The sequence below is a fragment of the Xenorhabdus bharatensis genome (assembly GCF_037996705.1).
GTDB lineage: Bacteria > Pseudomonadota > Gammaproteobacteria > Enterobacterales > Enterobacteriaceae > Xenorhabdus > Xenorhabdus bharatensis.
Genome location: NZ_JBBMXG010000006.1, coordinates 1 through 57,671, shown reverse-complemented (window position 1 = coordinate 57,671; position 57,671 = coordinate 1). Strand labels below are relative to the sequence as shown.

The following is a 57,671-nucleotide window of genomic DNA, read 5'->3' as shown; positions in this document are numbered from 1 at the left end:
CAGGCAGAATTGGGCAAGATTGCAGCTTTTCGTAAATGGGTACTTGCACAAGCGGCGAGTGAACAGGAACGATTAGGCTTTATTACGAGCGAATGACATTAACGAATGAGAGCAGGAGCAGCGCAATGAATAGCCGTGCAATGCTTGTTTTTTCCGGAGTAAGTGGCTTCTTTTATGTGGCCTTTGGAGCGATGGGGGCTCATCTTCTGGCATCGGTGCTGACACCGAAGCAAATGGAGTGGATTCATACCGGTCTGCAATATCAGGGATTACATACATTGGCGCTGATGGCGCTGGCGGCTGTACTGATAAGGCAACCTGTGACGTTATTTAATCGAGCAGGAATATTTTTTGTCGCCGGGATCATCCTGTTTAGTGGCAGTCTTTATTGTCTGGCCTTTTTACCGCTAAAATTTTTGGTTTATCTGACACCAATTGGTGGGTTCAGTTTTCTCATCGGTTGGTTATGTGTATTAATTGGCGCTCTGCGTCTAAGGAAATCGGCGCTTAGCCATGAATAAAGTTGCTTTATATTGCCGCCCCGGGTTTGAAAAAGAGTGTGCGGCAGAAATTACGCATAAAGCCGGGCAGAAAGAAATCTACGGTTTTGCCCGAGTGAAAGAAAACAGCGGTTATGTGTTGTTCGAGTGTTATCAGCATGATGATGCCGATCGCCTGATCCGTGAAATTCCATTCCGTGAGTTCATTTTTGCCCGCCAGATGCTGGTTGTGGGTGAGTTGCTGAAAGATTTGCCTCAGGAAGATCGTATTACGCCTATCATTGGCATGCTGAGTGGTGTTATTGAACGTGCAGGCGAATTGCGCGTAGAAGTACCGGATACCAATGAAAGTAAGGAATTGATGAAATTCTGCCGTAAGTTTACGGTTCCTCTGCGTAATGCGATGCGACAGGAAAAGCTGCTGCTGGTAAAGGAAAACCCCGGTCGTCCGGTTATTCATGTCTTTTTCATTGCCCCCGGATGTTGTTATGTCGGGTATTCTTACAGTAATAATAACTCGCGTTTTTACATGGGTATCCCGCGCCTGAAATTCCCGTCGGATGCACCAAGCCGCTCGACACTGAAACTGGAAGAAGCTTTCCATATGTTTATCCCTTATGACGAATGGGAAGAGCGTCTTGATAGTGGTTTGTATGCGGTGGATCTGGGAGCCTGTCCGGGGGGCTGGACTTACCAGCTAGTGAAACGCAGCATGATAGTTCATGCGGTGGATAACGGGCCAATGGCTGAGAGCCTGATGGATACCGGTCAGGTGAAACACCATCGTGTGGATGGTTTCAAGTTTGAACCATCGGTAAAAAATATTTATTGGTTAGTCTGCGATATGGTAGAGAAACCGGCTAAAGTTGCCCAGCTTATGACTGATTGGCTGGCTAAAAGCTGGTGCCGTGAAGCAATTTTCAACCTTAAATTGCCGATGAAAAAACGTTATGAAGAAGTGGCTCATATTCTGGAAAAAATTGAGAGTCAATTGAAAGAAAGTGGGGTTAATGCCCAGATTCAGGCAAAACACTTATATCATGATCGTGAAGAAATCACAGTACACGTTCGCCGCATTTGGTCTGCTTATGCAATGCATCGTGATTTTTGATTGAGCCTTTCTTATTTTCCGGCAGTTATCTCTTAAACAATCTGAAAATGCCCCGGTTATTTAATTTTTTACATAACCGGGGCATTTTTTATTTTTCTTTGTTCTAAATTTAAAATCAAAAGAAATTTTCACCTAAGTTAACTCTTTATTTAAATTAATTTCTTATATAAAAAGTTATATTTTTTAATAATTAAAGAAAGATTCTTTTTTGTTAACGCAATCGTTTATTTTCAAATTAATAATTAGACACGGAAATTAAATATGTTTAATGTATAATTTAAAATGATGCATCAATCATTTTTACACAGCCAGAAACTGGCGTTATTTTATCCAAGAGTTTTACTTCTAATCACTGGCTTAGGAAGAATAATAAACTCATATACCCGCTATTATTGAGATAGCGGGGCATAAACTATGAGTCTTTTTTTACAGGAGATTTATATGACCTCAAAGAAAAAATATACCTATACGGGGTTATCCGACTCTAACTCTCACTCTGTACAGGATGTGACATCACTACTATCAGCTTACGTTCCAAACTCTGATCTAAATATCCGTGTTATTCATAAGCCTTTGGGGGATAAGGCCCCGGATGAGCTTTTGCGGACTAACTTCCACTGGGGGAATAATAAAGTCGGGTCTTCCGGCACATTAGAATTAACCTATCATTTTTTAAAAACAGCACCGTCTATCATGCCGAGGTTTGATATTTCAGACTTCCGGGCTTTTAATTCGGAACAAAAAGAAGCCGCCAGACTTTCATTACAATCCTGGTCTGATGTTGCCAATATAAAATTTACGGAAGTCAGCAAACTTTCCGATGCTAATATCACTTTTGGGTTCTTTGATTATAGTGCCAGTGGTGATTATGCCTTTGCCACTTTACCAAGAGGACAAAATACAACGTATTCTTGGTACAACGCGCAAAACCATACGTTTAAAACGAATGATATTGGTGTAAATGGCTACGGACGACAGACGTTTGTTCATGAAATCGGGCATACCTTAGGTCTGGAGCATCCTGCTGATTATGATGCCTCTGACGCAGTAAGGCCGACTTATCCCAATGTCGGAAAATATTTCGAAGATAGCCGCGCTTATACCGTGATGAGTTATTTCAGTGAGAAATTCACAGGTCAGGATTTTCAGGGGAATTACTCATCCGCTCCATTATTGAATGATATTACTGCTATTCAGGCTCTGTACGGCGCCAATATGGAAACCCGTAAAGGTGATACCGTATATGGGTTCAATTCCAATACCGACCGTGACTTTATGACCGCAACAAATGCTGACAGCGAACTGCTATTCAGCGTCTGGGATGCGGGCGGGGAAGATACATTTGATTTCTCCGGTTTTACCCAGAATCAGCGTATTAATCTGAATGAAGGCGCGTTCTCGGATGTGGGCGGCCTGAAAGGTAATGTTTCCATTGCGCGTGGCGTGGTTATTGAGAATGCGATTGGTGGCAGTGGTGACGACATCATCGTCGGCAACAGCGCAGATAATATCCTGAAAGGTGGTGCAGGCAATGATGTCATTTATGGCGGTCTGGGCGGTGATCATCTTTGGGGCGGCTCAGGTAAGGATACTTTTGTCTATCTGGATGGCAAAGAGTCACTGAAAAGTAACCCCGACTGGATCCACGATTTTGTCTCAGGTGAAGACAAAATCGACCTGTCACAATTTAACTTCGGAAGCAAAGGCGATCTCAAGTTTGTTAACTCATTCTCAGGAAAAGCAGGTGAAGTATTACTGAATTATAACGAGTTAACGGATGTAACAGATATGTCTATCAGCCTCGGAGGTGAGTTAGCTGGAAATGATTTTCTGGTGAAAATTATTGGTCAGCCATCGCCTGAAATGGATTTCATCGTTTAATCGGATAGGCTGCTGTCTCTTTTGAGACAGCAGCTATTTATAGGGTGAGCTGTGATACAACGACATCTGGTTTCTTTAACTATCAATAAGTTGTCTAATTTATTGAAGTTTTTCACTCTATCGATAACGGTATCTTTATTTTTCATTGGAGGATGTATGGCAAGTAGTTTGAATCTCCCTGAACCAACTGAACTGGCTGGCATCTGGCAGGTTACGGATAAACATCAGGTATGCAGTATCGAACTGACCGATGTGCGTTTGCCGGAAGGTTCTATCTGGGCGCTGAAAAGCGATGACTGTCTGACAAAAATGATAGGAAACCCGGTGACAGGCTGGCGTACGGCACCTGATGGTATCACTCTGACGGATGCAACGGGTTATGGTCTGGCTTTTTTTAGTCAGGGAGCCGAAGAGTGGGTCGCTTATCTTGTCGATGGCCGGGAACTGGTGATGACATTAAAAAGTAAAGAATAAACTCAATTAAGAAAACAATATCCCCAGTGCTTTTTAAGAAACTGAAACCCACTGGGGATAATGAAAGCAAGATAAAAACATAAATAAGCGACTTTCTTCTGATAATAAAGTCTTTTGATAATGAAGGGATTTCTGTGAAATTACGCCATTCAAAAGGTGAAATGACGGATATTATCCGTGCACGCAGCAAAGTATTCTGGACAATCGGTTTATTTACAGCATTTATTAACTTACTGATGCTGGTTCCTTCTATTTATATGCTTCAGATATATGATCGAGTCCTGCCGTCCAGTAACACAATGACTTTGCTGATGTTAACGCTGATTACGCTGGGCATGTATGCCATTATCGGTGGACTGGAATATATCCGGAGTCAGGTTGTTATCCGTATCGGCAGTCAGTTTGATATGTGCCTGAACCAGCGAGTATATACCGCATCGTATGAATCTAATCTGAAAAATGGTTCGACAGATGCGGGGCAAATGCTGAATGACTTATCGACTATTCGCCAGTTCCTGACGGGAAGCGCTCTGTTTGCTTTTTTTGATGCGCCGTGGTTCCCGGTTTATCTGGGCGTTATTTTTCTGTTCAGCCCCTATTTAGGGTTACTGGCACTGGTTGGAGCGCTTATTCTGATTGCGCTGGCTGTTCTGAATCAGTGGTTATCCCATTCTCCTCTGGCAGAGGCCAGTCATCTTTCCCTGCGTTCTGCCAACCTTGCCAGTACCAATTTACGTAACGCAGAAGTTATTGAAGCATTAGGCATGTTACCGGCGCTACGCCGGCGCTGGTTTAGCCTGCATGAGCGTTTCCTTAACTTTCAGCGTATCGCCAGTGAAAGGTCTGCATCGATTACAGCCATCACTAAAACAGTGCGCATGGCATTACAGTCCTTGATTCTGGGTTTAGGAGGCTGGCTGGCCATCGAAGGTAATATCACGCCCGGTATGATGATTGCCGGCTCAATCCTGATGGGGCGGGCGTTATCCCCGATTGAGCAGTTAATACAGGCGTGGAAAAGCTGGAATGCTGCCCGTCTGTCATGGCAGAGGCTGGATAATTTGCTGAAAGCACAGCCAGAGCGAAAAAGCGGAATGACGTTACCTGCTCCTAACGGAACACTGTTGTTAGAAAAAGTGTTTGCTTCTCCGCCCGGAAAAATTAAAGCCGCTAAATCCACTGAAAAGAATAAGCCTGTTTTGCAGGACATCAGTTTTTCCCTTGAAGCCGGAGATATTCTGGGTGTTATTGGGCCCAGCGCATCTGGAAAATCCACTCTGGCACGTTTGCTGGTTGGGGTCTGGCAAGCTCAGAAAGGCGTGGTGCGGCTTGATGGTGCGGATATTTACCAGTGGAACAAGGATGAGCTGGGTTCTCACATCGGCTATTTACCACAGGATATTGAATTATTTGCCGGAACGATTGCGGAAAATATTGCCCGTTTTAATGATATTGATGCGGAAAAAGTCATTGAAGCGGCAGAAAAGGCTGGCGTACATGATTTGGTGCTTAATCTTGAACAGGGCTATGACACGCTGATTGGTGCAGGAGGTATGGGATTATCCGGCGGGCAGAAACAGCGGATCGGGTTGGCTCGGGCGCTTTACGGTAATCCATCATTGATTGTGTTGGATGAACCTAATTCCAATCTGGATGATCTCGGGGAGAAAGCCCTGAGCCGAGCGATTAACCAATTACGTGAACAGGGAAAAACGGTAGTGGTTATTACCCATCGTCCGGCGTTGCTCTCTCAAACAAATAAAGTTTTGTTGTTAGTACAGGGAAAAACGAAACTATTTGGCCCAACTCAGCAGGTTATGGCGGCATTGGCACCGTCAGCATCAGTACAGACATCTGTACAGGCGAAACCTGCCAGTAATATGAATTTGTCTGGGAGCTAAAATGTCCGATCAGACCAACATAAAACAGACACAACATAATGAATCAGCATTACTGCCACTGGATGCAAGTCGTTATCTACGATTGGGCTGGCTGGTTATAGGTATTGGCATTCTGGGGTTTTTAATATGGGCAGCATTTGCTCCGCTCGATAAGGGTGTCGCTTCTTCCGGCATGGTCGTGGTGGATGGTAATCGTAAAACTGTGCAATCCCCGACTAATGGCATCATCAGGCAGATTTTAGTGGCAGAAGGGGAACATGTCAGGGCAGGACAGATATTGATTCAGCTCAGTCAGGTGCAGGTTAATGCCCAGATTGATTCTCTGAAACAGCAGTGGCATACCATGCTGGCAACGGAAGCCCGTTTACTGGCTGAACAGCAGGGCGCAGATGAGCTAGTTTTTCCAGAGTCTTTACAGGCCCAGTCCTCAGAGCCACGGATTGACAATATTCTGGCGTTACAAAAACAGCTTTTTCTTTCCCGACGGGAAATGCTGAAAAGTGATCTGGCGGGAATGAAACAGTCAGAAGAAGGCGCGATTGTTCAGAGCAAAGGATTGCGGGAGGCAATGGTAAATAAACAGCAGCAGAAGGCTTCACTTAAAGAACAAATCACAAACCTGCGCCCACTGACAGAAGAAGGCTATTTTCCCCGCAACCGCTATCTGGAACTACAGCGCAACCAAATTGAGTTAAACGGTAGCATGGCGGAAATGGCCGGACGGATCGGGCTGCTTGAAAAACAGCAGCAGGAAACGCAACAGCGCATTATTCAGCGACAGGCAGATTATCAGCGCGAAGTGCGTAGCCAGCTTGCTGATGTACAGGTTCAGGCCAATGAACTGCACAATAAACTGGAAACTGCGCAGTTTGATTTATCTCATACCTCGATTACAGCTCCTGTTGAGGGAACGGTAGTCGGACTGAAGGTTTTTACTCAGGGAGGCGTTGTTGCATCAGGGGAAAAACTGATGGAGATCCTGCCTGAACAGAGCGCACTGGAAGTTGAAGCCCGCCTGATGGTACACCTGATTGATAAAGTTGAGATTGGTCAGAACGTTGACCTGATGTTCACGGCGTTAAACCAGAACCGAACACCGAAAGTGACCGGGAAATTGCTGGTTATTTCCGCCGACCGTTTAGTGGATGATGTGACCCGAGAATCCTATTACCAGATCCGAATACGAGTGACACCAGAAGGCATGGAGAAACTGGCGGATTTACACATCAAACCCGGGATGCCGGTTGAGGTTTTTGTCAAAACAGGGTCACGCTCACTGCTGAGTTATTTATTCAAGCCGCTGGTGGACAGAGCATCAACATCGCTGATCGAGGAGTAGTGGAAATGTTCAGGCATCATCAAACTACAGGGAAAAATAGAAGGAAACGTTCCGTGCTCCTGTCGTTATTCTTAATCACTGTTCCCGCAATATTGCATTCAACTCCGGTCAGGGCACTTTCCCTGACGGAAGCTTATGCTCTGGCGTTACATCATGATCCAACGTTTCAGGCTGCAAGAAAAGAGCTGGAAGCCGGGCAGGAAGAAAAGGCGCTCGGGCGGGCAGAGTTATTGCCTAAGTTGTCCCTTAGCTATCAGAATGCGCCAAAGAACTGGCAGCAGATGGAATCCAATTCTACAAATGCAAGAGGTCATCAGGTTAAAGAGCGTTTTGATCGGCAGTATGACAGCTACAGCGGCGTACTGCTCCTGACTCAGCCCTTGTTCGATATCGAAGCCTGGTCACGTTATCAGACCCGTAAGGCTTATGCGCTAATGAGTGATGCCCGTTTCCGGGCTGATAGCCAGCAACTGGCTGTCAGAGTCGTGAATAGTTATGTTGCTGTCGCGTATGAACAGGACAAGCTGGCGCAGATAGTGCAGCGGCGTATGGCCTATGAAAAGCAGTTGGAACTCAATCAGAAATTATTCACTTCCGGTGAAGGCACACGCACGGATATAGCAGAAACTCAGGCCCGTTACAGTCAGGTTCAGGCTGACGAGTTGACTGTGCGGGATGAGTTGGATGCCGCAATTCGTGATTTACAGCTATTAGTAGGAACGCCATTACCGGCCGATATTCCTGTGACTCGTTTATCGAATGTTGAGCATTTCAATACAATAAATCTGCTGTTTGAACGCTATGCTGATTGGGAACAGGCTGCATTGCGCCAAAACCCTCAATTAGCGGTTGCTCGCCAGAAAATTGATGTCGCATATCAGGATGTTAAGCGTAGTCGGGCAGGATATGTGCCTAAACTGGAGTTATACGCTTCTCACAGTGAAAATAAATCCGGTACTGACAACACCATCAATCAGAAATATCGTACAGATTCTATTGGAGTACGTGTTTCCATGAACCTCTATAACGGCAATGGAACATTGGCATCTGAGCGTCAGTCGGCGGCTAATTATGATAAGACCAAATATGAAATGGATGCGCAGGCAGGGGAAATCCTCAATGCATTGCGTCGCCATTATAATGGGTGTGTTAACGGGCAGAAGCGGATACGTGCGTATGAAGAGGCGGTAAAAGCGGCAGAATTGCAGGTACAGGCAACGGAAAAAAGTGTTCTGTTGGGGCAGCGGGTCAATGTGGATGTATTGAACGCAGAGCAGCAACTTTATACTGCCCGTCGTGAACTTTCCCAAGCAAAATATGATTATATGAAATCCTGGATTGGCTTATTGAATGAATCAGGGCAGCTAAATAGCGAACATATTCAGCTGCTTGCTCATTATTTTGGTTGAAGACGTTACCTGAGCTTGATTCAGAGGCGGTTCAGCCTGAGTTGTTGCAAGTTACCGTGCAGAGATAAATCAGTTCTTAACGAAGCAACTTTACGGCAGATATAGGCCATTTCTTTGTCAGACGCCAATTTATGACGCCATTTCTCCGGCTGAGTTTCCAGATCCCGGAAGAGATTATCTAATGAACCCGCCTGTTGCAGCAAAGTAACGGCTGTCTTGGGCCCAATGCCCTGAACTCCGGGAATTTTGCTGCTGCTGATCCCCGCCAGCCCCCAGTAATCGGGTAACTGAGCAGGAGAAACGCCAAACTCTTGCTGTACAAAAGGCAAATCCAGCCAGCGTTTCTGGAAATAATCGCGGATTTGGATATTCGGCGAAAGTAGCTGGCAATAGCCTTTATCTGTCGAAATAATGGTAACCCGATGCCCTGTAGCGGCAACTTTGGTTGCCAGCGTTGCCGCTAAATCATCAGCTTCATGCCCTTCAGCATGCCAGCTGGCTACACCCAGAGCATTGAATGCCTGTTTAATCTGCGGCATTTCCTGTTGTAAATCCTCCGGCATAGCCGAACGCCCGGCTTTGTAATTGGGAAGTAACTGATGGCGCCAGCTATGGTACCGATCATCTTCATCAAATACCGCCACGGCATGGGTTGGAGAAGAGTGAGAGATTAGTTGCTTCAACGCATGTTCACAGGCGGCAACACAGGGCGTTCCCTGCACAGCATGGATACGTCGGATCAAATTCAGGGCATCTACAATCAAAAGGTGTATCATGGTTTCTTATTCCATCCGTGGACTTATTCCTTGGCGACTGCCTCACTGGGTTTTGATGAGGCAGGTAATCTGCCGTTATTTATCTGATGATTTTATAACATGGCTCATAAGCTGTGCCACCCGGAAGTTTCATGCGATTTTGTTTCACAAAATCTTCCAGCAGGCTATCCATCCGGCGCATAATTTCTGCGTCACCGTGAATTTCGAACACTCCGTGTTTTTCGATGGACTGAATTCCGAACTCTTTCACATTACCTGCTACGATACCGGAAAATGCCCGTCGCAGTGCCGCTGCCAGCTTTTCAATTGACTGATCCGGATGTAAATCCAGATTTGCCATATTTTCATGACTAGGGTTAAAGGGAGACTGTAAATCGTGAGGGATTTTCATTGCCCAGTTAAAACTGTAAGCATCACCGGTTGAGCGGCGATTCTCTTTGACTTGTGGCATCGCCGCTTTCATCACTCTGGCAACTTCTAATGGATTATCCACAATAATCTGGTAGTGACGGCGAGCTTGTTCACCTAATGTGTTAACAATAAACTCATCCAGAACATGAAAATAATCAGCACTTTCTTTTGGCCCGGTTAAGACTAGCGGGAGTACTTGATTCTCATTTTCAGGGTGCATCAGGATCCCCAGCAGATAAAGCAACTCTTCCGCTGTTCCCACACCTCCCGGGAAGATGATAATACCGTGAGCGATACGAACGAAGGCTTCCAGCCGTTTTTCGATATCGGGCATGATGATCAGTTCATTAACCAGTGGGTTGGGTGGCTCGGCTGCGATAATGGAATGCTCTGTAATGCCGATAAAACGGCTATTTTTATAGCGTTGTTGAGCATGACCGACCGCCGCACCTTTCATCGGTGCTTCCATTGCACCTGCTCCGCAGCCGGTACAAATATTCAGCTCCCGTAAACCAAGCTCATTACCGACTTTGCGGGCATACAGATATTCTTGTTTATTGATAGAATGCCCGCCCCAACAGACGATCATATTCGGGGTTTCGGAAAAATTCAGCGCTTTGGCATTGCGCAGGATGGAGAAAACGGTATTGGTAATATGCATACCATTTTCCAGATTCAGAGAGTCGGCTTTTTGGGCATCGGTAATCTGCGCGTGAACAAACAGAATATCCCGCAATACGGCAAATAAATTTGCCCGCAGAGAACGGATAATTTTGCCATCAACAAAGGCTTCTTCCGGTGGATTGACCAGCTCCAGCTTAACTCCCCGCTCTCTGCGCAGGACGTTAATATCAAAATCTTTATGTTTTGACAGTAGTTCTTTGCTGTTATCAGTCTGGCTGCCGGAATTTAGTACGGCGAGTGAGCAATTGCGGAAAAGGCGGTACAGATCACTGCTTGCGGTGCGTTTAAGAGTATCAACCTCAAGCTGAGAGAGTAAATCCATTGACCCTAACGGGCTGACATGTGTAATCAAGAATGACTCCTTTATACCCCGATAGGGGCTTCTCAATAATGGTTCTACCTGAAATCTGTTGGGACTAATTGAAAATACGTGTTTTAAGCCAGCCCATGAGATCACCGATGGCACAGGGATAAATGCCATCGGTGTATACTCAACGATTACTGACGGGCTAACCTGCCGGTTGGCGGCACAAATGTGTCGTTACTGCGCCACGGGTTGATATCCAGCCCACCCCGGCGGGTATAACGCGCATAAACAGTGAGTTTTTCCGGTGCACATAACTGCATTAAATCGTTGAAAATACGCTCAACACACTGTTCGTGAAACTCATTGTGGTGACGAAAGGAAACCAGATAACGCAATAATTTTTCCTGATCGATTTTCGGGCCTTTATAGCGAATTTGTACTGAACCCCAATCAGGCTGGTTTGTGATCAGACAATTTGATTTCAATAGGTGGCTGACCAACACTTCATCAACAACAGGGCCTGTCGCTGCCCCATTAAGATAATCGCGATTGAATTGATAATCATCAATTTCAATATCCTGATTATCAATACATTTACCTTCAAAATCGGCAATTGGCTGTTGATTGAAATCATGCAGAGGGTATAAAACAACGTCAATCTCACCGTTGGCACAGGCCGATAAATCCCGTTGCAGCGTTTGCTGGACAGTCTCCCAATCAGCAAAGCGGGTTTGATTAAAGCTATTCAGATAGAGTTTGAAACTTTTTGACTCAATAAGATTTTCACTGGCGGCATTCAGACTGACATGCCCAATGGCAACCTGAGGAACACCCCGCGAATTGAGCCATGACAGTTCGTACATTGTCCAGATGTCTGCGCCGTAAAACGGCAGATTATCAGGATACAGTCCAAGTGGCTCCCGGTTCATACTGCGGGGAACGGCCTGTAGTAATGCAGGTTCATAGGTATCACAGTAGGAAGTTGGTTTGCCGAGAGTGAGTTGAGAGAGTGCCTGATTATCTTGATACAAAGACATAAGATTCCTCAAAGGTAATATACCCTGCATTTAAGCGCGATAGGGCGGAGGTTATTGTTTTGAATACAGAGGGTAGTGTATCAAGGAATATTGATAATTCGTATTTTTATTGCGCATTTTAAAGAAACCCAGTCCGATAATTTGGAGGGATATTAATAACCTGTTAAAGGAATCCAGCATAATTAGCTGTCGATGATAGTATCATAGGTTATTCAGCTGAACATTTACGACTATCAATATGTTGTAATCATGACCGAAAAGAGGTTATAACCATTTCTGAAATAATACGTTTTCCATTTCTAAACCATACTGAGACATATTCCGTTAGATCAGCGTCAACATGACTTATCGGTTTCCTAGGATTTTTTGGTCTTAAAAAAGGTATTGGAGTAATAGGCTCTATAGTCTCTTCCTTTGAATATCTTTCTTTTTCCGCGTTAAAAGCAGATAAAGCCCTCTGATTCTGAGCATATTCTCCGAAATGAAGCATGAAAATATTATTTAGGCTAAATATCTCTTTATTGCGTTGAACTCCTTTTTTATGCTGGTAGCTTAATGTGTCTGGATTAAAATAATTATGGCGTGCCTTAACAGGCCCTACATAACTGATAACAATACAGTTTGGATATAATGTGGAAAACTGAGAAGCAAAAGATTTTTCTGAATCCAAGTCAGAGCCTGATATATCCTTTTCACTGGTTGCTGAATCACATAAAATTAATCGGATATACTTAAAATTATTCATTTTCATTCCTTTTTTTATCAGTTGTTCAGATAACTCCATATATGTCATAGTGGTTATTTTTTTATTATCTGTTGGGATTAATACATATCCCATACGAGAATCTTTATCATAGATCCCATGAGCACACACTGATAAACGTAATTCACCACGATATTTATCTTCGAAAGTATAAAATCCTTTAAATATATTAATGTCTTTCATGATAAGACCCCAAAATATTAGTTGGACAAGGTAAGTGTTTTGTAAAGTACAGTGAGAAATACGAAAATAAGAATTAATATTACTATCAAATTACTTCAGAAAAATATCATTCAATACAGTTGCTACTTTAGTTAGTGATTATTTGCGAAATTTGCCTTAAACCATTATCCAATGTGAGTGGGAGGATAAGTATGAATTGGCTACAGTTATCCATTTTCATTAAGCCAACGTAGTGCTGCTTGTGCAAGGCTAAGTCTTTTTTCCTCAATGGAAGCACTATAGGTTCGTTGTTTATTCTCAATCATACGAGTAACAGTATGGCGTTCATACCTTTCTCTCAACGTTTCTCCTTTGTTCCATTTATTCACTTTTATGTTAGCTTCATCAGGGTGATGAGCTAGATAAGCATTAATTGGATTTATTGAATTTGCATGCTTAAAGAAATCAATAGGTAGCAAATTTATGGCTTGATTGAAATAAACCATGCGCCAAAAAAGGCATGATTGGTCTGACTCTGATTTTATTTTTGGTGTATATAGTTCATTGTTTTTACTGCTAAATGCTATTTCATCCTGAAAAATTTTCTGGTGAAGATTTATAAAATGTTGAGAGTGCTTCTGCATTTTTTTTAAGAAATGAAGGGAAAAAAGTAAGCAGTCTGCGGGGCTATTTTGTATTTGACTGAAAATATAGAGTGTTCTTATTTTTTTTTCTGGGCTGTTAATGTTATTTAACCTGGAAGTAATGTGTGGGTTATGACCCAGACTTGAATCTATACATATAACAGAAGTATTACCTTCATCATCTTTAAATATATTTGCTGCGGCAAAGTGTGCACCACTAACTTTGGCATCGATAATACATCGTTTATGTTGATTTTTAGGTAAGTTATCTATTAATCCGTGTAATTTGTCTGTTAAAAAATTTGAGTCAATAACACTTTCTAATGCATTCATATCTGGATGCGTATGATTAAAATGCCTTAATATTATGTTAACAACATTCATGTCAGCTGTTATAGAATTAAATTGAGTATCTTGTGATTTGTATTTATTTGTGTTATTTATGTATTTATCAAGTTTTCTTCTATCATCTATTTTGTTCATATCTAGATTCCTAATGGATTAAAGCTATATCAAGGAATTTTTTAAGGAGTTCTTGGTTTTTTACCATAAGGATATGTGTTTGTTTGGATAAAATAACAACTATTTCTCTCATTGTCCAAGTTAAAATAAAAAAACAACTTGAACAATGAAAATGTTATTTGTGATTTTTTGATATTCTGAAATCAACTTATTAATTTTTCGAGTAAGGGAGATTTGAAAAGGTTATGTGGATCAAATTTCTTTAAGGTATTAATTGCCGAATACCAATTATTATCAGTTGGTAGCCCATCAGTAAATGAAGCCGGAATTTTTTGGGTCAGTATATCCTCATTAGCCCATGCACCCTCTTTGCTGTACCCCCAACCTTTACTCCATTCAATACGGATAGAAGCATAAGTATCATCAAATTCTTTAAACATCCATGTTTCAAGTTGGTTATAAAATTCAGCGGCATATTGGGTATCCGGATGGGTTAAAACATCAAGCCAAATGGCGACATCCCACTCTGGATGATCCTGACGTGGGCGGATAGCCGATAAGCTCGGAATGACAGCATTTTCCTGCACTACTTCAGAGGGTTCATCCAGTGCTGTAACTCGGATCTCAATGGGTCCGTTGACTGGGTATTTTCCCTGATTCTGGTATTCCTGCATTAAGGAGTGCCATTGGGCATAAAAGAGATGGAGAACTTTTTGAATATTACTTCGGCTGGTTAATATGGCATAACCATTTGCAGTAACACGTAATGTTGTTGGCTTAACATATAACAATAAATTTTTGCTCCAGCCCCAGATATCATTTCCGGCAGCTAAAAAATAACCCAGCATAACTGCGTATTGAAGATGGGAAAATAGTGGAGTGAGGCTCGGATTATCATGGGTTATCTGTTTAATAAGATGAGATATCTGAACAGGGATATTATCAGAAAACGGATAGTTGTACGGGTGAGTAACTTCAATACTGGAAAGCGGTTTTTTCGGTGAAACACTCCATACTTTTAACCAGGGGTTAGCCGTGAATGGGAATAAAATGGCTTCAGCACGCCCGCTTTCATCCAGAAAATGACTGAAAGTTTTTTTATCTTGTGAAAGTGCAAATAGTTCTGTCGCCGGAATATCCGTAATACTTTTACACCGGAGACGCTGATTTTTACCCGCCTGAAGCTCAACATTTAAAATCAGGGAACAGCCTAAATTCACGAGAAGAGGCGCACACTCAGGATCATTGCGCTTAAAGTTCCTGATAATATATTGTTCACTTTTTTCATCCCATATCACGGTAGACAGAGACAGGACGGAGTTACTGATTGAGCCATAGTGATGGCCGGGTTGTGGTTTTTCGTTCAGAGCTTTAACACTTGTCCCATGCCCACCAATGGCCAGCACTCCACCAAGCGTTAAATCACCGGGTGCCGGAGTTGCAGTAAACCCCACTCCCTGCTCTTCCATTTTTGTCATGAGTGTTTCCATTAGTACACCAGCTTGCGCCGTGACGATGGCATACTGAGGGAGATGTTTAATACTGACTTGATTAAAGTGTTGGGTAAGATCCATGAGCATGACTTGAGGACTATTTTGTTCCTGACCTGAAATGATCAAAGGCGACCAGTTATGTGACTCTCCCACCACTCTCAGTTTATAATTCTTTTTCCACGCCCAATTAACAACTAAAAGGATTTCTTTGTCTGATTTAGGAATACAGCATGGAATATGATTCGAATAAATTTCTTCTGACCAGTTAATAAATTCTCTATATATCAATTTTACGACTTTAGGAAAGTCAGGTAATGTCAGGGTTGCTTTTTTATTCTTGTTTTCTTTATTTGATTTACTTGAGGTTTTATTTTTTATGTTCATTATATTATGACCTTGTAGGATATAAATAAAATCACTATTTTGAATCCACATTTCATAATGTGGATAGCAAGAGGTATTATTTTTTATATTAATATCGTTTTTATTTTAGTTTGTGACTTATTAGAGATGGTTTTATTCGTCCCTTAGTTATAAATTTAGGTCCAGTGCACCCCATAATATTACTTGAAAGGAGATGATTCTCTTTACTGTCATAAATAGTGTAGAGGCTGATACCATTATTTTATGAAAGTGATGACACCATTTTTAGTTGTTATTTTGCTGAAAACCGTATAGGAATACGCAGAATACGAGTAACAGACAGAAAAATGGAAAAAACAAATATATGACCTTTAATGTGACAGAAGCCCTTGCTGATTTTACCCGACGCTATGTTGAATTGTGGCAGGCGGAAACAGGGTTACCGCCTGCGAGTAGTGAATTATATGGTGTATCGTCTCCCTGCATAGAACGGACAGGGGATGGTGTGCTGTACTGGCTTCCGAGGCCTTTTACTCCATCGGATAAACTCAGTAAGGTGGAAAACGCACTGGATATCTGTTTGCAGAATTCTATTCACGATTATTATGTCACTCAGTTAGCGGGCGACATGTCTGCCAGTTTTGAGGGGTTGAGCTTCAGTTTGATTCAGGTATGGAGTGAGGATGATTTTGTCCGGCTACAGGAAAACCTGATCGGTCATCTTGTGACACAAAAACGCCTGAAACTCTCACCGACGGTATTTATTGGTACAACTGATTCTGACATGGGGCTGATTTCTGTATGTAATTTGACAGGTCAGGTCATACTTGAGCACTTTGGCAGTAAGGAACGAACCATATTATCTGCTGATTTAGCCGCTTTCCTTTCTGCTGCCAGCCCTGTGACATCTTCATAGATGCAGATATCGGTTTGCTTTTTTGTAAGACATATCTCACATGTGATGTGAGATATGTCTCTTAATCATCGTATCAATACCTCTGATAAATATTATTTTTATTTTATATCAATAATATGCAAATTATTATCACGATATCTTTTTGGTGAAATGCTTTTTCTGACGATTCAGGTAGCTTGTTTCAAGCCGCTGAATCGACGATTATTTTGTTGTTCCGCTAGGAATCACAGCGACAAAATTATTAAGGAATTATGTCATCAGGAAGGTGACTCAAGGATGATTCGGTTCGGGCAGGACTGCCAGATACTATCAATATAATGATCTTTCAGGGAATAATAGACAGGGAAGTACTTTGTCAGGGAATGCGCAGGAAGCGACCAATTTAGCCGGATTGCTATGATAATCAAATAAGAGGGGAGATTCTGTCTCCCCTCTTATTTTGTTTTGTGGCATTTTATGCTGTCACATATTTTTCGCTGAGATTGAACAGTGATACTCTTACGATTTAATGACGCAATGGCAGTTCCTGCTATTGGGATTACAGTCAGGATAAGATAAGAATCATGAGTATCGAGAAACAAATCCTCCACAAATTACAGCTCATTGAAGCCACGATGAAAACGGTTGGCTTATGGCAAAGTTACCCGCCCAAACCCGAAGCCTTCGAAAGCACAGAGCCTTTCTCTATTGACACGATGGCGGCAGAAGAATGGCTACAATGGGTATTAATCCCCAGAATGAGCGCACTGATTGAGCAAAAAGCCAGCTTACCAACAGCATTTGCCATCTCACCCTACTTTGAAGAAGTCTATAAGGAAGAGACAGAACACTATTTACCATTGCTTGAGCATTTGCGTGAACTGGACAGCCTGTTTACCTCGGGTGATCTGGCGGGGAATAGCTGATAATGCTGGATATTATCTATCAGGATGAACATATTGTTGCAGTCAATAAACCTGCGGGTTGGTTGGTTCATCGTAGTTGGCTGGCGCGTCATGAAACTGTTTTTGTTATGCAGACACTGCGTGACCAGATTGGTCAGCATGTTTTTCCTGTTCATCGGCTGGACAGGCCAACATCCGGCGTTTTGCTGATGGGGCTGTCGAGTGAGGTAGCCCGAACACTTTCCCAGCAATTCGAACATCAGCAGGTGCAAAAAACGTATCATGCCGTTGTGCGTGGTTATGTCGAAGGAGAGGAGATTATCGACTACGCATTAATGGAAGAGTTGGATAAAATTGCGGATAAATTCGCTGATACGGATAGGGAAGCACAATCTGCCATTACTCATTACCGCGCATTGGCAAAAATTGAGTGTCCGGTCGAAATCGGGCGTTATCCGACATCACGTTTCAGCCTATTGGAACTGAAACCCAAAACCGGGCGTAAGCACCAGCTACGACGACATATGTCACATATCCGTCATCCCATCATCGGGGATACCACACACGGAGATTTGCGTCAGAATCGAGGAGTTGCTAAATATTATCAGACGGGCAGATTAATGCTACACGCAAGCCACCTTCAACTCAGGCACCCGGTAACAGGTCAGGAGTTGTTATTAACCGCCCGTTGGGATTCTTCATGGCAGCATTTGCTTGAACAATTTGGCTGGCAAGACCTTGTACCGGAACTGGAATGTTCACATCCGGTTGCTTGTGAATTACAGTTGGCAGAATAGCCGCCTGAAAAAATAAAGGTTCAACGACTAAAGCAGTATCAAACAGAGTGAAGGGATCATATCTATGGCAAAGATTGGTATTTTCGTTGGTACAGTTTATGGCAATGCACTGGCCGTTGCCGAAGAAGCGCAGCAAATTCTTGAGCAGCAGGGACATGAAGCTGAAGTATTTGAAGAGGCAACTCTGGAGCAATGGCAGGAATACTTGCAGCAGATAGTTCTGGTTGTGACATCCACAACCGGACAGGGGGATCTCCCTGATAATATCCAGCCGCTTTATACAGAACTAAGTGATCAACTGGGCTATCAGCCAGATTTACGTTACGGCCTTATTGCGCTGGGTGACAGTAGTTATGACACTTTCTGTGGAGGAGGTCATATCTTTGATGCACTGTTACAAGAGCAGGGGGCTAAACGGATCGGTGAAATCCTGCTGATTGATGCTATCGAGGTAGTTGAGCCGGAAGTTTTTGCTCAGGGCTGGGTTGAGGAGTGGGGAAATTTATTATAGATGCTCCCGCTTATTTCGTTGGTTGTACCGCTTATACCCTTTATCTCTTTGTTGCCGGAAAAGGGATAAGCGGTGTATGACACTGCTTATATCATTACTTGCGGGTCAGTTTTTCTAAATCTGCTTCTATTTCTGCGATCTTATTAGCAACGACATGCTCAAGGTGACGTAAGTCGTCGAGGATTTTGTGTTTCAAATCCACTTCTGCCTGTTCACGCTTACAAATCTGATCCAGCTCTTCCAACACATAACGCAGGTTGGTGTTGATCTCTTTAACTTCTTTGTAACCCTGCCCTGTATGATCGTCAGATACCGTCTTGAGCTGGCGCGGGTATTTGAATTTAACGCTTTTGGCAAAGAATTCACCCTTATCCTTGCGGAAATAAATCTTAAGAATATCGTTATTCGCTTCCTGACGGAGGCTATAGCGATCAATATCTTCAGGGTGAGTGATCCCTAAACTCTTCAAGTTATCGTACATAGCGCGTCACCTAGTCACCTAAATGAAATGGAAAATATCAAGAAAACAGCGGATTTATTATCCATTTCGAGTTTGTTGAAAGTCAATCAATAGTGACTATTAAGAAAATGTTCAGTCTATGCGATAAAAATATAATCTTTTAATTTCAATGTATTATGTCTTTTTCTTCTGTGACAGATAAATTTAACGACATGTGTGGTATTTTTCACAAAGTGAGCATGATATTAGTGGCTTAATTTAAATGTTCTGGTAATTTGCACTCATTTTCTGGAATTATGCAGGTATCTTTCATTAACTAGCACTTTTTCATGGTTGCCGGATTAGTGTGAGTGGTTTGATATGAATCAATCTGAGTTGCTATGACCAACTATTTGATAAGGTAAAGTGTCATGAATCTATCGATAAGAAATTGTTTAGCGGGGGTCTTATTTGGGGGCGTGTTATCCGTTCCTTCATTTGCTGCTGAACAAGTGGATTCAACGGACGATCACAACAGAATGCATAATCTTAAAATAAATGAGTCGATATGTACTCTGGAAGATTTGAAAACTCAGTATCAGGAAAGAAGAAGAATTATTGATTCAGTAGCTAATGCAATCAGCGAATATTATTTAAATCTTCTAAGTCTCGATGAAAATCAGGTTCGAGGTATCATGCTTCAAAACGATATAGAAGTTAATATGGCTTGCGAAGCGACAATAAGGGGTTTTGAGCAAGGTCTTAAAGCGATGCTGAAACAAGAGCGGCCTGATGAAGAAAAACAGGAAATGCGTATTTACCTTAAATCGGTAGCAAAGGCCAGATTTGAAATAGCTCGTCTAAATGATCTTTCTCGTCAGTTACTGACCTTACCTGTGATTCACAAGAGCGGTATAAATAAAAGCGCTCTCTCAGAACTGGCTGCTTATACGACAAAAAAGATTGAGTCTGGAAATTTTTTATTTATTAGCAGGTAATAAATAAATGGAACAGGTAGACGTATCAATAAGTGAGTACACAAGGAAAGACTTTTTTGATGACGTTTTTCTGAGGCACCGAGTCTTGAGCAGGCCGTTTTACAAGATTTTAAATATTATAAAGAGACAGGAGAAGTCCCTGATTACTTTGGGCGGGATGTTGCTTATACTCAGCCTGAGTCTGCTTATAAGTCATGTCTGATGCATATTCACCTTCGTTTTCCGCCTGATTCATTCCCCACAAATGGCCAGAAACCCAAGTATCATGAATTATCTGGCAAGAATAGCTCAGGATTTCAGAGATAATAACTGAGTTTTTTCCCGCAAAAAATAGCGGATTTATTATCCGCTATTCAAAGAGTTAGTCTATTGTACGCAGCAATTCATTAATACCCACTTTACCACGGGTTTTGGCATCGACTTTTTTCACGATAACAGCACAATACAGGCTGTAGCTGCCATCTTTGGAAGGCAGGTTACCTGATACGACGACAGACCCGGCAGGTACTCGACCATAATGGATTTCGCCGGTTTCACGATCATAGATTTTGGTACTTTGGCCGATGTAAACACCCATTGAGATCACAGAGCCTTCTTCTACGATAACCCCTTCCACAATCTCAGAGCGTGCCCCGATAAAGCAGTTATCTTCAATGATAGTCGGGTTAGCCTGCAATGGCTCCAGAACACCACCAATGCCGACACCGCCGGACAAGTGAACATTTTTACCGATTTGAGCACAAGAGCCTACTGTTGCCCATGTATCGACCATTGTGCCTTCATCCACATAAGCACCCAGATTGACGTAAGATGGCATTAACACCGTATTACGTGCGATATAAGCTCCCTGACGGACTGCTGCTGGTGGGACAACACGGAAGCCTTCTTTTTCGAAACGCGCCTGATCATAATCAGCAAATTTCATCGGTACTTTATCGAAATAGCGGCTTTCAGCGCCTTCCATCACTTGATTGTCATTAATGCGGAAAGAGAGCAGGACTGCTTTTTTCAGCCACTGATGTGTTACCCACTCACCTGCGATTTTCTCAGCGACACGCAGTTTACCGCTGTCCAACATCTGAATGACCTGATTGATGGCATCACGTGTTGTTTCGTCAACAGTGGCCGGAGTGATGCTGGTACGGTTTTCAAATGCATTTTCAATAATGCCCATTAACTCGGCAATAGGTTGTATTTGCTGCATTGGTAAGGGATCCCTTATTCTTAGTCAAATATTGGTTAGTGAACGTTATACTTTATCCTTGGTGTTAAGGGCTTCTGTCAACCTTTCTGACAATTCATCTTTGATTTTTTTATCCAGTGCCAAATAATCTTTATCTGTCAGTACAAAAAAATCCTCTACCCGCTCACCGATGGTAGTAATCCGTGCACCATGCAGGGAAATACCTAATTCGGCAAAAATACTGCCGACTTTCGCCAGTAATCCGGGCTGATCCAAGGCCATGAGTTCCATGTAAGTGCGCCGGGTATTTTGTGTCGTTAAGAAACTGATTTTGGCAGGCACGTCAAAATGGCGTAATTTAGCCGGTAATTTACGCGTTTTAGGTGCTTTGGGATGAGGATCGTCAATGGCTTTGAGCAAAGACTGGCGGATAGGTTCATGGCGGTCAGGCGCCAGCGAGTGATCATTCGGATCCAGTATGACAAAAGTATCCATTGCCATTTCGTCCCGATTAGTAAAGATCTGGGCGTTATGAACACTTAAATTGCGTCGATCCAACTCTCCTACAACAGCGGCGAAAAGAGAAGGTCTATCCTGACACCAGATAAATATTTCCGTTCCTCCATGAGAAAATGAAGTACTTATCAGTACCATTGGATCGGGATATTGATGCTTAACTAAATGGCTGGCATGCCAGGCCAGTTGATCCGGCGTATGGCGCAAAAAATAATCTGCGTGACAGCGGCTCCAGATATGATGCAACCTTTCTTCGTCAATCGCTTCCTGACGTAACAGTGCTAAAGCCTGTAAACGGTTATGCCGGATACGCTCCCGTAAATCAGGCGTATTTTGTATCCCTTTAAGTAACTGGGTTTCAGTCGCGAAGTAAAGTTCGCGCAGCAGGCTCTGTTTCCAACTATTCCATAGTTTGGCATTGGTGGCACAGATATCGGCAACAGTAAGGCAAAGCAGATAATTCAGGCGATTCTGATTTTTGACCTGACAGGCAAATTGCTGAATGACTTCGGGATCCTGAATATCCCGTCGTTGGGCAGTGATTGACATCAGTAGATGATAGCGAACAAGCCACTCTATCAATTCAGCTTCGTAACTGGTCAATCCGTGCTGTTTGGCGAAGGCAAACGCGTCTTTCGCGCCCAGTTCGGAGTGGTCGCCATTGCGCCCTTTGGCAATATCATGGAAAAAAGCCGCCAGCCGCAGTAATTCAGGCTGCGGTATGCGTGGGTAGAGTTCAACACACACAGGATGAAGTATGCGGTTATTTTCATCGGCAAAACTTTCCAGTTTCTGCAATAACCGGATGGTGTGCTCGTCAACGGTATACGTGTGGAACAGGTCAAACTGCATTTGACCGACTATATTGCTCCAAAGCGGTGTATAGGCACTTAACACACTGTGACGGTGCATTGGCAGTAAAGCACTTTTGACTGCGTGAGGATGCCTCAGAATCGCCATAAAAATTTTTCGGGCTTGAGGAAGTTCGCACAAAGGTTGCTTAAGGTTCCGGCGGGCATAGCGAAGCTGACGTAACGTAGTGGAATAGATCCCGTTAATTTCCCGGTGAACGGCCATGTGATAAAACATTTTCAGAATTGAAGCAGGATCACGGGTAAACAGTGATTCATCAATCACATCGATAAGATCTCCCCGTAACTGAAAGGCTTCATTCAGGGGACGGGGTTTTTCATCTGGTTGGAGTGTCAGGATCGCTTCATCAAACAGTTGCAACAGCATGTCGTTCAATTCGCTGACTCGGCGGGTCACGCGATAGAAATCTTTCATCATTCGTTCAACAGGCTGATTATGTTCGCCTTTGTAGCTGAGAAGCTGAGCGACACTAAATTGCTGTTCAAACAACAGCCGGTTATCGTAACGGGTAACAGAGAGATGAAGGGCAAAACGGATACGCCAGAGAAAATTTTGGCATTCGTTCAATTCATCCCGCTCTTCGTGAGTCAGAAAACCAAAATCGACCATTTCATCTAAAGATGTCGCCCCGAAATGACGGTGAGCCACCCAAAGTAACGTATGAATATCACGTAATCCCCCCGGGCTGCTTTTAATATCGGGTTCCAGATTGTAGCTGGTACTGTGGTATCGCTGATGACGCTTTTTCTGTTCGATGAGCTTGGCGGCAAAAAATTGGGCTGATGGCCAGAAATCATCACTGAAAATGTGTTTTTGTAAGCGCAGGAACAGGGGTAAATCACCACAGATTAAGCGGGATTCTACTAAATTGGTGGCGATAGTCAGATCGGAAAGCCCTTTTTCAAGGCACTCTTCGAGTGTTCTGACACTGTGGCCGACATCCAGACGAATATCCCACAGCAGAGCAATAAAGCGCCCAATCTGGCTTGATTGTTCTTCAGTCAGCGGGTGTTCACTCAGAACCAGCAGATCGATATCTGAAAGAGGGTGCAACTCGCGTCGTCCATAACCCCCAACGGCAATCAGGGAAAGAGTATCTATCTGATCAAACCCATACTGCTGCCACAACCGGGTCAGAAGTTTATCAATATAATCACTACGTGCATAAATCAGTGCGGTCGGGGAAATACCCGCTTTGAATGCCTGTTCAAGCCACAGTTGAAACTCATCAATATGCTGCTTCAGCACCGGGCATTGCAGATCATCACATGAAAATTCTACCGGAGAGATAGGAGGAATCGGGGCGTGCGCAAAAGCAATATCAACTGGCATATTCAGAAACCTATGATAAGAAACTGTGAGATGGGCAGGCGTTTGTCGTCGATGATGAAGCCCTGTGGGGACAGTTTATGTACAAGGGCTTCATTTGGCAATGCTATCCTGACAACGGGATCTTTGGCAGGAGTGGGCAAATTATGTCAGCAGATTATTATTGATTAATCCGTGACTGGTTTGCGTAATGATTCGTTAATCTATTATGTATTAACCAATATTATGCGTTAACCAATACCGCTGAAATCTGCGCTTCTTCCTCTTTACGCCATGTCATGATTTCGCAGCCGTTGTCAGTCACAACGATAGTATGTTCGTATTGTGCAGACCAGCCGCGATCTTTGGTTTTCACAGTCCAGCCATCTTTCATGGTACGGATGCGGTAATCGCCTGCATTAACCATCGGTTCGATAGTGAAAGCCATGCCTTTTTGCAGTACAACACCGCCATCATCCGCATCATAATGAAGTACATGCGGTTCTTCGTGGAAAACCCGGCCAATACCGTGACCACAATATTCACGAACTACGGAGAAATCATTCCCTTCCACATACTGCTGAATCGCTTTGCCGATAGTACGCAGACGGATACCCGGTTTCACCATTTTCAGCGCAAGGTACAGACTTTCCTGAGTCACACGGCACAGACGTTCGCCCTGAATCGTTGGTTTACCAACGATGAACATTTTGGATGTATCGCCGTGGAATTCATCTTTAATAACAGTAACATCGATATTAACGATATCGCCGTCTTTCAGTACCTTGTCATCACTTGGAATACCGTGGCAAATCACGTCATTGACAGAGATACAGACGGATTTAGGAAAACCGTGGTAACCCAGACAGGCAGAAATAGCCTGCTGTTTATTCGTGATGTGTTCGTGGCAAATCCGATCAAGCTCACCCGTGGTAACACCTGCTTTAACGTGTTGCCCGATCATCTCCAGAACTTCAGCTGCCAGACGGCCGGCAACGCGCATTTTCTGAATATCTTCGTCTGTTTTGATAGTAATAGCCATGAAATCAGTCCATTAGAACCGGTAAATCACCAATTCTTTGATATTAGTTAATGAAAAAATGATGGTGGTAATGGTATCAGCCTGCCTGATATCTAACAATAACCGTTGATTGCTAAGACGTCAGAAAGCGATAACAAATGTTGGTGTATAGGCACGGATTATGGTATAAAGCGCGCCGGTATTCTGTGTAATTGTTTCCTGTAGAAGCAATATTTCAGAAATGCTAAATAAACTCATTTGTGTAAATAACACACACGGATCGGCACATACACCGGGGTGCTCTCATGTGACTAATTCGTATGAATCTCGTTCATACGCTATGAATAGCACACAGTTAAAGAGTCGGTGTCATGGGATCTGTGGAGGCATAACCCCAATTAACTTTATAGAGGTCTAAAATGGCAACTGTTTCCATGCGCGATATGCTGCAAGCGGGCGTTCACTTCGGTCACCAGACTCGTTACTGGAACCCAAAAATGAAACCTTTCATCTTTGGCGCTCGTAACAAAGTTCATATCATCAACCTGGAAAAAACTGTTCCAATGTTCAACGATGCTTTGGCTGAGCTGAACAAAATTGCTTCCCGTAAAGGCAAAATTCTGTTTGTTGGCACCAAGCGTGCTGCAAGCGAAGCAGTAAAAGAAGCAGCTCTGGGCTGTGACCAATACTTCGTTAACCACCGTTGGTTAGGTGGTATGCTGACCAACTGGAAAACTGTTCGTCAGTCAATCAAGCGTCTGAAAGATCTGGAAGCTCAGTCTCAGGACGGTACTTTTGACAAGCTGACCAAGAAAGAAGCGCTGATGCGTTCTCGTGAGCTTGGCAAACTGGAAAACAGCCTGGGCGGTATCAAAGACATGGGCGGCCTGCCTGATGCTCTGTTTGTGATCGATGCTGAACACGAACACATCGCTATCAAAGAAGCAAACAACCTGGGTATCCCAGTATTCGCTGTTGTTGATACTAACTCTGATCCAGATGGCGTTGATTTCATTATCCCAGGTAACGACGACGCAATCCGTGCAGTAAAACTGTACCTGACTGCTGCTGCGACTTCTGTTCGTGAAGGCCGTTCACAGGATCTGGCTGTTCAGGCTGAAGAAGGTCTTGTAGACGCTGAATAATAAGGCATGCTCATTTCTGAGCCCTTATTGACCAGGTATTGAAATATATTGGTTAGGGGGCCTGTCAAGGCCCCTTTTACATATCTGATATAGAAATACCCAATGGATTTCGAGTTGCATCGCGGCGGCAAGGAAGAGAATCCCCGGGAGCATAGATAACTATGTGACTGGGGTTAACGAGCGCAGCCAACAAAGAGGCAGCTTGAAAGACGAAGGATATTATCTGATAACTTTCCACGCGGAATATTATCTTCCCGCGAGACACATCGAGGAATTAAACAAATGGCTGACATTACCGCTGCTCTGGTAAAAGAACTGCGTGAGCGTACTGGCGCAGGCATGATGGAATGTAAAAAGGCACTGGTTGAAGCAAATGGTGATATCGAGCTGGCTATCGATAACATGCGTAAATCAGGTCAGGCAAAAGCGGCTAAAAAAGCAGGCCGTGTTGCAGCTGAAGGCGTTATCCTGGTTGAAGTTGCAGCAGATGCTAAATTCGCAGGTATCGTTGAACTGAACTGTGAAACTGACTTCGTTGCTAAAGATGCTGGCTTCCTGGCATTCGGTAAAGAAGTTATCACTTCCGTTATGGCTGACAAAAACGCAGATATCGATGCACTGAAAGCTAAGTTCGAAGAACAGCGTACTGAACTGGTTGCTAAGATCGGTGAAAACATCAACATCCGTCGTGTTGCTATTCTGGAAGGCGAAGCTGTAGGTTCTTACCTGCACGGTGCGCGTATCGGTGTTCTGGTTGCTGCTGAAGGCGCAAGCGAAGAACTGATCAAGCACGTTGCAATGCACGTTGCTGCAAGCAAACCAGAATATGTTGACCCATCTGACGTTCCTGCTGACGTTGTTGCGCGCGAGCATCAGATCCAGCTGGACATCGCAATGCAGTCTGGCAAACCACGCGAAATCGCAGAGAAAATGGTTTCTGGCCGTATGAACAAATTCACCGGCGAAATCTCTCTGAATGGTCAGAACTTCGTGATGGACCCAAGCAAAACTGTTGGCGCTCTGCTGAAAGAGAACAACGCTAAAGTTATCAACTTCATCCGTTTTGAAGTTGGCGAAGGCATCGAGAAAGTTGAAGCTGACTTCGCAGCAGAAGTTGCTGCGATGAGCAAACAGTCTTAATTGTCTTAACGGAGCCGCCGATTGGCGGTTCTGTTTTATTTAAGAAGAATTTTTACATCTGGCTGCATAGCATGGATGTGTATTAACTGAATAATTGTAGCAACCCCCAATAATCCTTATCTGCTTAGGACTGAAACACCATGGCAACCAATGCAAAACCCGTATATCAGAGAATCCTGCTTAAGCTCAGTGGAGAAGCCCTGCAAGGCGCAGAAGGTTTTGGTATCGATGCTAGCGTCTTAGACCGCATGGCTCAGGAAATCAAAGAACTGGTTGAGCTGGGTATTCAAGTCGGCGTCGTTATTGGCGGAGGCAACCTGTTTCGTGGAGCCGGTCTGGCTGAAGCAGGAATGAACCGTGTAGTCGGCGACCACATGGGCATGTTGGCAACAGTAATGAACGGTCTGGCAATGCGTGATGCCTTACACCGCGCCTATGTGAACGCCCGTCTGATGTCCGCTATTCCGCTGAATGGCGTTTGTGATAACTATAGCTGGGCTGAAGCTATCAGCTTACTGCGTCATGGTCGTGTTGTTATTTTCTCGGCAGGTACTGGTAACCCGTTCTTTACGACAGATTCCGCGGCCTGTCTGCGCGGTATTGAGATTGAAGCGGATGTTGTGCTAAAAGCAACCAAAGTTGACGGGGTCTACTCCGCTGATCCTGCAAAAGATCCAGAAGCTGTTCTTTATAACAAACTCGATTATCAGGATGTATTGGAGCGTGAACTGAAAGTGATGGATCTTGCTGCCTTTACACTGGCCCGCGATCATAACCTGCCAATCCGTGTCTTCAATATGAACAAACCAGGTGCACTTCGTCGTGTTGTAATGGGTGAAAATGAAGGTACGTTGATTTCTCACGACTGATTTTTCGTACACAGAGACATCGGTGAAATTTGACGGTATGATCAGCGTCCTGATGCGCCAAATTTAATGACACAGGGTCATAGTATGCCATACTGGCATTTATGGTCTAGAAAATAACCAGTTCCCAAGGGTTTATAACGTGATTAATGAAATCAAGAAAGACGCACAAGACCGCATGGAAAAAAGCGTCGAAGCACTGAAAAACCAAATCAGCAAGGTGCGTACTGGCCGTGCTTCTCCTAGCCTGCTGGATGGCATCAGCATCGAATATTATGGCGCAGCGACTCCATTGCGTCAGATCGCGAACGTTGTTGCCGAAGATGCACGTACTTTAGCGATCACAGTATTCGATCGTTCTATGACTCCGGCTGTTGAAAAAGCGATTATGGCTTCTGATTTGGGTCTGAACCCATCTTCTGCCGGAACCATTATTCGTGTTCCTCTGCCTCCGCTGACTGAAGAACGTCGTAAAGATCTGATCAAAGTGGTTCGTGGTGATGCAGAGCAAGGGCGTGTATCTATCCGTAATATCCGCCGCGATGCTAACGATAAAGTTAAAGCACTGCTGAAAGATAAAGAAATCAGTGAAGATGAAGAACGTCGTTCACAGGACGATATTCAGAAACTGACTGATACCTTCATTAAAAAGATTGATGAAGCACTGGCGAATAAAGAAACAGAGTTGATGGAATTCTAATCGCCATTTCTCTGCTTTGCTATGCCTATTGATTTCGGGCTGTTTCGCAGCCATAGCAGCCAATAAAAAGGCAGCTTGAAAGACTACGGGTATAACTTAACGCCGCAACTCTGCGGCGTTATTCTTATCATTTAATATTATCAATATTACATTTCGTATCACATTTCTTTCTCAGGCAATGGACATAGCGATCAGGACAGATCAAACTATTGCGATTTTATGTCAGTAGAATACTCAGAGTATTAATATGAAACGCTTAACTATCCTCGGTTCAACGGGGTCCATCGGGACAAGTACACTCTCAGTTGTCAGAAAGAACCCAGATAAATTCCGTGTTGTGGCACTTGTTGCCGGGAAAAATAGTGGAGTCATGGCACAACAGTGTCTGGAATTTCAGCCCCAGTATGCCGCAATGGCAGATGAACATTCCGCCACAGAATTGCGGCGCTTATTGCAAGAACAAGGCTGCCAGACTGAAGTACTGTCCGGAAAAGAGGCTATCTGTGATTTAGCCGCACTGGAAGATGTCGATCAGGTGATGTCTGCTATTGTGGGTATCGCAGGGTTACTGCCAACACTGGCGGCTATCCGTAAAGGTAAGCAGGTTCTGCTGGCTAACAAAGAATCGCTTATTACCAGCGGGCGCTTATTTATGGAGGCGGTTAATCAATATAAAGCACAATTGTTGCCGATTGATAGCGAACATAATGCCATTTTTCAGAGTTTACCTGAGTCAGTCCAACACAATCTTGGTAATGCAACGTTAAAAGATCATGGTATTTCCAGTATTATTCTGACCGGTTCTGGCGGCCCATTCCGTAAAACGCCGCTGGAAAAATTCTCTTCTGTCACTCCCGATGAAGCTTGTGCTCACCCAATCTGGTCAATGGGACGTAAAATTTCCGTTGATTCTGCAACAATGATGAATAAAGGGTTGGAATATATTGAAGCTCGTCATCTGTTCAACGCTTCTGCTGATGAAATGGAAGTTCTGCTGCACCCGCAATCGGTGATCCACTCAATGGTGCGTTATCAGGATGGCAGTATCATTGCACAGTTGGGCACACAGGATATGTGTACGCCAATTGCCTATAGCATGGCTTATCCCAATCGCATTGAGTCTGGTGCTAAACCGCTGGACTTTACTGAACTCAGCACACTGACTTTCGAAGCACTGGATTATCGTCGTTATCCCTGCCTCAAACTGGCGATTGACGCCTGTCATGAAGGTCAGGCAGCAACAACCGCATTGAATGCCGCTAATGAAGAAACAGTGAGTGCTTTTTTGCAGAATCAGATTCGTTTCACTGATATTGCGGTGATGAATCGACAGGTTGTTGAGAAATTAAATTTGCCTGAACCTCAAAGCATTGAAGAGGTCTTAGAAATCGACCATATAGCAAGATCTCTGGCGAAAGAGGCAATTGGCGCCTTTGCTAACTAGCGAATTTTGTTAATAAGTATATGTTTGTTTGCATTTTGGCAAATGATATAGTTCGCAGGTAAAGCGTAGTTGCTATAATAGCCAGTTCAATATTTAGCGTATTTTGGTACCTGTTTTTGAAGCATGTATCAGAGATAAAGGTTTTCGACCGGGTCTATGCCAGAAACAGCCGTGATAATTGTTGGCACGGCTTTTTCGTGTGTGGAAATTCTTGAGCTATAAAGTGTCAGCTTAATTATTTAAGGATTAGTTTGAGTGATATCTCCTAGTGATTGTGACTCATCGCTGCCATTACCCAGACATGTTGCCATTATTATGGATGGTAATGGTCGTTGGGCAAAAAAGCGTGGGAAGTTAAGAGTTTTTGGTCATCGTGCAGGAATTAAGGCTGTACGAAGTGCTGTGAGCTTTTCGGTTAAAAATAACATCGAATCACTGACATTATATGCTTTCAGTAGTGAAAACTGGAATCGTCCACAACAAGAAGTCAGTTCATTAATGGAACTGTTTGTTTTTGCCCTCGATAATGAAGTGAAGAGCTTACATAAGCACAATGTGAAATTGTCTGTTATTGGTGATATTAGTCGGTTTAGCTCACGGTTGCAGGAGCGTATCCGCCGTTCAGTTGAATTGACAGCGGGCAATACCGGATTGCAGCTTAATATTGCTGCCAATTATGGCGGTCGTTGGGATTTAATTCAGAGTGTCAGACAGGTTGCTGAAAAAGTCAGGGCAAATCAGCTTGAACCTGAAGACATTACCGAATCAACAGTAAGCGGCTTTATGAGCCTGAATCAGCAGTCTGATGTCGATTTAGTGATCAGAACCGGGGGCGAGCATCGTATCAGTAATTTCCTGTTATGGCAGATAGCTTATGCAGAATTATATTTTACCGATATACTTTGGCCTGATTTTGATGAAACAGCCTTTGAAGGTGCTATTCATGCCTTTATTAAACGAGAACGCCGTTTTGGCGGAACGCCAGACGATGCCGAAGTGGGATCATAGGAGGAGAACTTGCTGAAGTACCGTCTTTTAACTACGTTAATATTAATTCCCCTTGTTGTTGCGGCTCTGTTTTTACTTCCTCCTTCAGGGTTCGGGTTGGTTGTCATTGCCGTTTCAGCACTTGCTGCATGGGAATGGGGGCAATTTGCCGGATTATTCACACAGTCCAAACGCATAGCACTGGCAGTATTGTGTGCAGCAGGGCTGCTTGCTTTACAACATTCTTTGGCAGACTTTACTCATCTGACTGAAAAACCTCAAATCCTATATCTTTTATGGGCAGGCATGTTCTGGTGGATTGCTGCTATCGTATTAGTTGTCGCTTACCCTGCCTCAGCTTCTGTTTGGAAATCTTCCGTTATATTACGCCTGCTATTCGGTTTTCTGACGATTGTGCCATTCTATTGTGGAATGATGGTTCTCCGCACTCAAGGGTATGAAAATAATACCTATAATGGTGCGTGGTGGCTGCTGTATGTGATGCTGCTGGTTTGGGCTGCTGATTCAGGGGCTTATATTTTTGGTCGCGCATTAGGTAAACACAAAATGGCACCTAAAGTATCCCCGGGTAAAACCCTCGAAGGGCTGGCCGGAGGGCTGCTGACAGCGGCACTTATTTCCTGGTTGTTCAGTAAATTTGCTCCAGTCCCGGTTATGCCTGAAAACTTGTTGCTGATTTCTGCTGTTGTCGTTATTGCCTCTGTTTTTGGTGATCTGACCGAAAGTATGTTTAAACGGGAATCAGGCATTAAAGATAGTAGTCAGTTGATACCGGGGCATGGCGGAGTGATGGATCGGGTAGACAGTTTAACGGCCGCAGTCCCTGTTTTTGCCGGGCTGGTCATGTTAGTTTCTTCTGGATTTGGTCTCTGAAGGTACATTAATGGATATTCTCTGGAATCTGGCTGCATTTATTGTTGCATTGGGAGTGCTTGTCACAGTGCATGAATTTGGTCACTTTTGGGTGGCCAGACGGTGTGGTATTTACGTTGAGCGTTTTTCTATCGGGTTTGGTAAAGCGCTTTGGCGTCGTACAGATAAACAGGGAACCGAATTCGTTATTGCCCTTATTCCTTTAGGGGGCTATGTCAAAATGCTTGATGAAAGAGTTGAGACTGTCGCCCCTGAACGCCGCCATATGGCGTTCAATAATAAAACTATCGGGCAGAGAGCGGCCGTTGTCAGTGCCGGGCCAATCGCAAACTTTATTTTGGCTATTGTTGCTTACTGGCTGGTTTTTGTGATCGGTGTCCCTTCGGTTCGCTCAGTGATTCTGGATATTAAGCCTGATTCGATTGCGGCTCAGGCAAATATTTTGCCCGGAATGGAACTAAAAGCCGTTGATGGTATCGAAACTCCTGACTGGAATTCAGTAAGGCTCGCTTTGATAAGTAAAGTCGGAGAATCTTCTGTGTCGCTGGATGTGGCTCCGGAAGATTCTTCGGAACCCATTCAAAAGACGCTGGATTTACGGCATTGGGCTTTTGATCCATCCCGGCAGGACATCCTGCTGTCTCTAGGCATTATGCCCGTTATTCCGCACCCTAGTTCTCAGATAGAGAAAATTTATCCCGGCTCAGCGGCGGAAAAAGCGGGTTTACAAAGCGGGGACAGGATCGTTCAAGTCGATGGCCAGAATGTAGATATCTGGCACCCTTTTGCATCTTACGTCAGGAAGAATCCGAATACTCCCCTGAAACTTAATGTTGCAAGATCCGGTAATATGATGACTCTATCACTGATACCCGAGGCTAAGACATTTTCCGATGGGCGCGAAGAGGGCTTTGCCGGAGTTGAATTGAAAGTCATTCCATTGGCTGATGAATACAGAACAGTTCAACAGTATGGGCCTTTCTACTCTGTTTATGAGGCTGGAGAGAAAACTTGGCAATTGACTAAGCTGACCGTGAATATGATTGGCAAATTGATTGTCGGGGATGTGAAACTTGATAATTTGAGTGGTCCTATTTCTATAGCCAAGGGTGCTGGCGTGTCGGCGGATTCTGGCTTGGTGTATTATTTGATGTTTTTGGCGTTAATCAGCGTCAATCTTGGGATCATAAATTTGTTCCCATTACCTGTACTAGATGGTGGACACTTGCTTTTCCTTGCTATCGAGAAGATCAAGGGGGGGCCAGTTTCCGAGCGTGTACAAGACTTCAGTTATCGCATTGGTGCTATATTGCTGGTGTTATTAATGGGGCTTGCACTTTTCAATGATTTCTCCCGCTTCTAGGTGGGGGACCTGTTAGGAAAACGCATAACAACGATGGCGATGAAAAAGTTGCTCATAGCGTCGCTGCTGTTCGGCAGCGCCACTGCATACGGTTCAGACGGATTCGTAGTTCAGGACATTCATTTTGAGGGTCTTCAACGTGTCACCGTTGGTGCAGCATTATTGAATATGCCAGTTCGCGTAGGTGATACAGTCAGCGATGAAGATATCAGTCGTATGATTCATGCCCTGTTCGCGACTGGAAATTTTGAAGATGTTCGTGTGTTGCGTGATGGTAATTCACTGGTTGTTCAGGTAAAAGAACGGCCAACCATCGCCAGTATTACTTTCTCCGGTAATAAGGCAGTAAAAGATGACATGCTCAAGAGTAATCTTGAAGCATCGCGCGTTCGTGTTGGTGAAGCCCTTGACCGCACCATGCTGTCGAATATCGAAAAGGGTCTGGAAGATTTTTACTATAGTGTCGGTAAATACAACGCTACAGTGAAGGCTGTTGTTACACCCCTTCCCCGTAATCGGGTTGATTTGAAACTCGTGTTCTCTGAGGGCGTCTCTGCCAAAATTCAGCAAATTAACATTGTTGGCAATAAAGCCTTCTCGACGAGTGAATTACTCGATAGTTTCCAACTCAGAGATGATGTTCCGTGGTGGAATCTGACGGCTGATCAGAAATATCAGAAACAGAAATTAGAAGGTGACCTTGAAAAATTGCGTAGTTTCTATCTCGACAGAGGCTATGCACGGTTTAATATTGATTCGACTCAGGTGAATCTGACGCCTGATAAAAAAGGGATTTATATTGCTATCAACATCGTTGAAGGGGATCAATACAAAATCTCAGGTGTTGATGTCAACGGTAATCTGGCTGGCTATCAGGCTGAAATAACAAAGCTGACCAATATTAAGCCGGGTTCACTGTATAACGGCACAGAAGTGACTCATATAGAAACCGCCATTAAACAGCTTCTTGGCCGTTATGGTTATGCTTATCCTCGGGTCATGACACAGCCTGAAATCAATGATGCCGATAAGACGGTGAAATTGCATATCAGTGTGGATGCCGGTAACCGCTTTTATGTCCGTAATATTCGTTTTTCTGGTAATACCACCAGTAAAGATTCGGTATTGCGCCGTGAAATGCGTCAGATGGAAGGCGCATGGTTGGGTAGTGACTTAGTTGAGTATGGCAAAGAACGCCTCAATCGTCTGGGGTATTTTGAAACTGTTGATGTTGCAACCGAACGTGTGCCGGGTAGCCCGGATCAGGTTGATGTTATTTATAAAGTCAAAGAACGTAACACGGGCAGCATGAACTTTTCCGTTGGCTACGGTACTGAAAGCGGTATGAGTTTTCAGGTCGGCGTTCAGCAGGATAACTGGCTGGGGACAGGTAATGCGGTAGGGATCAATGCCAGTAAGAATGATTATTCAACATCGGCTGATTTATCGTTTACTAACCCTTACTTCACTGTGGATGGGGTAAGTTTAGGCGGGCGGATATTCTATAGTGATTTCCGTGCGGACGATGCCTCGCTTTCTAATTATACCAATAAATCATACGGTACAGATGGTTCTCTTGGCGTTCCTCTGAATGAAAATAACTCATTATATTTCCGGTTAGGTTACGTTAATAACGCATTGTCTAATATACGTCCTCAATTAGCGATGTGGCGCTATATGGAGAAGATGCATAAAAAGCCGGATTTCACGGATAAAATCAGGTTTGATGCAAATGACGTAACAATGACAGTTGGCTGGAGCTATAACAACCTTGACCGTGCTTTTTTCCCAACCTCTGGTGTTAAAGCCGGTTTGGATACAAAAATCACGGTGCCTGGCTCCGATAACCAGTTCTATAAAATTACGCTGAACTCTTCCGGCTACTATCCTATTGATGACGATCGTACATGGATCATGATGGGGCGTACCCGGTTGGGTTATGGTGGTGGATTTGGTGGCAAGGAATTGCCATTTTATGAGAACTTTTATGCCGGTGGCTCCAATAGCGTCCGTGGTTTCCGTCCTAACAACATCGGGCCAAAAGCGGTTTATCTTGAAAAAGGTGCAGAAGGTAAACCTAAGGTTAACTCAAGAGGTTCATTCCAGGATGCCGTGGGTGGTAATGCGATAGCAGTTGCCAATTTCGAACTGATTACACCAACTCCGTTCTTGGATGCAAAATATGCTAATTCTGTACGAACGTCTTTGTTTGTCGATGCAGGAACAGTATGGGATACCAGTTGGAGCAACAGTTATGCTGGGATAAATTACCCTGATTTACCTGATTACGGTAAGCCCAATAGAATACGTGTTTCTACTGGTATCGCACTGCAATGGTTATCACCATTGGGACCTCTTTCTTTTTCTTATGCGAAGCCACTCAAAGAGTACAAAGGGGATAGAACAGAGCAATTCCAGTTCAACATCGGTGGAACATGGTAAGAAACCAATCGTTATTGGTAGGAAATCGCTTTATTATTAGATAAGGCGATTATAAATATCCCAATGTGTAAAATGGCGTAGGTCAAAGGAGTTTATAGTGAAGAAAGTACTGTGTGCAGTAAGCCTTGGTATTGCATTAGCGTTTTCTGCCGGTGTTCAGGCAGCGGACAAAATCGCTGTTGTGAATATTGCCGAAATTTTCCAACAATTGCCTGCTCACGAAGCTGTTGCAAAACAATTGGAAAATGAATTCAAAGGCCGCGTTTCCGATTTACAACGTATGGAATCTGATTTGCAGGCTAACATCCAGAAATTGCAGCGTGATGGCTCAACCATGAAAGCGAGCGAGCGCGAAAAACTGGAAAAAGACGTAATGGCTAAACGTGATGAGTTTGCGAAAAAAGCACAGTCTCTTGACAACGATAGCCGTCGCCGTCAGATGGAAGAGCGCAATAAGCTCGTCAACCGCATTCAGGATGCAGTTAAAGTTGTTGCCGGTAAAGAAGGCTATGACCTTGTTCTTGATGCAAGTACAGTGGCATATGCTGCATCCGGTAAAGATATTACCTCAGACGTCATGAAGCAGGTTAAATAAGTAAATGGTTTCAATTCGATTGGCTGATCTTGCTCAGCAGTTGAATGCGCAATTACATGGTGATGGCGATATCGTCATCACTGGTATTGCTCCTATGTATTCAGCAAACAGCGAACAAATTACATTTTTATCAGATAGCCGTTATACCGAGAAACTTGCAGAGTGTCAGGCTGCGGCAATTGTGTTGAGCGAAGCTGATCTTCCGCATTGTAAAGTTGCTGCACTGGTGGTTGATAACCCTTATCTGGCTTATGCGCGTATGGCGCAAATTATGGATATAACACCACAGCCAGCGCAGGATATTCATGCATCAGCGGTGATTTCTCCAGAAGCGACATTGGGAAGAAATGTTGCAATCGGAGCAAATACTGTCATCGAATCTGGTGTGGTACTTGGTGATAATGTCATCATTGGTGCTGGCTGTTTTGTGGGTAAAAATACCCGCATTGGTGCAGGAAGCCGTCTTTGGGCCAATGTTTCGGTTTACCATAACGTCGAAATGGGTGAGCAGTGTCTCATTCAGTCAGGGGCTGTAATAGGCTCTGATGGTTTTGGCTATGCGAATGATCGCGGTAACTGGATTAAAATTCCGCAGTTAGGCACGGTCATTATTGGTGATCGCGTTGAAATAGGTGCATGTACGACTATCGATCGTGGTGCTCTGGATAACACTATTATCGGTAATGGTGTTATCATTGATAACCAGTGCCAGATTGCTCACAACGTTATCATTGGTGATAACACGGCGATAGCAGGTGGCGTCATTATGGCGGGCAGTCTGAAAGTCGGTCGTTATTGTATGATTGGTGGGGCCAGTGTTATCAACGGACATATGGAAATCTGTGATAAAGTAACGGTAACTGGCATGAGCATGGTAATGCGCCCAATCACCGAACCTGGTGTATACTCATCGGGTATCCCGCTACAACAGAACAAAGTCTGGCGTAAGACGGCGGCTTTGGTAATGAATATCAACGAAATGAATAAGCGGTTGAAATCTGTTGAACGCAAGCTTGAAGGTGACAACAAGTAATCATACAAACATTTTGTTGGTTAAGTTTTTATTTTTACGGCCTGTCTGATAACTCCACCGGGGTTAACGCAGGCCGTGTCATTAGTGCTTTGTTTTTATAGTGCATGATTTTTAGTGCATATTTTTTAATACTACGATTGGAATATAGACAGGAAGAGTATTTAGATGAGTGATAATCATACTCTGCAAATTGAAGAAATTTTGAAATTACTGCCACATCGCTACCCATTTTTACTGGTAGACCGAGTTCTGGATTTCGAAAAAGGCAAGTTTCTGCGAGCAGTTAAAAATGTAACGGTTAATGAACCATTTTTTCAGGGGCATTTCCCGGGTAAACCTATTTTCCCCGGCGTACTGATCCTTGAAGCAATGGCTCAGGCGACAGGCATTCTGGCATTCAAAACTGTTGGTACGCTGGAGCCAGGAGAATTGTATTACTTTGCAGCGATTGATGGTGCACGCTTTAAGCGTCCGGTTCTGCCAGGTGATCAAATGATTATGGAAGTAGAGTTTATTAAAGAACGCCGTGGTGTTGCGCGTTTCAGAGGTGTAGCGAAAGTCGATGGAGAAGTGGCTTGCGAAGCTGAAATGATGTGTGCCCGCCGCCGTGAGGCTTAATGCATGATTGATCAGACCGCTGTTATTCATCCTTCTTCAATTATTGAAGAAGGAGCTGTTATTGGTGCCAATGTTCGTATTGGCCCATTTTGTTATATTGGTTCGCAAGTAGAAATTGGTGAAGGGACTGAATTGAAATCCCACGTTGTGATTAACGGGATAACTAAAATTGGTCGAGACAACCAAATTTATCAATTTGCCTCAATTGGTGAGGTCAATCAGGATCTCAAATATCAGGGTGAACCGACTCGTGTTGAGATCGGGGATCGTAACCGTATTCGCGAAAGTGTATCCATTCACCGTGGTACTGTTCAGGGTGGTGGATTAACTAAAGTCGGCAGTGATAACCTGCTGATGATTAATGCTCACATTGCCCATGACTGTATTGTGGGGGATCGCTGTATCATTGCTAATAATGGTACTTTGGGCGGGCATGTCATTTTAGGTGATTACGTGATCATCGGTGGTATGACAGCCGTTCATCAATTTTGCCAGATTGGCTCCCATGTGATGGTCGGTGGTTGCTCTGGTGTTGCTCAGGATATACCCCCTTATGTTATTGCGCAGGGGAATCACGCTACGCCTTTCGGTTTGAATATTGAAGGCCTGAAGCGTCGTGGTTTTGATAAAGAGTCGCTGCACGCTATTCGTAATGCTTATAAAGCACTTTATCGCAGTGGGAAAACGTTGGAAGAAGCCAGAAACGAGATCGAAACTCAGGCCGAAAACAACCCACACGTGAAATTATTCAGTGATTTTCTGGCAAATTCAGCAAAATCCAGTCGCGGCATTATTCGCTAAGTAGATAAAGGGTGTTCCTTTGACTACCATTTCTTCTGTTAACCATCAGCGCCCACTGACAATTGGCTTAGTCGCCGGAGAAACTTCCGGTGATATCCTGGGGGCAGGGCTGATCCGTGCATTGAAAGCTAAAATTCCTGACGCCCGCTTTGTGGGTGTCGCAGGTCCTCTTATGCAGGCCGAAGGCTGTGAAGCCTGGTATGAGATGGAAGAACTGGCGGTCATGGGGATCGTTGAAGTTCTGGGGCGTTTGCCGCGTTTACTGAAAATCCGCAAAGATTTAACAACTCGCTTTACGCAGTTGAAGCCGGATGTTTTTGTTGGCATTGATGCGCCAGATTTTAACATCACGTTAGAAGGCCGCCTGAAACAGCAGGGGATCCGGACGATTCATTATGTTAGCCCATCGGTATGGGCATGGCGCCAGAAGCGGGTGTTCAAAATCGGGCGTGCAACAGATCTGGTACTGGCATTTCTGCCCTTTGAAAAAGCATTTTATGATCGGTTTAATGTTCCGTGCCAGTTTATTGGGCATACAATGGCTGATGCCATGCCGTTACAAACGGACAAAATAGCCGCCAGAAAAGGTTTAGATATTCCGGCTGATGCCCATTGTCTGGCTATCCTGCCGGGCAGCCGCCACGCTGAAGTAGAAATGCTCACTGCCGACTTTTTGAGAACCGTGCAGTTACTCAGGAACAAACTTCCTGATCTGCATGTATTGGTTCCATTGGTAAATGCCAAACGGCGTGAGCAATTCCAGCGTATAAAAAATGAAGTTGCCCCGGATTTATCCATTCACTTATTAGATGGTCAGGCTCGTGAAGCTATGATTGCCAGTGATGCAACTTTACTGGCATCCGGTACGGCAGCACTGGAATGTATGTTGGCTAAATGCCCGATGGTGGTGGGTTATAGAATGAAGCCTTTTACATTCTGGCTGGCAAAACGTCTGGTAAAAACCCCCTATGTTTCTTTGCCTAATTTACTGGCAGGCAAAGAATTAGTTAAAGAATTACTACAGGACGAATGTGAGCCTCAGGCACTGTCGGCGGCGTTATTGCCATTGTTGCGTGGTGGTGTTGAGGTGGAAGCGTTGAAAGAAACCTTCCTGCATTTGCATGAAAGTATTCGCTGTGATGCTGATGAACAGGCGGCACAAGCGGTACTGGAATTAGCGAGAAAATAATGAATTTTGTTTATCCGCAGGCGAATCTGATTGCCGGTGTTGATGAAGTTGGGCGTGGCCCGCTGGTGGGGGCCGTGGTGACTGCGGCAGTTATTCTGGATCCGGCCAGACCCATTACTGGCTTAATGGATTCGAAAAAACTGACAGAAAAACGTCGTGAGGCGCTTTATCTGGAGATCACCGAAAAAGCGTTGTGCTGGAGCCTTGGGCGCGCTGAACCGGAAGAGATTGACCGTATCAATATTCTTCATGCCACCATGCTTGCCATGCAGCGGGCTGTTGAAGGTTTAGCTATTCAGCCAGATTATGTCCTGATTGACGGAAACCGTTGCCCTGTATTGTCGATGTCAGCACAGGCCGTCGTTAAGGGAGATAGTCTGGTTGCAGAGATCAGTGCCGCTTCCATTCTGGCTAAAGTGACACGGGACAGAGAAATGGCTGAGCTGGATAAACAGTTTCCTGAATATGGTTTTGCAAAGCATAAAGGTTATCCTACCGCCCTGCATTTGGAAAAGCTGTCTCTGCTGGGTGCGACGGAACACCATCGTAAAAGTTTTGCGCCAGTTAAACGCGCGCTGGCTATTGGATAAAAATCTGGAATAAGTATCTGGACAGTCTATGACAGAACCACGTTTCGTACACTTACGTGTTCACAGCGATTATTCAATGATTGATGGCTTAGCCAAAACCGGCTCACTGATAAAAAAAGTCGCCGGATTGGGGATGCCTGCTTTTGCAATCACTGATTTTACCAATCTGTGTGGCCTTGTGAAGTTTTATGGCAGTGCCCATAGTTCAGGAGTCAAACCCATTATTGGGGCAGATTTCTATATGGAAAGTGAGCAGTTGGGTGATGAGTATGCCCATCTGACCGTTCTGGCCCGCAATAATGAAGGTTATCAAAACCTGACTTTATTGATTTCTGAAGCTTATCAGAAAGGCTATGGAGCGGTCGGCCCGACGATCAAACAGGAATGGCTGGCTAAACACAAGGCGGGGTTGATATTGCTGTCAGGCGGACGCATGGGGGATGTCGGCAAGTTTTTGCTGCGTGGTAACCGCGTATTAGTCGATCAGTGTCTGGATTTTTATCAGGAACATTTCCCGGATAGCTACTATCTGGAACTTATTCGTACCGGGCGTCAGGATGAAGAATCTTACCTGCACGCGGCGGTTGAACTGGCAGCAGAAAAAAACCTGCCGGTTGTGGCGACCAATGATGTCTGTTTTCTGGAAAGTAGTGATTTTGACGCCCATGAAATTCGCGTTGCTATTCATGACGGCTATACACTTTCCGATCCTAAACGCCCGAAAAATTACAGCCCACAGCAATATCTGCGCAGTGAGCAGGAGATGTGTGATCTTTTTTCAGACATCCCTGAGGCATTAGCAAATAGCGTAGAAATTGCAAAACGCTGTAATGTCACGATTCGGCTCGGCGAATATTTCCTGCCCAAATTCCCGACAGGGGATATGAGTACCGAAGACTATCTGGTCGAAAAATCAAAACAGGGGTTAGAAGAGCGTCTGGAATTCCTCTATCCCGACCCGGCAGTCAGAGCCGAAAAGCGGCTGGAATATGATGAACGTCTGGATATTGAATTAAAAGTTATCAACCAGATGGGCTTTCCCGGTTACTTCCTGATCGTGATGGAGTTTATCCAGTGGTCGAAGGATAATGGTGTGCCGGTAGGGCCGGGGCGTGGCTCTGGTGCGGGTTCTCTTGTCGCTTATGCGCTGAAAATCACAGATCTCGATCCACTGGAGTTTGACTTACTGTTCGAACGTTTCCTGAACCCTGAACGTGTCTCCATGCCTGACTTTGACATCGATTTCTGTATGGAAAAACGTGATCAGGTGATTGAGCACGTTGCTGATATATACGGACGCGATGCGGTATCACAGATCATTACCTTTGGTACGATGGCAGCAAAAGCGGTAATCCGCGATGTGGGGCGCGTGCTCGGGCACCCTTATGGCTTTGTTGACCGGATATCTAAGCTGGTTCCTCCCGATCCGGGAATGACGCTGGAAAAGGCGTTTGTCGCAGAGCCTCAGCTACCTGAAATTTATGAAGCGGATGAAGAGGTTAAAGCGCTGATAGACATGGCGCGGAAACTGGAAGGTGTCACTCGTAACGCAGGTAAACATGCTGGTGGCGTGGTCATCGCGCCGACTAAAATCACTGACTTTGCACCTATATATTGTGATCCGGAAGGATTGAACCCGGTTACTCAGTTTGACAAAAACGATGTCGAATACGCCGGGCTGGTGAAGTTTGACTTCCTTGGCCTGAGAACCCTGACCATCATCAACTGGGCACTTGAGATGGTCAATGCCCGCCGTGTCGGAAAAGATCTGGAACCGATAGATATTGCGGCAATCCCACTGGATGATCAGAAAAGTTTCGATATGCTGCAACGCTCCGAAACGACCGCTGTCTTCCAGCTTGAATCCCGTGGCATGAAGGATTTGATCAAGCGTCTGCGTCCTGACTGTTTTGAAGATATGATCGCACTGGTGGCCTTGTTCCGGCCGGGGCCTTTGCAATCGGGAATGGTGGATAATTTTATCGACCGTAAACACGGACGGGAAGAGATTTCGTATCCGGATGTTGAATGGCAGCATGAAACACTGAAACCTGTACTGGAGCCAACTTACGGCATCATCCTGTATCAGGAACAGGTCATGCAGATTGCACAGGTTCTGGCAGGTTACACGCTTGGCGGGGCGGATATGCTTCGTCGTGCGATGGGTAAGAAAAAACCGGAGGAGATGGCTAAGCAGCGCTCAGTCTTTGAGGAAGGGGCGATAAGTCAGGGAGTTAATGGCGAACTTGCGATGAAGATCTTCGATCTGGTGGAGAAATTCGCAGGTTATGGCTTCAATAAATCTCACTCCGCTGCTTACGCGTTGGTTTCTTACCAGACATTATGGTTAAAAGCGCATTATCCGGCAGAATTTATGGCTGCGGTAATGACAGCGGATATGGATAATACAGAGAAAGTTGTTGGTCTGGTGGATGAGTGCTGGCGTATGGGGCTGAAAGTCCTGCCACCGGATATCAATAGCGGGTTATACCATTTCCACGTCAATGATGAAGGCGAAATTGTTTATGGTATTGGCGCAATCAAAGGGGTCGGTGAAGGGCCGATTGAAGCCATCATCGAAGCCCGTCAGAAAGGCGGGCATTTTAAAGAATTGTTTGATCTGTGTGCCCGGGTTGATACTAAAAAGCTGAACCGCCGAGTGATGGAAAAGCTGATTATGTCAGGGTCATTCGACAGGCTAGGGCCACATCGTGCTGCTTTGATGTCTTCGCTGGAAGATGCCCTGAAAGCGGCGGATCAGCATGCTAAGGCAGAAGCCACCGGGCAGGCTGATATGTTCGGGGTACTGGCGGAGGAACCTGAACAGGTTGAACGCTCATATGCCAGTACACCTAAATGGCCGGATCAAGTGGTATTGGATGGCGAGCGCGAGACGCTGGGATTATATCTGACAGGCCATCCGATCACCGGTTATTTAAAAGAAATTGAACGATATACGAATGGGTTACGTCTAAAGGATGTGAATCCAACACCCCGTGGTCAGGTGACTACTGTGGTCGGTTTGGTACTGGCATCCAAAATTGTGACGACTAAACGAGGTAATCGGATTGGTATCTGCACATTGGATGATCGTTCAGGACGGCTGGAAATTATGTTGTTCTCCGATGCTCTGGAAAGATATCAACATTTGTTAGAGCAGGACAAAATTTTAATCGCAACCGGACAAGTCAGCTTTGATGACTTTAGCGGTGGGCTTAAAATGACAGCGCGAGAGTTAATGGATATCAGTGAGGCGCGTGAAAAATTTGCACGTGGGCTTGCTATCTCGTTATCAGACAGGCAAATTGATGAGCAATTATTGAACCGTCTCCGTGGTGCACTGGAACCACATCGTTCAGGCACGATACCGGTTCATCTTTATTACCAGCGGGTAGATGCCCGTGCCCGTTTACGATTCGGGGCAACATGGCGGGTAACTCCAACGGATACCCTTTTGACAGATCTGCGAACTCTGCTGGGTAGCGAGCAGGTAGAATTAGAATTTGACTAAAATAGGAACGTTATGAGTCTGAATTTTCTGGATTTTGAACAGCCGATTGCTGAGTTGGAAGCGAAAATCGATTCGCTCACCGCGGTTAGCCGTCAAGATGAAAAGCTAGATATCAATCTGGATGAAGAAGTCCAGCGTCTGCGGGGAAAAAGTGTCGAACTGACTCGCAAAATATTCTCTGATTTGGGAGCATGGCAGATTTCTCAGCTGTCACGTCATCCTCTCCGTCCCTATACGCTGGATTATATTCAGCGCATTTTCACTGACTTTGAAGAGCTGGCAGGCGATCGTGCCTATGCCGATGACAAGGCTATCGTCGGTGGTCTGGCACGTATTGAAGGCCGTCCGGTCATGGTTATCGGGCATCAGAAAGGCCGTGAAACCAAAGAAAAAATCCGTCGTAACTTTGGTATGCCATCGCCAGAAGGTTATCGCAAAGCGTTGCGCCTGATGGAAATGGCTGAGCGCTTCAGACTGCCGATTATTACTTTTATCGATACCCCGGGCGCATACCCCGGAGTGGGTGCGGAGGAGCGAGGCCAGTCAGAAGCCATTGCCCGTAACCTGCGTGAAATGTCCCGTCTGTCTGTCCCGGTTATCTGTACTGTTATTGGTGAAGGTGGTTCTGGTGGTGCTTTGGCACTGAGTGTCGGTGATAAAGTGAACATGTTGCAATACAGTACGTTTTCTACCATTTCTCCGGAAGGTTGTGCGTCTATCTTGTGGAAAAGCGCGGAAAAAGCGCCTCTGGCAGCAGAAGCGATGGGAAATACTGCTCCCCGCTTGAAAGAACTGAACCTTATCGATACGGTGATCCCTGAACCGTTGGGTGGCGCGCATCGCAATTACGACATGATGGCAGAATCACTGAAAACGCAAGTGTTGGCAGATCTTGCTGAGCTGAGCGAACTGAACAGTGAAGAGTTGGTTAACCGCCGTTATGAGCGCCTGATGCAGTACGGTTACTGCTAATACCCTTCGTTTTTTGACTATTTTGTTGCAGGCGGAAATATTGGTGAATAATAATTCGCCAATATTTCCGCCTGTTTTATTGAGTATGGGAAAAAATCAGTAAAACTATATCTATTGCAGCACTTAAAAAATAACAAACTGGGTTTTGCTATGGCCAAATATAAATATATTATTTATGCGTTTTCCTGTGTGTTTATCTGGAGCTTTATTCCTTCTATATCGCGCTTTGGTCAGAAAGAGATGGACCATTTTCAATTTTTATTCTGGTCAAATGTACTGTCTGTGCTGGCGGTTTTTTTGGTTGCAGTGATGATGGGAAGAAACTGGAAGCATCTTTTATTTGTTCCTTTTCCTGTCATGATTAAGGTATTTATATTAGGTGCTCTGGACTGTTTTTTCTATCTGCTGCTGTATTATGGTTATTCCATCGAAAATGGTGTTGCTGTTTTAGTTATTCAATATAGCTGGCCGTTGATGATAATCGGGTTATCATTTTTCCTGTTTAAAGAAAAACTGTCTATTAAGCAGATGATAGGCATGGCAATTGGCTTCATCGCAGTTGTGATTACTTTTACTCAGGGGAATATTACCGAAATTTCCGTGCAGCATCCGCAGGCTCTGCTTCTGGTCTTTAGCGGAGCATTCTGTTTTGCTCTGTTATCTGTTTTATCAAAACATTTTGCCATTGACCCTTATATCAGTACGTTTTGGGTATTCGTTAACTCAACAGTCGTCTCTCTCATCTTCTTATTGGCATTCAGTAAATTTAACTGGCCTGTGGGAGATTCACTGATGCCAACAGTGCTGAATGGCATCATATTAAATGGAATATCCTATATTATCTGGTTCAAAGCTATGAGCAGCCCAGATTCGCCTAAAATAGCCTCAATATTATTTTTATCACCGATATTGTCGATGATGTGGCTGATTTTGTTCTTTGGTGATGAATTTGTGCCGGCCTACGTAGTAGGATTAGCGCTGGTAATCATATCCGGGATACTTTGCATCAGTGCAAAAAATAAAGCTGATACACAAAATAAACGGCCGGACGATTTAATTGAAGACTGACTTTTCGGTCTGAAAAAGAGTTTATCCACAATGAATAATATCTATGAGCCTCTGATGCTGAAATTAACTGATCAGATAGGGGCACATAAAAAATTTTTAGTCGGGTTTAGCGGTGGATTAGATTCCACCGTCCTGTTGCATTTACTGGCTCGTCTGCGTCAACAAACTTCGCAATCATGCAGTGATAAACAGAACGCATTCACTTTAAGGGCGATTCACATTCATCATGGTCTGAACGCAAAAGCAGATGAATGGGTTGCTCACTGTCGTCAGATTTGTGCAGATTGGCAGGTTGATTTTTGTGTTGAAAAAGTGAGTTTGGATAGCCGTAAAAAAGGTATTGAAGCGGCAGCCCGTGATGCCCGTTATCAGGCTTTTAAACATGAATTACGGCAAGGGGAGATTCTGTTAACAGCACAACATCTTGACGATCAGGCTGAGACATTTTTACTGGCATTAAAGCGCGGCAGTGGCCCGGCGGGGTTGTCTTCCATGCCCGTTGTTATGTCGTTTGCTGAGACAACATTAATTCGCCCATTGCTGAATATCAGCCGGGTAGAATTAGAACGCTATGCACAGGAACACAGGCTGAGATGGGTTGAAGATGATAGTAATCAGGATGATCGTTATGATCGTAATTTCCTGCGTTTGAATATCATGCCGTTACTCAATCAGCGTTGGTCACACTTTTCACAGGCTGTTTCCCGTAGTGCGGGTTTGTGTGGTGAGCAGGAGCAATTGCTGGATGAGTTGCTTGAGGAATCGTTAAATACCCTGATAACCTCGGAAGGATCAATAGCTATTCTGCCTTTGGAGATATTTTCTGAGGCAAAACGTAATGCACTATTGCGTCGATGGCTCAGCCGGTACGGAGTGAAAATGCCGTCACGTGAGCAGCTTCAGCGTATTTGGTCAGAAGTGGCTCTTTCCCGGCAGGATGCCGAGCCGCGTTTCAGATTAGGACAGCTTGATATCCGTCGTTATCGGCAGCAATTATGGCTGGTTCCTCAGTTTCAGTCGCTCGCTGGTGTTGTTATGAGTTGGGATACAGAAAAGGAGCTGCAATTACCTGATGGGCTGGGAACGCTTTTTCTTTCCGATAGCAAAGAAGGGATGGAAAAATCAGTTGGTATTAGGACTCCTAATAATCATGAACAGGTTACGATCCGCTTTGGCATTCAGGAAAATATCAGCATTGTAGGGAGGCAACATTCCCGCCATAGTAAAAAATTATGGCAGGAGTTTGGTATTGCTCCCTGGCTCAGGGAAAGAATCCCACTGCTCTACTATGATGACAAACTTATTGCTGCCCTGAGTGTTTTTGTGACGAAAGAGGGGCAATGTTTGGCGGATGATCGGCAACTTTCCATTCTATGGCATAAAATCTTGTCTGATAGTTAGCTACTCGATCGTTATAGTCTGGCGGAGTAAGACTTTAAGAGATTACATTAGAAATGATGTGATCTTTTTTTATTAAGTAAATTCAATACACTGCATAAATTCACCCTGGTTAAGATGTATAATTGAAATAATTTAATGTTGAAAATATATAAAATTATACTAAATTTTAAAATATAAGATAACTTTTAATGATAGAGGTTGATTTTAAATTTAAAAGAAATGGTATTTCCAGAGTAGAAGATAGTTAATTAAAATTTAAACTATGCATTTAAATGTTTATCAATGAAGTCAGGTTATTAATGAAATTTAATAAATTATTTAAAAATCAAATATGATGTAAAGATGGATAAGATCATAATTAACTAAATGCTATCGATATTATTTTAAAATAATATTTTTATGGCGCAGATTTTGATATTCGGATTTTCATATTGGAAATATATGTTACCTCAAAGAGTTAGGGGGAATGGATATGAGGGTAGTGCATCTGGCTTGGGAGTATATTGCGGAAGCTGTGTTTCCTCTGATGATGAAGAATTAATAAATAAGATAACGGATTACTTTTCCCAGATAGGTGCTATAGCTGGAAAGATAGTACTCTTTAACAAAAACGATATGTCATTAGGGTTTTTTAACAGTATTGGAATATTGACAGTTATTAGTAATGGTGCATGTAAATGTGTTATTGGATAATACCCAATAATATTATTTTTATAATTTTATAAAATAGAAAATTCATCTTAGATGATTATTGTTTTGTGTAACAACAGGAATTAATTATGAAAAAGTATAATTGGTTGATATTAATATTTACTATGGTTATTTGCTCATGTTCAACTAATTTTGTAGATGGGAAAAGGAAAACTATACTTGCTGAAAAGTTTCATTCTATTAATAAATCAGTTGACTCCAGTTTAGGCATAAGACCAGGAGTCACTTTTATGAAAGAGTGTGGACGTGGGTATGTGGTTGGTTTATGGTCTAATGCTAGTCAGTGGAATCAATGGGCGGTATGGTTGTCACCAACTGGGAGCCGGAGTGGTGGTAAGTCGAAAATATATTGGGAATACAGTGATTTAAGTACTGATAATGATAGCGGGAAAAATGCCTATGCAACTCTTCTGGCTGCTCAGGCTAGTGGGCAGATGGTTGTGCTCTTGGACGACGATTATGGAGCTCGGTGTAATGAATGGGGACCAGATGAAAATAGAGGACCTCAATTCGATTCAGTACAAATTTGGTTTCCATAACGATAACAATGAAAAAATTGACTTCACAATGACAAAAGTCCTCAAATTAGATGAGGACTTTTTGTTATGCGGTAATTCTTTGTTGTGTAGTAAACGTGTTAAACACGCTGTTTACAATGAAGAATGCTCAACAACAATTGTGCCAATTTCTGGATTGCTGAAACTGATAATGTGATCCAATCTTAACTCACGGGTTTCTTCATTTGATTCCACGAGAATGTATTCGATTTTTTTTCTCAGAATCAATTGAATTGCTTTCCCTTCAAAAATCTCACCACCCCGAAGTTGGATGTGTAAGTGAAGCTGATGCTGACAAGCTAGCTCAAGGCTCTCATAATCATCACAATTAATGGGTTGATATTCAGTATCTATAGACATATTCGCTCACCACTATGTTAGTGGCGGTTATCGTGCCGCCCGCGATTGACCAAACTCAGATGCAAAAAAATGCTACCTACGACTATAGCACAGTAAGTTTTTCCTGATGACTGTGACTGTATAAGTTTGTTGAGTTACTTTGAAAAAGCCAGTAGGTTAAAGCTTAACTTTATCATTAAACAACAAAATTACGTCATATTAGCGGGTTTTTCACGGTGTGTTTTGAGATACGGTAAAGTAATGTCAAAGCTGTTCATGTCTTATGTGTAACTCATGTTAAAACTGGACTTTCTGCTGCATTTATTGGATGAAAATGATGAATAAGAACATATTGCTTGCTTTGGTCGCATCGGGTGTACTGACTGCGGTTGGATGTCAGACTAATCCCCCTGTACATCAGGTTGATTCGACATCCCCAAATAAATTTACAACCAACGAGAAAGTGTTTAATGGTGTGATACCTTGTGCTGATTGCGCAGGTATTGAAACTACCTTACAACTTGCGAAAGATGGCTCGTATATTCTGGAACAAACTTATCTGAAATCGGGGAAAGAAGAGCCTTTTTTTGATACAGGCCATTGGGTTGTTAATGGTAAAAAAATAAACCTGACCAGCGGAGAAGAGGGTAAAAAAGCGTATTACCAGATGCAGGGAGAAAATCTGGTTATGCTGGATATGAATGGTGAGCCAATCCAGTCCACATTGAATTATGAACTGACAAAAGTCACGCCTCAAAAACGGATTGGAGAATATATTTATTTCGCGGATAGTGCGACTTTTACGGAGTGTCGTACAGGGAAACACTACGATGCCTCGGAAAATATTGATCTGGAACGGGGGTACAGCGCAACAGGTGTTGAAGGTGGCAAACCTGTTTATGTCGAAGTAGAGGGATATTACACACTTCGCCCTTCAATGGAAGATGGATTATTTGATAACGCACTCATTCAGACAGGTAAAATCCATTTTGACAAGTCCTCTTCCTGCCAGACTAAAAAGTAAGAAGTGATAGAAAGCATTCCCACATACAAAAAAACCTGCGCACTGAGTACGCAGGTTTTTTATTACTGACTTTGCCTGATAGCAGGATCAAGGCTTAATCATGATTGTTTGATGTTACTTTTCAGGTAGTCAACTACGTCTTCCAGTTTCAGCATCTGCTTATCACCGGTACGACGATATTTGTATTCCACTTCGTCGTTATCGAGATTACGATCCCCAATAACGACAGTATGTGGTACACCCATTAATTCCATATCGGCAAACATGACACCCGGACGTTCTTTGCGATCATCTAAAATGACATCAATACCATTAGAACGTAAGTCTGCATAAAGTTTTTCTGCTACTTCTTTGACACGGTAAGATTTATGCATGTTCATTGGCAAAATTGCGACTTGGAATGGGGCAATAGCATCTGGCCAGATAATACCGCGATCATCGTGATTCTGTTCGATAGCCGCCGCGACAATTCGGGTGACACCAATCCCGTAACATCCCATGGTCACAACCTGATTATGACCATCTTCGTTCTGTACGGTAGCTTTCAGTGCATCTGAGTATTTGGTGCCGAGCTGGAAGATATGACCGACTTCAATACCACGTTTGATCAATAACGTGCCCTGACCATCCGGGCTGGCATCGCCTTCAACCACATTACGGATATCGGCAATTTCTGGCAGAGGAAGATCACGCTCCCAGTTAATACCAAAATAGTGCTTATCATCAATATTGGCACCAGCCCCAAAATCGCTCATGACAGATACTGAGCGGTCAATAATCACAGGCATAGGCAGATTGACCGGGCCTAAAGAGCCTGGGCCAGCGTTAACGATAGCGCGGATTTCTTCTTCCGTCGCGAATTGCAGCGGGCTGGCGACTAAAGCCAGTTTTTCTGCTTTAACTTCATTTAATTCATGATCACCACGAACCAACAACGCAACCAGCTTGTGTTCGCTTTCTTCTGCGGCATGGACGATCAGAGTCTTGACCGTTTTTTCAATCGGCAGATTGAACTGTTCTACCAGTTCAGCGATGGTTTTCGCCTTTGGTGTATCCACCACACGCATATCTTCTGCCGGAGCAGTGCGTTCTGCGGATGGCATGACGGCTTCAGCCAGTTCAATATTAGCTGCGTAGTTAGACTCCGTGGAGAAGACGATGTCATCTTCGCCGCTGGCAGCCAGAACCTGAAATTCGTGGGATGCACTACCACCAATAGAACCTGTGTCAGCTAAAACAGCGCGGAAATCCAGCCCGATACGGGTAAAGATCTTACTGTAAGCATCGTACATCTTATCGTAAGTCTCTTGCAGAGACTCTTGAGTGGTATGGAAAGAGTAAGCGTCTTTCATGATGAATTCACGTGAGCGCATAACGCCAAAGCGTGGGCGAACTTCATCACGGAATTTGGTTTGGATCTGATACAGACTTAGTGGCAGCTGTTTATAAGAAGTCACTTCATTGCGAACCAGATCAGTGATGACTTCTTCATGGGTTGGTCCCAGAACAAAAGGACGGGCACCGCGATCTTCAAAACGCAGTAATTCCGCACCATATTGTACCCAACGACCACTTTCCTGCCATAAATCTGCTGGCTGAACTACCGGCATGGAAACCTCAACCGCCCCGGCATTATTCATTTCGTCACGAACAATGTTTTCAACTTTTCTCAACACGCGGACACCGGTCGGCATCCAGTTGTACAAACCTGAAGCGAGTTTACGGATCATTCCTGCACGAAGCATCAGTTTATGACTGACTACTTCTGCATCAGCAGGCGTCTCTTTCAAAGTAGACAGCAAATATTGGCTAGTACGCATAGTAAGTTTCCATTGGACAGCAAATTGCTTCTAGGTGGCAAATGAAGACAGAGCCACCGAACCCCAAAATAAAGTAAACCGTTAGTCTACCAGTCAGCTTACGATGTCAAAAGGAGTTTTCAGCGGAGTTCGATAGAAACGACTTCTGTTATGGCACCATTAATTAACCAACGGACATTAAAATCCAGAATATGGGCGGCGTATATGCGGTTTTCCTGTTCTTTCTTACGGTAGGCCGGGCGCGGATCCTGAGCTAAAATCTGGCAGATAAAGCGTCGTAATTGCGGATAACTTACCTGATGGCATAAAAGTTGATGTTCTGCGTTTGAAGAAAAGCAGACCTCCATATCTGTACTTGGTGCCTCCTGAGCAAATCCTGCTTTGGCATCAGGGCGCGATTCAGCAAAAGGCAGATAAGGTTTAATATCGAGTACGGGCGTTCCATCCACGAGATCTAAGCTGCCAAGTTGCAGCAACACGCGATTGTTCTGGTAATCAATCCCTTTCAGTTCAACTAAAGACATCCCAATCGGATTAGGGCGGAACGTTGAGCGGGTGGCAAATACCCCCATTTTTGCATTGCCGCCTAAACGGGGAGGGCGAACCAGCGGGTTCCAGCCCCCATTCATCGTTTGGTGAAAAACGAAAACAATCCATAAATGACTGAACTGCTCTAATCCCCGTACAGCATCTACCTGATTATAAGGAGCGAGTAATTCGAGTTGCCCGGTGCCATCTTCCACCAAACCCGGTTGACGGGGAATGGCAAACTTCTCTTTATAAGGAGAATGAATGGTTCCTATTTGAGTAAAATGAAAATCTGCCATGAGTCTTTTTTAGTACCCAATTTACAATGAATGATTAATTCGTGGTTCTTATTGCCGTACCTTCGCAGATAGCTATCTGATAACAGCCCTGACCAGACATAATGGCGCATTGGTGAAGTAAGACGGCGTTGGCATTCAGGCTAGAGGCTTTTGCCAGCATTTTCTGCCGTGCAGTTGCAATACTTGCCGGAGGATCCTGAAATGTATTGCGGCAGGATTCACCAGCAACAATACCGAGATCTTTAAATGGTGAACCCAACAACTCATCTGGTTTTTTATAAAGGCGGACATAAGTTGCCTCTTTATTTCTGAGAGCTGGATATTGCTCAGCTTCAGAGCCTTGCCTGTCAGTTTTATTAATCTGAGTTGGCAATGAAGTACACCCAACTATAAAAAGTGCCATGAAACAGACAGGTAACATACGCATTGCGCTTTTATCCTTATTACGGTTGCATCAGTGAGTGTGGGATTAATTCCAATATATCCTTCGTCTTTCAAGTTGCCTCTTTGTTGGCTGCACTCACTCACCCCGGTCACATAGTTAGCTATGCTCCTGAGGATGAACTCGCTTGTCGCCGCGATGCAATTTGAAATTCATTGGGTATAAAAAGGGGCGGATATTTTTATCCGCCCCAGAATTTTAATCTTGATTGTCTAAATATGAAAGATTACCAGCCTTTTATTGCTCCGCCCTTGAATGCTATTTGAGCTTCCTGCTCAACTTCAGGAGATTGATAGGCTTTCACAAATTTTTGTACATTTTCTGCATCTTTATTATCTTCACGGCTTACGATGATATTCACGTAAGGTGAATCTTTATCTTCAACAAAGATCCCGTTCTGCTCTGCTGTCAGGCCAATCTGCCCGGCGTAGGTATTATTGATAAGAGCCAGCGCGATTTTTTGGTCGTCCAAGGCGCGAGGCAGCTGTGGTCCTTCTAGCTGAACAAGATCCAGCTGTTTAGGGTTGCTGGTGATATCCAGAATAGTTGGCAGCAGACCAACACCCGCTTTCAATGTGATAAGACCCTGTTTTTGTAATAACAGCAGAGCACGGCCCTGATTGGTCGGATCATTCGGAATAGCAATCTGAGAACCATTCTGAAGTTCATCCAATGATTTTATCTTTTTAGAGTATGCAGCCATTGGAAAGATGAAAGAGTTACCTACAATCGCCAGCTTATAATGACGTTCTTTTATTTGCTGATCTAAATAAGGTTTGTGCTGGAAGACATTAACATCAATGTCTCCCTTGCTCAGTGATTCGTTTGGCAGTACATAATCATTGAATGTTGTCAGTTCAACATCAAGGCCGTATTTCTCTTTCGCTACTTTTTTCGCGACTTCAGCAACCTGTAATTCAGGCCCCGCAATAACACCGACTTTAATATGGTTTGGATCTCTTGGCTCCTGACCACAGCCTGTAAGTGCTAATGTGCCTAATAAAGCCCCGATGACTGCAATGGATTTCAATTTCACTGACATATTTTACCCCTATTGAATACTGATTAATAACCTGTCTTATTAAATTATCGTACTACTATAGTGAGGCTTTTGAATGTAAGCCCTAATAATAGGTGCCGATAATGACACCTTTTGTTGAAATAATCTTATTTACGATTCACGGCCTTAACTAAATAGTCGCCGCCTAACTGAATCAGAAAAACCAGAACAACTAATAATGCGAGAACCGTATTCATCACCGTTGCATTGTAGCCAATATAGCCATATTGATAGCCAATCTGACCGAGACCACCTGCACCGACAGCGCCACCCATCGCTGAGTAACCAACCAGCGTAATCAGAGTAATAGTGGCCGCGTTGATCAAACCCGGTAATGCTTCAGGTAACAAAATCTTTTTCACAATCTGGAGTGGAGTCGCGCCCATTGCACGTGCTGCCTCAATCAACCCTGATGGAATTTCTAATAAAGCATTTTCCACCATACGGGCAATAAAAGGTGCTGCACCGACTGTCAAAGGAACAATCGCCGCTTGTAATCCGATTGACGTTCCTACAATCAGCCGGGTGAATGGGATCATCCATACCAGTAAAATAATGAACGGAACAGAGCGGGTAATATTGACCAGCGCAGAAAGAATACGGTATAGCGTACCATTTTCTATGATTTGCCCCGGACGAGTGACATACAAAAGCACGCCCGCCGGTAAACCAATCACGAAGCCAAAAAAGCCGGAAACAAAAGTCATCACGAGAGTTTCCCAGACTCCTTTAGCTAATAATAAAATCATTCCTTCAGACATAACCGAGAACCTCTACTTTCACATGATGCTCTTTTAAAAACGTAATTGTTGATTCAATGCTGCTGTTCTCACCATCCAATTCAGCCAGCATAACCCCGAACTTAACCCCGCCAGCATAGTCCATCTGGGAACTCAATATGCTGACATCGATATTAAAACGACGAACTGCCATGGAAATTAATGGGGCATCCACTGATTTACCTGTAAATTCCAGTTTCACTAACGGGCATTTATCCGATGCAGGTTCAGACTGTAACTTTTGCAGATAATCTTCAGGTATATCCAAATGTAATGTGGATTGAATAAACTCCTGAGCAACAGGCGTTTTCGGATGGGAAAATATTGCGCTGACCACATCCTGCTCAATCAGTTGTCCACCACTGATAACGGCAACCTGATCACAAATGCGTTTAACAACATCCATCTCATGGGTAATCAGCAGGATGGTTAACCCTAAACGACGATTAATGTCTTTCAATAATTCCAGAATAGAACGAGTTGTTGCCGGATCCAGTGCGCTGGTGGCCTCATCACACAAAAGCACTTTGGGTGAATTTGCTAAAGCACGGGCAATGGCAACACGCTGTTTCTGACCACCTGATAAATTAGCAGGATACGCATCATGCTTTTCGGAAAGGCCAACCAGCTCCAGCAATTCACTGACTTTTTTCTTTATTTCTGCCTTTGGCGTGTTATTCAGTTCTAAAGGTAATGCTACATTGCCAAATACCGTTCTGGATGACAGCAGATTAAAATGTTGGAAAATCATACCAATCTGACGACGGGCACGGGTCAGTTCACGCTCAGAAAGAGAGGTTAAATCCTGCCCATCAACCAATACCTGACCCGAAGTAGGGCATTCAAGCATATTCACACAGCGGATTAATGTACTTTTCCCTGCACCAGAAGAGCCAATGACACCATAAATCTGCCCTTGGGGAACATGTAGATTGATATCAGAAAGTGCTTTTATGCAGCGCGTTCCTTGTTGAAATACTTTATTTACCTGGTTCAGTCTTATCATTTTTATTCTTGTTCTCTTATGAGATATAAAAGTGAATAACTTGAAAGCATTTGCAACAAGTCATGAATTAATGTGGATGTTAAGGCGTCTAGACGTCTAAGTCAACTAGGAATAAATTAAATGCTGCATTCTCATTCACTGACAAATCATGCGATACTGTGGACTTTGTACATTCTTGGAGCAATCAGGTGACTCAAGGTATTCCCGCTGTATTTTTAGATCGTGACGGCACAATTAACATCGATCATGGGTATGTTCATGAAATAGATAATTTTCAATTTATCGATGGCGCGATTGAAGCCATGCTTGAATTGAAAAAAATGGGTTATGCGCTGGTATTAGTAACAAACCAATCCGGGATTGCCCGGCAAATGTTTACAGAAGATCAGTTTTTACAGTTAACAGAATGGATGGATTGGTCACTGGCAGACCGGGGTGTTGATCTCGATGGTATCTATTATTGTCCGCATCATCCAGAAGCAAGCGATGAACACTATAAAAAGATGTGTGATTGCCGTAAGCCACAACCGGGTATGTTATTTGATGCACAGAAAACACTACACATTAATATGGCGGCTTCTTATATGGTAGGAGACAAAATAGAAGATATGTTGGCAGCGAATGCCGCAGGTGTTGGAACAAAAGTCCTTGTGCGGACAGGAAAACCGGTAACAACAGAAGCAGAGCAGTCTGCAGATTTAGTCATTAATAGCCTTTCTGACCTACCAAAAGAGATAAAAAATAGTCAAAAATAGCCTTTTAGGCTAAATTGTAAGCGCTTGAAAAAGAAATTGAAAAAAACGCTTGCGTAAATTCGAAGGCTCCCTATAATGCGCATCCGTTGTCACGACAAACACACAAACAAGTCGAGATGACAAGAGTTGAAAGCCACGAAAATAAAGGCTTGACACTCTGAGAGGAAAGCGTAAGATACGCAGCCTCGCAACACGGAAGACACTTCCGGTTGCCACCGCTCTTTAACAACATAATCAGACAATCTGTGTGGGCACTCGCAAGACACTATCGACATGCCGAAAGGCAAAAAAGATTAAAGTCTTGAAGAGTGACTGAACAGTTAATTCATTACGAACTAACAGTAAGAATTCTTTGAGCATCAAACTTTTAATTGAAGAGTTTGATCATGGCTCAGATTGAACGCTGGCGGCAGGCCTAACACATGCAAG

At 43.9% G+C, this 57,671-nt stretch carries 53 protein-coding genes and 1 pseudogene (1 of these 54 running past the window's edge); 37 read left to right on the top strand and 17 right to left on the bottom strand.

What is annotated here, in order from left to right:
* From AAC855_RS07535 to AAC855_RS07500, 8 genes are all read left to right on the top strand, one after another.
* Window positions 1-96, top strand: the 3' portion of a protein-coding gene (locus tag AAC855_RS07535; RefSeq protein ID WP_340608991.1) for a transcriptional regulator GcvA. The gene continues 825 nt to the left of window position 1, outside the view; only the last 96 of its 921 coding nucleotides appear in the window; its start codon lies off the left edge, out of view; it ends in the stop codon at window positions 94-96.
* A 29-nt stretch (window positions 97-125) separates the two neighbouring features.
* Window positions 126-521 carry a DUF423 domain-containing protein gene (locus AAC855_RS07530; RefSeq protein ID WP_340608990.1) on the top strand — a complete coding sequence of 132 codons (396 nt, stop codon included), beginning with the start codon at window positions 126-128 and terminating at the stop codon, window positions 519-521.
* Entirely contained in the window at window positions 514-1,611 is a 1,098-nt protein-coding gene (rlmM, locus tag AAC855_RS07525; RefSeq protein WP_340608989.1) for a 23S rRNA (cytidine(2498)-2'-O)-methyltransferase RlmM, read from the top strand. Before AAC855_RS07530 ends, rlmM begins: the two co-directional genes overlap by 8 nt.
* Window positions 1,612-2,052: 441 nt before the next feature.
* Window positions 2,053-3,492: a serralysin family metalloprotease gene (locus AAC855_RS07520; RefSeq protein WP_340608988.1), complete on the top strand. Its 1,440-nt coding sequence runs from the start codon at window positions 2,053-2,055 to the stop codon at window positions 3,490-3,492.
* A 156-nt stretch (window positions 3,493-3,648) separates the two neighbouring features.
* Window positions 3,649-3,966, top strand: coding sequence for an AprI/Inh family metalloprotease inhibitor (locus AAC855_RS07515; protein ID WP_340608987.1), 318 nt, complete (start codon window positions 3,649-3,651; stop codon window positions 3,964-3,966).
* Window positions 3,967-4,127: 161 nt separating this feature from the next.
* Window positions 4,128-5,867: a type I secretion system permease/ATPase gene (locus tag AAC855_RS07510; RefSeq protein ID WP_340609112.1), complete on the top strand. Its 1,740-nt coding sequence runs from the start codon at window positions 4,128-4,130 to the stop codon at window positions 5,865-5,867.
* Between the two features lies 1 nt (window position 5,868).
* A complete protein-coding gene (locus AAC855_RS07505; protein WP_340608986.1) occupies window positions 5,869-7,206 on the top strand; it encodes an HlyD family type I secretion periplasmic adaptor subunit in 1,338 nt (445 codons plus the stop codon).
* 5 nt (window positions 7,207-7,211) lie between these two features.
* Window positions 7,212-8,615, top strand: coding sequence for a TolC family outer membrane protein (locus AAC855_RS07500; protein WP_340608985.1), 1,404 nt, complete (start codon window positions 7,212-7,214; stop codon window positions 8,613-8,615).
* Between the two features lie 20 nt (window positions 8,616-8,635).
* Here AAC855_RS07500 and xni read toward each other — a convergent pair whose 3' ends face one another.
* From xni to AAC855_RS07470, 6 genes are all read right to left on the bottom strand, one after another.
* Window positions 8,636-9,391: a flap endonuclease Xni gene (xni, locus tag AAC855_RS07495; RefSeq protein ID WP_340608984.1), complete on the bottom strand. Its 756-nt coding sequence runs from the start codon at window positions 9,389-9,391 to the stop codon at window positions 8,636-8,638.
* Window positions 9,392-9,470: 79 nt separating this feature from the next.
* On the bottom strand, window positions 9,471-10,838 hold the full coding sequence (gene ppnN, locus AAC855_RS07490; protein ID WP_340608983.1) for a nucleotide 5'-monophosphate nucleosidase PpnN: 1,368 nt from the start codon (window positions 10,836-10,838) through the stop codon (window positions 9,471-9,473).
* Window positions 10,839-10,984: 146 nt separating this feature from the next.
* Entirely contained in the window at window positions 10,985-11,830 is an 846-nt protein-coding gene (gene queF / locus AAC855_RS07485) for an NADPH-dependent 7-cyano-7-deazaguanine reductase QueF (RefSeq protein ID WP_340608982.1), read from the bottom strand.
* A gap of 247 nt (window positions 11,831-12,077) precedes the next feature.
* Window positions 12,078-12,776 carry a hypothetical protein gene (locus AAC855_RS07480; RefSeq protein ID WP_340608981.1) on the bottom strand — a complete coding sequence of 233 codons (699 nt, stop codon included), beginning with the start codon at window positions 12,774-12,776 and terminating at the stop codon, window positions 12,078-12,080.
* A 206-nt stretch (window positions 12,777-12,982) separates the two neighbouring features.
* On the bottom strand, window positions 12,983-13,882 hold the full coding sequence (locus tag AAC855_RS07475; RefSeq protein ID WP_340608980.1) for a YopJ family acetyltransferase: 900 nt from the start codon (window positions 13,880-13,882) through the stop codon (window positions 12,983-12,985).
* Window positions 13,883-14,064: 182 nt separating this feature from the next.
* A complete protein-coding gene (locus AAC855_RS07470; protein ID WP_340608979.1) occupies window positions 14,065-15,738 on the bottom strand; it encodes a cholesterol oxidase substrate-binding domain-containing protein in 1,674 nt (557 codons plus the stop codon).
* A gap of 343 nt (window positions 15,739-16,081) precedes the next feature.
* On the opposite strand from AAC855_RS07470, the gene syd reads away from it, so the two are divergent.
* The 4 genes from syd (at window position 16,082) to AAC855_RS07450 (ending at window position 18,825) form a co-directional block, all read left to right on the top strand.
* Entirely contained in the window at window positions 16,082-16,633 is a 552-nt protein-coding gene (gene syd / locus AAC855_RS07465; protein ID WP_340608978.1) for a SecY-interacting protein, read from the top strand.
* A 563-nt stretch (window positions 16,634-17,196) separates the two neighbouring features.
* On the top strand, window positions 17,197-17,538 hold the full coding sequence (locus tag AAC855_RS07460) for a YqcC family protein (RefSeq protein ID WP_340608977.1): 342 nt from the start codon (window positions 17,197-17,199) through the stop codon (window positions 17,536-17,538).
* A 2-nt stretch (window positions 17,539-17,540) separates the two neighbouring features.
* Window positions 17,541-18,314: a tRNA pseudouridine(65) synthase TruC gene (gene truC, locus AAC855_RS07455; RefSeq protein WP_340608976.1), complete on the top strand. Its 774-nt coding sequence runs from the start codon at window positions 17,541-17,543 to the stop codon at window positions 18,312-18,314.
* Window positions 18,315-18,378: 64 nt separating this feature from the next.
* Window positions 18,379-18,825 (top strand): flavodoxin, encoded by a 447-nt coding sequence (locus AAC855_RS07450; RefSeq protein ID WP_340608975.1) that lies wholly within the window; start codon window positions 18,379-18,381, stop codon window positions 18,823-18,825.
* Window positions 18,826-18,919: 94 nt separating this feature from the next.
* On the opposite strand, the gene AAC855_RS07445 is transcribed toward AAC855_RS07450, so the two are convergent.
* The gene (locus AAC855_RS07445; protein WP_340608974.1) at window positions 18,920-19,306 is read right to left on the bottom strand and encodes a DUF3461 family protein; all 387 of its coding nucleotides are present in this window, start codon (window positions 19,304-19,306) and stop codon (window positions 18,920-18,922) included.
* A 389-nt stretch (window positions 19,307-19,695) separates the two neighbouring features.
* On the opposite strand from AAC855_RS07445, the gene AAC855_RS07440 reads away from it, so the two are divergent.
* Both AAC855_RS07440 and AAC855_RS07435 read left to right on the top strand, forming a co-directional pair.
* Entirely contained in the window at window positions 19,696-20,262 is a 567-nt protein-coding gene (locus tag AAC855_RS07440) for a hypothetical protein (protein ID WP_340608973.1), read from the top strand.
* A 123-nt stretch (window positions 20,263-20,385) separates the two neighbouring features.
* Window positions 20,386-20,568 (top strand): annotated as a pseudogene (locus AAC855_RS07435) (type II toxin-antitoxin system YafO family toxin); the annotation flags it as partial.
* A 55-nt stretch (window positions 20,569-20,623) separates the two neighbouring features.
* On the opposite strand, the gene dapD reads toward AAC855_RS07435, so the two are convergent.
* The 3 genes from dapD to map form a co-directional block, all read right to left on the bottom strand.
* Window positions 20,624-21,466 carry a 2,3,4,5-tetrahydropyridine-2,6-dicarboxylate N-succinyltransferase gene (dapD, locus tag AAC855_RS07430; protein ID WP_422824362.1) on the bottom strand — a complete coding sequence of 281 codons (843 nt, stop codon included), beginning with the start codon at window positions 21,464-21,466 and terminating at the stop codon, window positions 20,624-20,626.
* Between the two features lie 45 nt (window positions 21,467-21,511).
* Complete coding sequence (gene glnD, locus AAC855_RS07425) at window positions 21,512-24,166, bottom strand: bifunctional uridylyltransferase/uridylyl-removing protein GlnD (RefSeq protein WP_340608972.1); 2,655 nt, start codon at window positions 24,164-24,166, stop codon at window positions 21,512-21,514.
* Between the two features lie 220 nt (window positions 24,167-24,386).
* Window positions 24,387-25,184: a type I methionyl aminopeptidase gene (gene map, locus AAC855_RS07420; protein ID WP_340608971.1), complete on the bottom strand. Its 798-nt coding sequence runs from the start codon at window positions 25,182-25,184 to the stop codon at window positions 24,387-24,389.
* A 398-nt stretch (window positions 25,185-25,582) separates the two neighbouring features.
* Here map and rpsB point away from each other — a divergent pair, with 398 nt between their 5' ends.
* From rpsB to AAC855_RS07315, 21 genes are all read left to right on the top strand, one after another.
* Entirely contained in the window at window positions 25,583-26,308 is a 726-nt protein-coding gene (gene rpsB / locus AAC855_RS07415) for a 30S ribosomal protein S2 (protein ID WP_099108916.1), read from the top strand.
* Window positions 26,309-26,590: 282 nt separating this feature from the next.
* Complete coding sequence (gene tsf / locus AAC855_RS07410; protein WP_340608970.1) at window positions 26,591-27,448, top strand: translation elongation factor Ts; 858 nt, start codon at window positions 26,591-26,593, stop codon at window positions 27,446-27,448.
* A gap of 140 nt (window positions 27,449-27,588) precedes the next feature.
* On the top strand, window positions 27,589-28,317 hold the full coding sequence (gene pyrH / locus AAC855_RS07405; protein ID WP_086955305.1) for a UMP kinase: 729 nt from the start codon (window positions 27,589-27,591) through the stop codon (window positions 28,315-28,317).
* Between the two features lie 139 nt (window positions 28,318-28,456).
* A complete protein-coding gene (frr, locus tag AAC855_RS07400; RefSeq protein ID WP_099108913.1) occupies window positions 28,457-29,014 on the top strand; it encodes a ribosome recycling factor in 558 nt (185 codons plus the stop codon).
* Between the two features lie 247 nt (window positions 29,015-29,261).
* Window positions 29,262-30,458 (top strand): 1-deoxy-D-xylulose-5-phosphate reductoisomerase, encoded by a 1,197-nt coding sequence (ispC, locus tag AAC855_RS07395; RefSeq protein ID WP_340608969.1) that lies wholly within the window; start codon window positions 29,262-29,264, stop codon window positions 30,456-30,458.
* Window positions 30,459-30,773: 315 nt separating this feature from the next.
* Window positions 30,774-31,466 carry a (2E,6E)-farnesyl-diphosphate-specific ditrans,polycis-undecaprenyl-diphosphate synthase gene (gene ispU, locus AAC855_RS07390; RefSeq protein WP_422824364.1) on the top strand — a complete coding sequence of 231 codons (693 nt, stop codon included), beginning with the start codon at window positions 30,774-30,776 and terminating at the stop codon, window positions 31,464-31,466.
* Window positions 31,467-31,475: 9 nt separating this feature from the next.
* Complete coding sequence (cdsA, locus tag AAC855_RS07385) at window positions 31,476-32,339, top strand: phosphatidate cytidylyltransferase (protein WP_340608967.1); 864 nt, start codon at window positions 31,476-31,478, stop codon at window positions 32,337-32,339.
* A gap of 10 nt (window positions 32,340-32,349) precedes the next feature.
* Complete coding sequence (gene rseP, locus AAC855_RS07380) at window positions 32,350-33,702, top strand: sigma E protease regulator RseP (protein WP_340608966.1); 1,353 nt, start codon at window positions 32,350-32,352, stop codon at window positions 33,700-33,702.
* 33 nt (window positions 33,703-33,735) lie between these two features.
* Window positions 33,736-36,144: an outer membrane protein assembly factor BamA gene (gene bamA / locus AAC855_RS07375; RefSeq protein ID WP_340608965.1), complete on the top strand. Its 2,409-nt coding sequence runs from the start codon at window positions 33,736-33,738 to the stop codon at window positions 36,142-36,144.
* A 97-nt stretch (window positions 36,145-36,241) separates the two neighbouring features.
* Window positions 36,242-36,739: a molecular chaperone Skp gene (gene skp / locus AAC855_RS07370; protein WP_340608964.1), complete on the top strand. Its 498-nt coding sequence runs from the start codon at window positions 36,242-36,244 to the stop codon at window positions 36,737-36,739.
* Window positions 36,740-36,743: 4 nt separating this feature from the next.
* On the top strand, window positions 36,744-37,772 hold the full coding sequence (lpxD, locus tag AAC855_RS07365; protein ID WP_340608963.1) for a UDP-3-O-(3-hydroxymyristoyl)glucosamine N-acyltransferase: 1,029 nt from the start codon (window positions 36,744-36,746) through the stop codon (window positions 37,770-37,772).
* 165 nt (window positions 37,773-37,937) lie between these two features.
* The gene (gene fabZ / locus AAC855_RS07360) at window positions 37,938-38,390 is read left to right on the top strand and encodes a 3-hydroxyacyl-ACP dehydratase FabZ (protein WP_099108905.1); all 453 of its coding nucleotides are present in this window, start codon (window positions 37,938-37,940) and stop codon (window positions 38,388-38,390) included.
* A 3-nt stretch (window positions 38,391-38,393) separates the two neighbouring features.
* Complete coding sequence (gene lpxA / locus AAC855_RS07355) at window positions 38,394-39,191, top strand: acyl-ACP--UDP-N-acetylglucosamine O-acyltransferase (RefSeq protein ID WP_099124347.1); 798 nt, start codon at window positions 38,394-38,396, stop codon at window positions 39,189-39,191.
* 4 nt (window positions 39,192-39,195) lie between these two features.
* Window positions 39,196-40,380 (top strand): lipid-A-disaccharide synthase, encoded by a 1,185-nt coding sequence (gene lpxB, locus AAC855_RS07350; RefSeq protein WP_422824363.1) that lies wholly within the window; start codon window positions 39,196-39,198, stop codon window positions 40,378-40,380.
* Window positions 40,380-40,970: a ribonuclease HII gene (rnhB, locus tag AAC855_RS07345; protein ID WP_099124349.1), complete on the top strand. Its 591-nt coding sequence runs from the start codon at window positions 40,380-40,382 to the stop codon at window positions 40,968-40,970. The genes lpxB and rnhB overlap by 1 nt, the downstream gene beginning before the upstream one ends.
* A gap of 28 nt (window positions 40,971-40,998) precedes the next feature.
* Window positions 40,999-44,481: a DNA polymerase III subunit alpha gene (gene dnaE, locus AAC855_RS07340; RefSeq protein WP_340608961.1), complete on the top strand. Its 3,483-nt coding sequence runs from the start codon at window positions 40,999-41,001 to the stop codon at window positions 44,479-44,481.
* Window positions 44,482-44,493: 12 nt separating this feature from the next.
* The gene (gene accA, locus AAC855_RS07335; RefSeq protein WP_340608960.1) at window positions 44,494-45,453 is read left to right on the top strand and encodes an acetyl-CoA carboxylase carboxyl transferase subunit alpha; all 960 of its coding nucleotides are present in this window, start codon (window positions 44,494-44,496) and stop codon (window positions 45,451-45,453) included.
* A 150-nt stretch (window positions 45,454-45,603) separates the two neighbouring features.
* Window positions 45,604-46,521 carry a DMT family transporter gene (locus AAC855_RS07330; protein WP_340608959.1) on the top strand — a complete coding sequence of 306 codons (918 nt, stop codon included), beginning with the start codon at window positions 45,604-45,606 and terminating at the stop codon, window positions 46,519-46,521.
* A gap of 30 nt (window positions 46,522-46,551) precedes the next feature.
* Window positions 46,552-47,922, top strand: coding sequence for a tRNA lysidine(34) synthetase TilS (tilS, locus tag AAC855_RS07325; RefSeq protein ID WP_340608958.1), 1,371 nt, complete (start codon window positions 46,552-46,554; stop codon window positions 47,920-47,922).
* Between the two features lie 441 nt (window positions 47,923-48,363).
* Entirely contained in the window at window positions 48,364-48,615 is a 252-nt protein-coding gene (locus tag AAC855_RS07320; RefSeq protein ID WP_340608957.1) for a hypothetical protein, read from the top strand.
* 86 nt (window positions 48,616-48,701) lie between these two features.
* Complete coding sequence (locus AAC855_RS07315; protein WP_340608956.1) at window positions 48,702-49,172, top strand: hypothetical protein; 471 nt, start codon at window positions 48,702-48,704, stop codon at window positions 49,170-49,172.
* 111 nt (window positions 49,173-49,283) lie between these two features.
* On the opposite strand, the gene rof is transcribed toward AAC855_RS07315, so the two are convergent.
* A complete protein-coding gene (gene rof, locus AAC855_RS07310) occupies window positions 49,284-49,550 on the bottom strand; it encodes a Rho-binding antiterminator (protein WP_340608955.1) in 267 nt (88 codons plus the stop codon).
* Between the two features lie 313 nt (window positions 49,551-49,863).
* Here rof and nlpE point away from each other — a divergent pair, with 313 nt between their 5' ends.
* Window positions 49,864-50,553, top strand: a complete 690-nt coding sequence (gene nlpE, locus AAC855_RS07305) for an envelope stress response activation lipoprotein NlpE (protein WP_340608954.1) — start codon at window positions 49,864-49,866, stop codon at window positions 50,551-50,553.
* 98 nt (window positions 50,554-50,651) lie between these two features.
* On the opposite strand, the gene proS is transcribed toward nlpE, so the two are convergent.
* From proS to metN, 6 genes are all read right to left on the bottom strand, one after another.
* The gene (gene proS, locus AAC855_RS07300; RefSeq protein WP_340608953.1) at window positions 50,652-52,373 is read right to left on the bottom strand and encodes a proline--tRNA ligase; all 1,722 of its coding nucleotides are present in this window, start codon (window positions 52,371-52,373) and stop codon (window positions 50,652-50,654) included.
* Window positions 52,374-52,492: 119 nt separating this feature from the next.
* Window positions 52,493-53,200, bottom strand: coding sequence for a tRNA (N6-threonylcarbamoyladenosine(37)-N6)-methyltransferase TrmO (gene tsaA, locus AAC855_RS07295; RefSeq protein ID WP_340608952.1), 708 nt, complete (start codon window positions 53,198-53,200; stop codon window positions 52,493-52,495).
* Window positions 53,201-53,234: 34 nt separating this feature from the next.
* Window positions 53,235-53,627: an Rcs stress response system protein RcsF gene (gene rcsF, locus AAC855_RS07290; RefSeq protein ID WP_340608951.1), complete on the bottom strand. Its 393-nt coding sequence runs from the start codon at window positions 53,625-53,627 to the stop codon at window positions 53,235-53,237.
* A gap of 241 nt (window positions 53,628-53,868) precedes the next feature.
* On the bottom strand, window positions 53,869-54,684 hold the full coding sequence (locus tag AAC855_RS07285) for a MetQ/NlpA family lipoprotein (RefSeq protein WP_340608950.1): 816 nt from the start codon (window positions 54,682-54,684) through the stop codon (window positions 53,869-53,871).
* A 125-nt stretch (window positions 54,685-54,809) separates the two neighbouring features.
* Window positions 54,810-55,463 carry a methionine ABC transporter permease MetI gene (locus AAC855_RS07280; RefSeq protein WP_099108890.1) on the bottom strand — a complete coding sequence of 218 codons (654 nt, stop codon included), beginning with the start codon at window positions 55,461-55,463 and terminating at the stop codon, window positions 54,810-54,812.
* On the bottom strand, window positions 55,456-56,487 hold the full coding sequence (gene metN, locus AAC855_RS07275) for a methionine ABC transporter ATP-binding protein MetN (RefSeq protein ID WP_340608949.1): 1,032 nt from the start codon (window positions 56,485-56,487) through the stop codon (window positions 55,456-55,458). Before metN ends, AAC855_RS07280 begins: the two co-directional genes overlap by 8 nt.
* Before the next feature lie 188 nt (window positions 56,488-56,675).
* Here metN and gmhB point away from each other — a divergent pair, with 188 nt between their 5' ends.
* The gene (gene gmhB, locus AAC855_RS07270) at window positions 56,676-57,242 is read left to right on the top strand and encodes a D-glycero-beta-D-manno-heptose 1,7-bisphosphate 7-phosphatase (RefSeq protein WP_340608948.1); all 567 of its coding nucleotides are present in this window, start codon (window positions 56,676-56,678) and stop codon (window positions 57,240-57,242) included.
* The last annotated feature ends 429 nt before the right edge of the window (window positions 57,243-57,671 follow it).

Excerpts from the sequence above, each read along its gene's own strand:
- AAC855_RS07530 (WP_340608990.1), top strand. The coding sequence starts at position 126 with ATGAATAGCCGTGCAATGCTTGTTTTTTCCGGAGTAAGTGGCTTCTTT.
- rlmM (WP_340608989.1), top strand. The coding sequence starts at position 514 with ATGAATAAAGTTGCTTTATATTGCCGCCCCGGGTTTGAAAAAGAGTGT.
- AAC855_RS07520 (WP_340608988.1), top strand. The coding sequence starts at position 2,053 with ATGACCTCAAAGAAAAAATATACCTATACGGGGTTATCCGACTCTAAC.
- AAC855_RS07515 (WP_340608987.1), top strand. The coding sequence starts at position 3,649 with ATGGCAAGTAGTTTGAATCTCCCTGAACCAACTGAACTGGCTGGCATC.
- AAC855_RS07510 (WP_340609112.1), top strand. The coding sequence starts at position 4,128 with ATGACGGATATTATCCGTGCACGCAGCAAAGTATTCTGGACAATCGGT.
- AAC855_RS07505 (WP_340608986.1), top strand. The coding sequence starts at position 5,869 with ATGTCCGATCAGACCAACATAAAACAGACACAACATAATGAATCAGCA.
- AAC855_RS07500 (WP_340608985.1), top strand. The coding sequence starts at position 7,212 with ATGTTCAGGCATCATCAAACTACAGGGAAAAATAGAAGGAAACGTTCC.
- xni (WP_340608984.1), bottom strand. The coding sequence starts at position 9,391 with ATGATACACCTTTTGATTGTAGATGCCCTGAATTTGATCCGACGTATC.
- queF (WP_340608982.1), bottom strand. The coding sequence starts at position 11,830 with ATGTCTTTGTATCAAGATAATCAGGCACTCTCTCAACTCACTCTCGGC.
- AAC855_RS07480 (WP_340608981.1), bottom strand. The coding sequence starts at position 12,776 with ATGAAAGACATTAATATATTTAAAGGATTTTATACTTTCGAAGATAAA.
- AAC855_RS07475 (WP_340608980.1), bottom strand. The coding sequence starts at position 13,882 with ATGAACAAAATAGATGATAGAAGAAAACTTGATAAATACATAAATAAC.
- AAC855_RS07470 (WP_340608979.1), bottom strand. The coding sequence starts at position 15,738 with ATGAACATAAAAAATAAAACCTCAAGTAAATCAAATAAAGAAAACAAG.
- syd (WP_340608978.1), top strand. The coding sequence starts at position 16,082 with ATGACCTTTAATGTGACAGAAGCCCTTGCTGATTTTACCCGACGCTAT.
- AAC855_RS07460 (WP_340608977.1), top strand. The coding sequence starts at position 17,197 with ATGAGTATCGAGAAACAAATCCTCCACAAATTACAGCTCATTGAAGCC.
- truC (WP_340608976.1), top strand. The coding sequence starts at position 17,541 with ATGCTGGATATTATCTATCAGGATGAACATATTGTTGCAGTCAATAAA.
- AAC855_RS07450 (WP_340608975.1), top strand. The coding sequence starts at position 18,379 with ATGGCAAAGATTGGTATTTTCGTTGGTACAGTTTATGGCAATGCACTG.
- AAC855_RS07445 (WP_340608974.1), bottom strand. The coding sequence starts at position 19,306 with ATGTACGATAACTTGAAGAGTTTAGGGATCACTCACCCTGAAGATATT.
- AAC855_RS07440 (WP_340608973.1), top strand. The coding sequence starts at position 19,696 with ATGAATCTATCGATAAGAAATTGTTTAGCGGGGGTCTTATTTGGGGGC.
- dapD (WP_422824362.1), bottom strand. The coding sequence starts at position 21,466 with ATGCAGCAAATACAACCTATTGCCGAGTTAATGGGCATTATTGAAAAT.
- glnD (WP_340608972.1), bottom strand. The coding sequence starts at position 24,166 with ATGCCAGTTGATATTGCTTTTGCGCACGCCCCGATTCCTCCTATCTCT.
- map (WP_340608971.1), bottom strand. The coding sequence starts at position 25,184 with ATGGCTATTACTATCAAAACAGACGAAGATATTCAGAAAATGCGCGTT.
- rpsB (WP_099108916.1), top strand. The coding sequence starts at position 25,583 with ATGGCAACTGTTTCCATGCGCGATATGCTGCAAGCGGGCGTTCACTTC.
- tsf (WP_340608970.1), top strand. The coding sequence starts at position 26,591 with ATGGCTGACATTACCGCTGCTCTGGTAAAAGAACTGCGTGAGCGTACT.
- pyrH (WP_086955305.1), top strand. The coding sequence starts at position 27,589 with ATGGCAACCAATGCAAAACCCGTATATCAGAGAATCCTGCTTAAGCTC.
- ispC (WP_340608969.1), top strand. The coding sequence starts at position 29,262 with ATGAAACGCTTAACTATCCTCGGTTCAACGGGGTCCATCGGGACAAGT.
- ispU (WP_422824364.1), top strand. The coding sequence starts at position 30,774 with ATGGATGGTAATGGTCGTTGGGCAAAAAAGCGTGGGAAGTTAAGAGTT.
- rseP (WP_340608966.1), top strand. The coding sequence starts at position 32,350 with ATGGATATTCTCTGGAATCTGGCTGCATTTATTGTTGCATTGGGAGTG.
- bamA (WP_340608965.1), top strand. The coding sequence starts at position 33,736 with ATGGCGATGAAAAAGTTGCTCATAGCGTCGCTGCTGTTCGGCAGCGCC.
- lpxD (WP_340608963.1), top strand. The coding sequence starts at position 36,744 with ATGGTTTCAATTCGATTGGCTGATCTTGCTCAGCAGTTGAATGCGCAA.
- fabZ (WP_099108905.1), top strand. The coding sequence starts at position 37,938 with ATGAGTGATAATCATACTCTGCAAATTGAAGAAATTTTGAAATTACTG.
- lpxA (WP_099124347.1), top strand. The coding sequence starts at position 38,394 with ATGATTGATCAGACCGCTGTTATTCATCCTTCTTCAATTATTGAAGAA.
- rnhB (WP_099124349.1), top strand. The coding sequence starts at position 40,380 with ATGAATTTTGTTTATCCGCAGGCGAATCTGATTGCCGGTGTTGATGAA.
- dnaE (WP_340608961.1), top strand. The coding sequence starts at position 40,999 with ATGACAGAACCACGTTTCGTACACTTACGTGTTCACAGCGATTATTCA.
- accA (WP_340608960.1), top strand. The coding sequence starts at position 44,494 with ATGAGTCTGAATTTTCTGGATTTTGAACAGCCGATTGCTGAGTTGGAA.
- AAC855_RS07330 (WP_340608959.1), top strand. The coding sequence starts at position 45,604 with ATGGCCAAATATAAATATATTATTTATGCGTTTTCCTGTGTGTTTATC.
- tilS (WP_340608958.1), top strand. The coding sequence starts at position 46,552 with ATGAATAATATCTATGAGCCTCTGATGCTGAAATTAACTGATCAGATA.
- AAC855_RS07320 (WP_340608957.1), top strand. The coding sequence starts at position 48,364 with ATGTTACCTCAAAGAGTTAGGGGGAATGGATATGAGGGTAGTGCATCT.
- AAC855_RS07315 (WP_340608956.1), top strand. The coding sequence starts at position 48,702 with ATGAAAAAGTATAATTGGTTGATATTAATATTTACTATGGTTATTTGC.
- rof (WP_340608955.1), bottom strand. The coding sequence starts at position 49,550 with ATGTCTATAGATACTGAATATCAACCCATTAATTGTGATGATTATGAG.
- nlpE (WP_340608954.1), top strand. The coding sequence starts at position 49,864 with ATGATGAATAAGAACATATTGCTTGCTTTGGTCGCATCGGGTGTACTG.
- proS (WP_340608953.1), bottom strand. The coding sequence starts at position 52,373 with ATGCGTACTAGCCAATATTTGCTGTCTACTTTGAAAGAGACGCCTGCT.
- tsaA (WP_340608952.1), bottom strand. The coding sequence starts at position 53,200 with ATGGCAGATTTTCATTTTACTCAAATAGGAACCATTCATTCTCCTTAT.
- rcsF (WP_340608951.1), bottom strand. The coding sequence starts at position 53,627 with ATGCGTATGTTACCTGTCTGTTTCATGGCACTTTTTATAGTTGGGTGT.
- AAC855_RS07285 (WP_340608950.1), bottom strand. The coding sequence starts at position 54,684 with ATGTCAGTGAAATTGAAATCCATTGCAGTCATCGGGGCTTTATTAGGC.
- AAC855_RS07280 (WP_099108890.1), bottom strand. The coding sequence starts at position 55,463 with ATGTCTGAAGGAATGATTTTATTATTAGCTAAAGGAGTCTGGGAAACT.
- metN (WP_340608949.1), bottom strand. The coding sequence starts at position 56,487 with ATGATAAGACTGAACCAGGTAAATAAAGTATTTCAACAAGGAACGCGC.